This window comes from Streptomyces sp. CA-181903 (genome assembly GCF_050937075.1).
Lineage (GTDB): Bacteria > Actinomycetota > Actinomycetes > Streptomycetales > Streptomycetaceae > Streptomyces.
On the sequence record NZ_JBNJLY010000001.1, the window covers coordinates 3,149,514 to 3,206,773 of the forward strand.

Here is a 57,260-nt window from a genome sequence, read left to right on the forward strand (position 1 = left end):
CCGGGGGTCGGCGTCCGGGTCGGGGTCGCCGGCCCGGTCCTCCGCGGCGCCCGAGGGAGCGGCCAGCTGCTTCCGCAGCCCCTCCCCCTCGACGTCCACGTTCGGCAGGGCCTTGTCCAGCCAGGACGGCAGCCACCAGGCCGCCTTGCCGAGCAGCGCGAGGACGGCGGGGACGATGGCCATGCGGACGATGAACGCGTCGAAGAAGACGGCGATGGCGAGACCGAAGCCGATCATCTTGATCATCGACTCGGAGGAGCCGATGAACCCGGCGAAGACGCTGATCATGATGACCGCCGCCGCCGTGACCACCCGCGCGCCGTGCCGGAAGCCGGTCACCACGGCGTCGCCCGGGCTCTCGCCGTGGACGAACGCCTCGCGCATCCGGGTCACGAGGAAGACCTCGTAGTCCATGGCCAGGCCGAAGACCACGCCGACCATGAAGATCGGCATCATGCTCATGATGGGGCCGGTCTCCTCGACGCCGAACACCCCGCTGAGCCAGCCCCACTGGAAGACGGCCACGACCGCGCCGAGCGCCGCCACGACGGAGAGCAGGAAGCCCAGGGCCGCCTTGAGCGGCACGAGCACCGACCGGAAGACGACGATCAGCAGCAGGAAGGCGAGGCCGACGACCAGCGCCAGGTAGGGCAGCAGCGCGTCGTTCAGCTTCTGCGAGACGTCGATGTTCATCGCCGTCGTGCCGGTGACCAGGACGGTCGCGCCGGTCTCCGCCTTCAGGCCGGTGCGCTCGGCCCGGATCGCGTGGACGAGGTCCTCGGTCTGCTCGCCGCTCGGCTTGGAGGTGGGGACGACGTTGAAGACGGCCGTGTCGCCGTCCTTGTTGGGCATCGGCGGGGTGACCGCGGCGACGCCCTTCATGCCGCCCACGGTCTTGGCCACGGTCTGCGCGGCCTTCGGGTCCTTGGCGCCCTTGGCGTCCACGACGACCATCAGCGGCCCGTTGTAGCCGGGGCCGAAGCCCTCGGCGATCATGTCGTACGCCTTGCGCTGCGTGGTCTTCACCGGCTGCGAGCTGTCGTCCGGCAGGCCGAGCTGGAGGGACGCGGCGGGCGCGGCGAGCGCGCCGAGGCCGACGATGCCCGCCACCAGCACCCACACCGGGCGGCGCAGGACGAAACGGGCCCAGCGGGTGCCCATGTTGGGCTTGTCCGCGGCCGGGGCCGGGGTCCCGCCCTCGTCCGCCGTCTTGGCCTTGCCGGCCTTGCGGACCTTGCGGGCCAGCACCTGGCGGCCGGCGAAGCCCAGCAGCGCGGGGATGAGGGTGAGCGCGACGAGGACGGCGACGACCACCGTGCCGGCCGCGGCCATGCCCATCTTGGTGAGCATCGGGATGTTGACGACCGCGAGGCCGACCAGGGCGATGACGACGGTGAGGCCGGCGAAGACCACCGCGGAGCCGGCGGTTCCGACCGCGCGGCCCGCGGCTTCCTCCCGTTCCCTGCCCTCGGCGAGTTCGGCCCGGTACCGGGAGACGATGAACAGCGCGTAGTCGATGCCGACCGCGAGGCCGATCATCATGGCGAGCGTCGAGGTGTTGCCGGAGAGGTTCAGCGTGGACGCGAGCGCGGCGATGGACGAGACGCCGATGCCCACCCCGATGAGCGCGGTGAGCAGCGGGAGTCCGGCCGCGATCAGCGAACCGAAGGTGATCACCAGGACGACCGCGGAGACGATGATGCCGATGATCTCGGTGGACCCGGTCTCCGGCATCTTCTGCAGGGCGCTGCCGCCCATCTCGACGGTGAGCCCGCTCTCCCGCCCGTGCTTCTGCGCCGCGTCGAGGGTGTCGCGGGAGGCGTCGGTGAGCTTGTTGGAGGCTTCCTTGTAGGTCACCAGGACGTACGCGGTGCTGCCGTCCTTGCTGACGGTGTGCGCCTGGAATGGGCTGGGCGCCGACGCGACCTGTGGGCCGGTCAGCTCGCCGACGACCTTCTCGACGGCGGCCTTGTTCTTCGGCTCGGTGATCTTCTGGCCGTCGGGGGCCTGGAAGACGACGCGCGCGGAGGCGGCGTCGGCCTTCTTGCCGGGGTACCGGTGGCCCAGCAGGTCGAAGGCGGTCTGCGCCTCCGTGCCGGGTATGGAGAAGCTGTCGTTGGTGGACTTGGACGCGGTGGCGGCGCCGGCGCCGGCGAGGCCGAGCAGCAGCACCCATATGAGGGCTACGTACCAGCGGCGCCGGAAGGCGAGCCGGCCGAGTTTGTAGAGGAAGGTGGCCACGAGGAGGTCTACTCCCGTCGGGTCGGAGAAACGAGCAACTGGCAGTGGGGAACCAGCCCGACGACGAGAGCGGCGCGCCAGGTGGATCAGTGGGGAGATATCGGGATGTACCGGCTCGTCGCGGTAAGGGTCCGGGACGAGCCGGGGCTCAGCGGCCGAGGGCGGGGAGCACCACGGCGTCGATGAAGCGGGCGAGGTAGTCGGCGTCCGCCGGCCGGTCCTCGACCAGCGGGCGAGTGACGAAGGCGCCGAGCAGGATGTGTGCGACGAACTCCATCGCGGGGGTGTCCGGCGCGACCTCGCCGCGGGCCACGGCCCGGTCCAGCAGCCGTCGCAGGGCCGCCTTCTCGGGCTCGACCAGCAGCTCCCGCAGGGCCCGGTGGAGTTCGGGGTTGCAGTGGACGGCGTGGCCGAGGCCCCGCACGAGCGCCGCGTCCCGTTCCATCTGCGCGGGGTCCGCGCAGGCCGTCAGGGCCACCAGGTCGCCGCGCAGGGTCCCGGTGTCGATGTCGTCGAGCTTGAGCGGCTTGGTGTGCCGCAGGGCGCTCGCGACCAGTTCCGGCTTGCCCTTCCACTGGCGGTAGAGGGTGGCCTTGCTGGACCGGGTGCGGGCCGCCACGGCGTCCATGGTCAGCGCCTCGTACCCGACCTCGCGGAGGATCGCGAGGACGGCCTCGTAGAGCTCCGCCTCGCGTTCCGGCGTGAGCCGGGTACGGCGGGCCGGCGGCGCCGCGGGTTCCTCGGGCATGCCGCACCTCCTCGGCTGGGTGTCGACGTGAGTCTCGACTCGGGGTCTCGAACGTGAGGTCCCGGCTCCGGGCCTCAGCTTGAGATCCCGTCTTCGGGCCTCGACTTGCGGTCCCGACTCGGGGCCTCAACTGAACGAAACTGTTTCGTACAGTACGAGCGTACGACCGCCCTTAACGAAACGACGCCGTTTCGACCGTGGCGTGCGTCACGCGTGGCGCGTGTCACGGCCCGGGTTGCCGGTGCACCGAACGGTGGAAACCATGAAGTGGTGAGCGATGCCTACCTGAGGTACCCCCATCTCCACGGCGATCTGCTCTGTTTCGTCGCGGAGGACGACCTGTGGCTGTCCCCCCTGCCGGGGGCGGAGGGCGGCAAGGACCGCGCGTGGCGGCTGACCGTCGACCGCACCCGGCTGGGCCACCCGAGGTTCTCCCCCGACGGCCGCCGGATCGCCTTCACCAGCTGGCGCAGCCTCGACCCCGAGGTGCACCTCGTCCCCGTCGACGGCGGGCCGGCCCGCAGACTGACGTACTGGGGCAGCACCGACGCCCGGGTGTGCGGCTGGACGCCGCCGGGCCGCGACGGCGGCAGCGACATCCTCGCCGTCTCCTCGCACGGCCAGCCCTTCTCGTACTTCTCCTGGGCCTACCGGCTGCCCACCGACGGCAGCCCCGGCCTGCGCCTGCCGTGGGGTCCGGTGTCCGACATCGCGATGCGCGGCGGGCACGGCCCCGGCGACGCGCCCGGCGAGACCCTGCTGCTCACCGGCAAGCCGCCGCACGAGCCGGCCTCCTGGAAGCGGTACCGGGGCGGGGCCATGGGACGGCTGTGGCTGATGGAGAAGCGGCTGGTGCCGGAGCTGGGCGGGCACCTGGACGCGGTGATGTTCGTCGGCGACCGGATCGCGTTCCTCTCCGACCACGAGGGCATCGCCAACCTCTACTCCTGCCTCCCCGACGGCACCGGTCTCCGCCGCCACACCGACCACGCCGACTTCTACGCCCGGCACGCCTCCACCGACGGCAGCCGGGTCGTCTACCAGTGCGCGGGCGACCTGTGGCTGGTGGACGACCTCGGCCCGGACTCCGTCCCGCGCCGGCTGGACCTCCGCCTCGGCGGGCCGCGCGCCGGGCGGCGCACGTACCAGGTGCAGGCCGCCTCGCACGTCGACGCGCTGGCCGTCGACACCACGGGCCGGGCGAGCGCCGTCCAGGTACGCGGCAGCCTCTACTGGCTGACGCACCGCGACGGTCCCGCGCGGGCCATCGCGGACACCCCGGGCGTCCGCGTCCGGCTGCCCGAGATGCTCGGTTCGACGGGCCGGGTCGCGTACATCACCGACGCGGAGGGCGAGGACGCCGTCGAGATCGCCCGGCTGCCGAGCGCGGCGGGGACGGGGGAGCACCGGCGGCTGGCGGCAGGGCGGATCGGGCGGGTGCACGAGACGCTGTCGTCGCCGGACGGCTCGCGGCTGGCGATCGCCGCGCACGACGGGCGGCTGCTGCTGGTGGACACGTCCGCGGAGGGGAACGCGGAGGGGAACGACCCGGCGGAGGGCGGGGAGGACCCGTCGCGGGCCGGGGAGGGCTCGCCGGAGGTGAGCGAGCTCGTCCGCTCCGACAACGGCCCGGTCCGCGACCTGGCCTTCTCCCCCGACTCCGGCTGGCTGGCCTGGTCCCACCCGGGCGTCGGCCGCTCCCTGCGCCAGATCAGGATCGCGCGCCTCTCCGACCGGATGGTCGTGGACGTCACCAACGGCCGCTTCGAGGACGAGCAGCCCGTCTTCACCCGCGACGGCCGCTACCTCGCCTTCCTCTCCTGGCGCGGCTTCGATCCGGTGTACGACGTGCACACCGGCGACCTGTCGTTCCCGCTGGGCTGCCGCCCGTACCTCGTCCCGCTCTCCTCGGCGACCCCCTCGCCGTTCGCGCTGACGGCGGAGGGCCGCCCGGCCGGGGGCGGGCTGGACGTCGACGGCACAGCCGGTACGGACGGCGGCGGCCCGGTGACCGTGGAGACGGAGGGGCTGGAGAACCGCGTCACGCCGTTCCCCGTGGCCGCCTCCAAGTACTCACACCTCCGCCCGGTGCACGGCGGCGGACTGGTGTGGCTGCGCTGGCCCATCTCCGGCGCCCTCGGCGAGACCTTCGCCAACCCCGCCGACACCTCCGGCCGCCCCACGCTCGAACACTTCGACCTGTGCAAGGCCAAGCGCACCGAACTCACCGCCTCCCTCGACTGGTTCGAGGTCAGCGGCGACGGCACCCGGCTCGTCGTCAACGACGAGGGCGAGCTGCGGGCCGCGCCCGCGACGGAGGGCGGCGACGCCGACTCCGTCGTCCACATCGACATGCGCCGCATCCTGCACGAGGTGGACCCGGCCGCCGAGTGGCGGCAGGCGTACGCGGAGGCCGGCCGGATCGTCCGCGCCTACTTCTGGGAGCCCGGCATGGGCGGCGTCGACTGGGACGCGGTCCTGGAGCAGTACCGTCCGCTGGTCGAACGCGTCGCCTCCCCCGACGACTTCGCCGACCTCCTCCGCGAGGTGCTGGGCGAACTGGGCACCTCCCACGCGTACGTCATCGGCTCCCGCCGCAACGAGGGCCCGCCGCACTACCAGCGCGCCATCGGCCTGCTCGGCGCCAACCTCGTCCGGCTCAAGGACGGCCGCTGGGCGGTGCGCCGCATCCTGCCCGGCGACTCGTCGGACTCCAAGGCCCGCTCGCCGCTGGCCGGTTCGGGCATCCGGGAGGGCGCCGTCCTCACCCACGTGGACGGCCGGCCGGTCGACCCGGTCGCCGGCCCGTACCCGCTGCTGGCCGCCGCCGGCGGTACCACCGTCGAGCTCGCCTTCGCCCCGGCGGAAGGCGACGGCCCCGCCCGCCGGGTGGCGGTGGTGCCCCTGATCGACGAACGCCCGCTCCGCTACCAGGACTGGGTGGCGAAACGCCGCGCGGTCGTCCGCGAACTGAGCGGCGGCAAATGCGGCTACCTGCACATCCCCGACATGGGCGGCTCCGGCTGGGCCCAGTTCAACCGCGACCTGCGGATGGAGATGTCCCGGCCCGCCCTGATCGTGGACGTCCGCGGCAACGCGGGCGGCAACATCAGCGAACTGGTCGTGGAGAAGCTCACCCGGACCATCATCGGCTGGGACGTCACCCGGGGCGCGAAGCCGGTCAGCTACGCCTCCAACGCGCCGCGCGGCCCGGTCGTCGCCATCGCCGACGAGATGACGTCCTCCGACGGCGACATGATCACCGCCGCGTTCAAGCTCCAGGGCATCGGGCCCGTCGTCGGCCTGCGCACCTGGGGCGGCGTCATCGGCATGACCGGCCGGCACCGGCTCGGGGACGGCACGGCGATCACGGTGCCGACGAACGCGGCGTGGTTCGACGCGTACGGCTGGGACGTCGAGAACCACGGCGTGGAGCCGGACATCGAGGTCGACCGGACGCCGGTGGACTGGGCCGAGGGCCGCCACAAGCAACTCGACGACGCGGTCCGCCTGGCCCTGGACCTCCTGGAACGCCACGGCGCGACCACCCCGCCGGACTACACCGCCGTCCCGGACCGCGCCCGCCCCGTACTCCCGCCACGGAGCGGCTGATCAGCCCCCCACCAGCCCGTCCGGCGCTTGAGGACAGCGCGCGAAGCGCGCTTCGGGGGCCGCGGGGCACAGCCCCCGCAAGAAACGGGAAGGGGCGGGGCTGGGGAACACCCCAAAAGGGCGCGCCCTGAAACCAGGGCGCGCCCCTCACACCACGAGCCGGGACGGCTCGACGACGTCAGCGATCGTCGATCTCATCACGAACGTCGTCGAACGACGCCTGCCGCCCCTGCTCCCCCTTCTCCCGCAGCCGGTCCTGCCCCTGCTGCCCCCGCTGCTGCGCCTGCTCCTTCGCCTGCTGCATCTTCTCCTTGGCCTTCTGGGCCTTGCCCTGCATCTCGTCCTTCATACCCATGCGTGTTCACTCCTCGGAGAGATCAAACCGATCGAACCGGGACCAGCCTCACACGCTCCGACAAGCCCCGCATTTCGATCAGTGACGCTCCGTACTCACCCGCCCGATCCCCTTCCCACGGGCATCGGCGGCCCCACCGGCGCCCAACAGCCCCGAGGCTTTCACCGAGGCGAGCCGGGGCCCGAACCGCCGCATCTCGCGCCGCGCCCCGAGCGCCACCAGCGCGGGCAGCGCCGCCCGCACCGGCTGGACGCCGCGCAGCCACCGCTGGGCGTACACGTGCGCCGAGCGCCGTTCGATGCCCGCCACGAGCCGCTCGACGGCGGGGTCGAGCGGATACGTCCGGTTCGCCGGCCACGGCAGCCGCTGCCGCATCTCCCGCATCACGGCGTTCTCGTCGGCGCCGCGCACCATGTCGGTCTCCGTCCAGCTCAGGTACCCCACACCGACCCGTACGCCCCGGTGCGCGACCTCGGCGCGCAGCCCGTGCGCGTACGCCTCCACGCCCGCCTTGGACGCGCAGTACGCGGTCATCATCGGCGCGGGCGCGAGCGCGGCGAACGAGGCGATCTGCAACAGATAGCCGCGGCTTTCGAGGAGGGCCGGCAGGAAGGCGCGGCCGGTGACGGCGGAGCCGATCAGGTTGACCTCGACGACCCGCCGCCAGACGGCGAAGTCGCAGCCGTCGAGCGGACTGCCGGTGGCGACACCGGCGTTGGCGACGACGGCGTCGATCCGCCCGAAGCGCTCGCCGACCTCGTGGGCGACCTGCTCCATCGCCTCCTGATCGGTGACATCGGCGGTCCAGCACCCCGCGTCCGTCCGCAACCCTCCGGCCACCCGGCGGAGTTCGTCCGGCTCCAGCCCGACGAGGGCGAGCCGGGCGCCGCGCGCCGACAGCTTGCGGGCGAGCAACTCCCCCACCCCACGTGCCGCTCCGGTCACGACGACGACCTGACCGGCGAGGCCGTTCCGACGGATTCCCGCGCTCATCGCGCCACCACCCCTTCACCCTGCTCCGCCACGACACCCGTACGGCGCCGCCGGGGTTCCCGCAGCACCTGGTACTCCTGCAGATCCACCCGCCGGGTGACCCGGCGGAACTCGGCCGTCGTCCCCGGCCAGGCCGTGGTGTTACGGCCCTCGGAGTCGAGATACCAGCTGTCGCAACCGCCGGTGTTCCACACGGTCCGCTCCATCCGCCGCTGGAGGCCGCGGTTCCAGGCGTTGACGGCGGACGGCCGGGCGACGAGCGCGGTCCGCCCGCCGAGAACGTCGAGTTGACGCAGGAAATCGGCCAGATAGTTCAGCTGCGACTCGATCATCAGGATCATCGAGCTGTTCCCGAGGCCGGTGTTGGGCCCGATGATGAAGAGGAGGTTGGGGAATCCGGCGGCGGTGGTGCCGCGCAGCGCGGCCATGCCGTCCTTCCACGTCTCGGCGAGCGTCGTGCCGTCGGCGCCGGTGATCCGCCGGGCGATCGGCATGTCGGTCACCCGGAACCCGGTGCCGAAGACGAGCGCGTCGGCCTCGACCCGCGCCCCGTCGGCGGCGACGAGTCCGGACCCGCGCACCTCGGCCAGCCCGGACGCCACGACATCGACGTTCTCCCTGGTCAGGGCCGGATAGTAGTCGTTGGAGAGCAGGATGCGCTTGCAGCCGATGCGGTAGTCGGGGGTGAGCCTCGCCCGCAGCTCGGGGTCCTTCACGGAGCGACGCAGATGGGCCTTGGCCAGCGTCTCCACGAAGCCGAGCCGCTCGGGCCGTCTCGTGAACGCTCCCACCTGCGCCTCGCGTATGCCCCACAGCATCCCGCGCCGCACGGCCCGCGTCGCCGGAACCTTCCCGTGCAGCCACCGCTCCACTCCGGTGATCCGCCGGTCGGCCCGGGGCAGCACCCAGGCCGGCGTGCGCTGGAAGAGGGTGAGCCGGGAGACGTCCGGCTGGATCGCGGGGACGATCTGGATCGCCGAAGCCCCCGTGCCGACCACGGCGACGCGCTTGCCGCGCAGGTCGATGTCGTGGTCCCAGCGGGCGGAGTGGAAGACGGGCCCGGGGAACGCGTCCAGCCCCGGGATCTCCGGCAGCCGCGGGTCGGAGAGCGGCCCGGTGGCGGAGACGACGACGTCGGCGGTGTACGCGCCGGAGGCGGTGTCCAGCTCCCAGCGCATCCGCTCGGCGTCCCACCGCGCCGATCGCACCTCGGAGTTCAGCCGGAGATGCGGCCGGAGCCCGAACGTGTCGGTGACGCGCTCCAGGTACGCCCGTATGTGCGGCTGCCCGGAGAAGTTGCGCGGCCACTCGGCGTTGGGCGCGAAGGAGAAGGAGTAGAGATGCGACGGAACATCGCAGGCGCACCCGGGATAGGTGTTGTCCCGCCAGGTCCCGCCGATCGCCCCGGCCCGTTCGAGGACGACGAAGTCCGTCACCCCCTCCCGCCGAAGCCGCACGGCCGCCCCCAGCCCCCCGAACCCGGACCCGATCACCGCCACGCGCACGTGCTCGGCCATACCACTGCCTCCCGGATCGCAACGCATCGCGCCAGTGATTGCTGGCACGGTGCGAGCGTAGGGGGGCGCCGTACCGAGCGGTAGGGGTGCGACAGAAGGAAGTTACCCTCGGTTGCACCCTCCAGCCCGTCCGGCGCCGAAGACCGCCGGCCCCTCCGGCCCGTCCGGCGTTTGAGGACAGCGCGCGAAGCGCGCTTCCGGGGCACGCGGGGCGCCGCCCCCGCAAGAAACAGTGAATGGGGGTGCCCCCTCTGGGGGAGGGACAGGGGCACCCTCCCCCGCCCACCCCTTTACGCTGCCCGCGTGACCACCGAACCCCCCAACGCCGCCCCGCCCACCCCCGAAAAGCGCGAGTACCGCACGGCAGAACTCGCGGAAGCAGCCGGCATCCCCCTCCGAACCCTCCGCTTCTACCGCGAACGCAAACTCCTCCCACCCCCACGCCGCGAGGGCCGCATCGCCTGGTACGACGGCACCCACCTCACCCGCCTCCGCACCATCACCGCCCTCCTGGAGCGCGGCCACACCCTAGGTGGCATCGCGGACCTGCTGGCCGCCTTCGAAGGCGGCCGCAACGTGGCCGAACTCCTCGGCATGGACGGCACGCTGAGCACCCCTTGGTCCGGGGAGACCCCGGCCCGCCTGAGCGCGGAAGAACTGGCGGACACCTTCGCGGGCCAGGTCACGCCCGAGAACCTCGCCGCCGCACTCGACATCGGCTACCTCGCCGTGGACGGCGAGGAGTTCGTTCACGTCAGCCGCCGCCTCCTGGACGCGTCCACCGAACTGGTCCGCGCCGGCGTCCCCCTGTCCGCCGTCCTGGAGGCCGGCCGCCAGGTCCGCGCCCACGCCGACGCCCTGGCCGAACTCTTCACCGACCTCATCCGCACCCACGCCCAGAAAAACGCCCCCACCCCCGACGAGGCCGACGCCACCCTGCGCACCCTGGAAAAACTCCGCCCGGTCTCCCAGACCGTGGTCGACGCGGAGGTCTCCATGGCCATGGACCGCCACATAAGAGCGAACGCGGAAGGCTGGGCGCAGACACCCGCACCCGAGAACAACCCGGCCGAGGCCGGGAATCACCGCAACTCGACGTCCACCTGAAACTCTCCCAGCACCTCGAGAACCGCCTCGAAGAAGCTGTACTCCTCCCCTTGCGGCGACAACCGTCGCCCAAGAGCACGCCGGGCGACATCGGAGTGCTCCCAGACAAGCGTGAAGGGCGCCGTCACACCGAACCCCCCGCCCAGACAATCGTCGAGAGCGTCGAGACACCCGCCGAAGTACCCGCCGGGCCCGTTGACGGCCTCACCGAGGGCCAGGTAAAGACCGGGCTTATCGGTGACGAACCGTCCGTCCAGGTGATACCGACGCCCGGGCGGAGGTGCGGTATGCCACTTCCGACAGCCATGGCTCCGCACCAGGTGAAGCCATGCCTCCCGCTCCGGTGTCCCGTACGACGACCATGAGTTGACGCGTTCGGGCATCCCGCCCCGCCGCCTTTCCCAGGCCGTCCGCTCGTACGGAAAGGGCCCCTCCCACGACTCACCGACGACGTCGATATCCACCAGCCCGTCCCCGAACGCGGAGGGCCGCCACCCGGCCACCTCGATGCTCGTGTAGTGCTCGGCGAAGCTCTCCCCCCGCAGATCCAATGGCCCCAGCCACACCCGCCCCAACCGCAGCGCCCGCCGCGTCCCCCGGGCGAGGGCGTCCCGCAACTCCTTCTCGGGCGCGACGCCGAGCAACCGCAGCCGTCCGCTCCCCCGCGCGCCGTCGGCTGCGGGCACGATCTCGGTGAAGTCCCCGCACCGCCCGAGCCACTGCCCCTCGTCGTGCAGCCGGACGCCCGCGCCCAGGTATGGGTCGTCGGGCATCCCGTAGACGTCCTCTGCCCCTTCGACACTGACATCAAACAGCCCGCTTTGCCCCGCGTGCGGCCGCCACCCGGTCACCCGCGCGTCCCGTACCTGCCACGCGTCGAGCCGCTCGTCGCCTACGGGACACGAGTCATCGGCCTGCGGCACGACCCAGATGTCCCCGAGCGACGCCCCGACCACCCCACCGTGAACCGCCGCGGCCAACGGCCCACTGGGCTCGCACCCGATCAACTCATAGGTCCACCGAGGCGGCCCGTCAAAGAACTCGGGCGCGTCAGCGCAAACGCCCCAGAAAACCTCGCCATCCTCGTCCCCGACCAGAGCGAACCCCGGCCCTTCCCTCAACTCGACCCCAACAGGCCATCCGTACCGCAGTGTTTTCCCCTTGCCGTATGGTTCCACCGAGATCGTAAACGGCCCACGCCACACAGACGCCGATATCCCCAGGCAGGGCAAGGCGTGCCTCTCCAGAGGCCGACGAATCGCTCAACTCCCTACCGCGCAGCGACCACCATGCTGTTCGGCGCGGAACGATGTGCTGATCAGGCGCTCACAATCTCAGCCATGAGCAGGCGCAGCGTCAGCGAGTACTTTTCCGATGGCAACTCGCTCATCGCTTGACGTGCGCATTCCACACCGCCTTCTCGAGCTCCCGATCGGGCGATCACGAGCCCCCGGCGCACCTCAAGGCGCGTTGCGAAGCGCGGCAGCGCTCACGGCAAAGCTTGTCGCGCTGCGTCCTGGGCCGATCGCCGTACACTCGTCCCCCAGCCGCGCGGCGAGCAGCGACAGGAAGACGTTCATTCGCCACCCCGAGGCCCCGGATCGGTGGCGTGGCCAGTAGCGGTGTCGGAGCGCGCTGAAACGCTCACTGGCCGGAGTGCGAACCGGTCACTGCCAGAAGACTTCTTCTACCACGAGTTGTGGGTCATCGGTCCGGCGCACAAACGTGTACTTCAACCAGCCGTGTCCACTGTCGAAGTAGAGAACGCGAGGGCCTTTCGGATCACTGGACCGGGCGGGCTCGACGAACATGCCTTCGGGCAGAGCGGCACCCACGTCGACCCCACGGAAGTACGGGTCATCCACCGTGACCAGCTCCGCGCGGGCTGCGTCGATCGTCTTCCGCACACTCTCCGGCAGGGCGTCGCGTGCGGCTTGGGCCTTGAGGGTCCAGTCCAGTTGCCACGGCGGCCCCATGAATCCTTCGGTCACCGGCCGGGCTCCGTGCGGGCCGCCATATGGCGAATGTTGGACGCCTCCTCAAGGAGCGCTTTGGCTTCGGCCGAGTCGGTGCACTCGTAAGCGGCCCGGTGCTCCAGGCCGGTGACGTGGGCGTCAAGCCGCGGGTCGCGGGCGATCGCGTACTCACCCCACCAGCGGGCCATGAAGGCGGGCACGGTACTGATGTCGTACGTGTCCGCTACGTACCGCTTCCAGTGCGCGTCGAAGTCGGGCAAGAGTTGCGGGGCGTGCTGGGCAATGGCTTCACGGAGGGCCCTTGGGGTCCTTTCCGGCATGGGCGGAACGCCCGGGTCGTCCGCTGCGGCAGTGGTCATCGCGCCCCTCCTCAGTCGGCCTGTGCTACCTGGTGCGGAACTGCCTGCGCAGCCTATCGCCGCGGCCCCTGGCGTGGGCGCGGCGACAGACTCTCTCCCCCCAGCACACGGCGCATGCCGCGTGCCGCACTACCCCCCGTACACCACCGTCACCGGCGCATGATCACTCCACCGCTCCCCGTGCGAAGCCGCCCGCTCCACGTGCGCCTTGAGCGCCCGCTCCGCGAGGCCCGGCGTCGCGACGTGGTAGTCGATGCGCCAGCCGGAGTCGTTGTCGAAGGCGCGGCCGCGGTAGGACCACCAGGAGTAGGGGCCGGCGACGTCGGGGTGCTGGGCGCGGACGACGTCGACGTACTCCTCGAAGACCTTGGTGAGCCAGGCACGCTCCTCGGGGAGGAAGCCGGCGCTCTTCCGGTTGGCCTTCCAGTTCTTGAGGTCGGCCTCCTGGTGGGCGATGTTCCAGTCGCCGCAGACGAGGACCTCGCGGCCGTCCGCCGCGGCGCGGGTCTTCAGGGAGACGAGGTAGGGGAGGAACGCGTCCATGAAGCGCTCCTTCTCGTCCTGCCGCTCGGTGCCCACCTCGCCCGAGGGCAGGTAGAGGCTGGCGACGGTGACGCCCGGGAGGTCGATCTCCAGGTAGCGCCCGGTGCCGTCGAACTCGGCGGAGCCGAAGCCGACCCGTACCGCGTCGGGCTCGCGCCGGGTGTAGACGGAGACGCCGGCCCGGCCCTTGGCCGCGGCGGGGGCGTGGAAGGCGTGCCAGCCCTCGGGCTCGCGCACCTCGTCGGGGAGCTGCTGCGGCTCCGCGCGGACCTCCTGGAGGCAGACGACGTCGGCGTCGGTCGCCGCCAGCCACTCCACGAAACCCTTTTTGGCGGCGGCGCGCAGGCCGTTCACGTTCACGGAAGTCACAGTCAGGGTGAGCATTCCGGCACGATACCGACTTTGCGGGCGCCCCTGTCGTCCCCGGTCAGGTGATCGTACGATCGCGGGATGCGGATTCTGCCTGTGTCCTTCGGCCATCCGGACGCCGTGAAACTCAGCGATGAAGTGCAGCTGGAGTACCAGGTGCTCTACGGGGACGGGGGCGACATGACCCCCCTGGAGCCCGCGCACTTCGCCCCGCCGCGTGGCCTATATCTCATCGCGTACGAGGACGACGGCACTCCCGTGGCCTCCGGCGGCTGGCGCGCGCAGGACCGCGGCGACGAGGGGTACGCGGACGGCGACGCCGAGCTCAAGCGGATGTACGTGGTGCCGGCCGCGCGGGGACGCGGGCTGGCGCGGCGGATCCTCGCGCTGCTGGAGGAGGACGCGCTGGCGGCGGGCCGGCTGCGGATGGTCCTGGAGACCGGGACGAAGCAACCGGAGGCGATCACCCTCTACACGTCGAGCGGTTACGCGCCGGCGGAGCGGAAGTTCGGCCTCTACCGGGAGTACGAGTCGAGCCGCTGCTTCGCCAAACCGCTGCGGCGCGGAGCCGTCCCCCCGGCCGTCGCCGTCCCCCCGGCCGTCGCCGTCCCCCCGGCCGTCGCCACCCCCACGGCCATCGCCGCCCCCACGGCCGTCGGGGCGGACACCGGTGGTGCCGTCCCGCAGGAGCCCCCGTCCCGCTCCCGGCGGTAACAGGGCCCCCGATGGCCAGGAGTTCCGGCCGTCCTAGGGTGGCGGAGTACGGCATCGCCGGCCCGAGTTGCCAGGAGGTACGCATGATCGACGCGGTCAGCCACCGTGACGTCGAGGTGAACGGCGTCAGACTGCACATCGCGGAGCAGGGCGAGGGCCCGCTGGTCCTGCTGCTGCACGGCTTCCCCGAGTGCTGGTATTCCTGGCGGCACCAGTTCGGGCCGCTGGCCGCGGCCGGCTACCGGGTGGTGGCGCCGGACCAGCGCGGCTACGCCCGCAGCGACCAGCCGGAGCGGATCGACGCCTACACCATGCTGCACCTGACCGGTGACGTGGTCGGCCTGATCCACGCCCTGGGCGAGCGGCAGGCCGTGGTCGTCGGACACGACTGGGGCGCACCGGTCGCCTGGAGCACCGCCCTGCTGCGCCCGGACCTCGTACGCGGCGTGGCCGGGCTGAGCGTCCCGCCGACCCCGCGCGGCACGCTCCGGCCGCTGAGCGAGATGCGCGCGAAGCTGGGCGACGACTTCTACCAGGTGCACTTCCAGGAACCGGGCGTCGCCGACGCCGAGTACGCCGCCGACATCGCCGGCACCTTCCGCGGACTGCTGACCGCCGCCTCCGGCGACAGCCCCACCCCCATGGGCGTGGTGGCCGGAAGCGGATCCTCCGCGGCCGCCATGCCGCGGCCCGACCGGCTGCCCGGCTGGCTGACCGAGGCGGACATCGAGGTCTTCGCCGGCGAGTACGCCCGGCACGGGGAGCGGGCCTTCACCGGCGGCCTCAACTGGTACCGCAACATCGACCGCAGCTGGGAGCTGCTGGCCGCCTTCGACAGCCGGGTCATCGAGGTTCCGGCGCTGTACGTGGCGGGCGACCGCGACCTGGTGATGTCCTTCCCCGGCATGGACGAACTGCTGCCCGCGCTGCCCGAGGTGCTGCCCGGCCTGCACCGCAGCCTGATCCTCCCCGGCTGCGGCCACTGGACCCAGCAGGAGCGGCCCGAGGAGGTCAACTCGGCGCTGCTGGACTTCCTGGGGAGCCTGCCCGAGGACTCGTAAGGGCACGGAGGGCTCGTAAGGGCGCGGAGGGCTCGTAAGGGCGCGGAGGGCTCGTAAGGATACGGAGGGCTCGTAAGGGCGCGGAGAACTCGTAAGGATACGGAGGGCTCGTAAGGGCACACAGGACTCGTAAAGGCGCAGAGGCACCCCCTCTACCCCCGCCCTCCCCCGTCCGGCACCGCCCCCCGCACCGCTCCCCGCAGGTCCAGCACCGCCTCCGCCCCGCCCTCCGGCCGGTTCGCGAAGGTCAGCTGGGCGCCCAGCACCCGCGCCTGCCCCGCGGCGATCGTCAGTCCGAGGCCGAGCCCGGCGCCGGACTCCGTACGGAAGCGCTGCGGGCCGTGGAGCAGCAGCGGTTCGGGGAAGCCGGGGCCGGCGTCGCGGACGCGGATGACGCCGCCGTCCACCTCGGCGACGACGGGTTCGGCGCCGTGCCGGTAGGCGTTGGTGACGAGGTTGGTCAGTATGCGTTCGACGCGCCGCGCGTCCGTCTCCACCAGGCAGTCGCGCACCACCCGCACCTCCGCCGCCGTACCGCCGGGTCCGGCCGCAGCGCCGGCGGCGCGGCGGGTGAGGTCGCCGAGGGCGCGGACGTCGGTCTCGACCCGTTCGGTGTCGGCGTCCAGCCGGGCCACCTCCAGGACGTCCTCCATGAGGGTGTGGACCCGCCGGGCCCGCTCCTGGACCATCTCGGCGGGCCGGCCGGGCGGCAGCAGGGCCGCCGCGGCGACCAGCCCGGCGACGGGGGTGCGCAGTTCGTGTGCGATGTTGGCGGTCACCTCGCGCTCGGCCTGGAGGCGGGCGGCGAGCGCGTCGGCCATGGTGTTGACGGCGATGGTCAGCCGGGCGATCTCGTCCTTGCCGCCGCGCGGCCGGAGCCGGGCGGTGAGGTCGCCGTCGGCGATGCGCTCGGCGATGCGGGCGGAGGCGTTCAGCCGGCGGCCGGCGAACGTCGCCAGGCCGACGCCGACGATGCCGGAGAAGGCGGTGCCCAGTCCGCCGGCCGCCCACAGGACGTCGTCGAGGTCCTCCAGGTTGCGGGTCTCGCGGCGGTAGGGCCGCTTGAGGACGATCATGTCGTCGCCGACCCGGGTGGCCGCCCACAGCACCGGTTCCCGGCCGCCGCGCTCCAGGTAGGTGGCGCGTTCGCCGGCCTCCGCCGCCTCGCGCAGCGGGGCCGGCATGCCGTCGGGGTTGACGAGGGTGTGCTGCCGGTCGATGCCCGCCGCGTGGTCGTCGACGGCGTTGGCCAGCCGCGCCTCGATGGACTCGCGGGCCGTGGCGAGCTGGTTGACGCCGGTCCGGTGGTGCACTACGAACCCGATGAGGACGGAGACCAGCGCGGCGGTGACGGTGATCGCCGCGCCGATCTTCGTTCGCAGTCCCATGGGTCAAGGCTCCTCGACGGCCGACGCTCCCGGCTGACGCTCGGGTACGAAGAGCCGCAGATCACGCAGCTCGTTGTGCTGCTCGGGCGGGAGCCCGTCGACGAGGACGGAGACCCGGCTGTAGTAGGAGTGACGATCCTGCCTTACCCGTCCGGAGAACCTGACGCGGGCCTCCCGCGGCCGGTCCCCGCAGACCGGGACGCACCAGGGCCCGGCGACCGTGCCGGCCGCCTCGGCGACCGGCCCGCCCCAGGACCGCCAGCGCAGCCGCGTGAGCCGTACGGCCCCGGCGATCTCGAACGTCGCCGGGCGGCTCAGCCCCGGCCGGCCGGGGCCCTCGCTGACGCGCACGGGCGGCGCGACGGGCGCCGGCGTCCGCGCCGGACCGCTCACCTCCAGCCCACCGGGCTCCGAACAGCCGGTGAGCAGCCCGCCGGACAGGCCCGTGGCGAGGAGCGTGAGGATGCCGGAGACGGCACCGAGTCGTCGCACGGCGTTCCTCGGGTACGGGAGGGGGCCCGGGTTCCCCGGGTACGGAAGGGGGCCTGCGGGCGGGAGGGTCCTCGGGGACGACAGGGAGGGCAGGGAAGGCACGGAAGGCGGAAAGGGCACGGACACGACGGCCCCGGCGATCGGGGCGGCCGCCGGAAAGCGCCGAATGGGGGACGGACCACCGACCCGAAAGGGGCCATTCGCAGTAAATATTACCGGTGTGACTGATTCGCCCAGGGCGCTCTTGACGTTCGGCGGTCGCGGGCTCATAGGATCTCGGCGCTCAAGTGGTCCAGGCCGGTAGCCGCAGCTGCCTCGGAGGTCACTCATGCACATCGCCCGTCGCTCGGTCCTCGGCGCCCTGGCCGGCTCCGCCGCGCTCGGCGCCCTCGGCGCCTCCTCCGGGGAGGCCGCGGCGGCCGCCCAGCCGCCCCCGGTGCCCCGGGAGTCCCGGCCGCACAAGGCAGACCGGACGGCCCGGACGGACCGGACGCGCCGGCCGAGCCGGACGGGGCGACCACCACGGGCAGCGCCACGGGCAGCGCCGCCGCCACCGCGCTGGCCCGCCTCCTCCCCCGCCACCACCGCCAGGTCACCTTCCGCACCGTGCCCCGCCGCTCCGGCGCGGACGTCTACCGGGTCACCGGCCGGGCCGGGCACATCCTCGTCGAGGGCAGCACCCCGGCCGTCCAGCTGACCGGCTTCCACCGCTACCTGCGGGACGTCGCCCACGCGCACTTCTCCTGGAGCGGCGAGCGGACCGCCCTGCCCGCCACGCTCCCCGCCGTCCGCGGCACGGTCGCCGCCGAGGCGAACGTCCGCCACCGCTTCGCGCTCAACGACACCAACGACGGCTACACCGGGCCCTACCGGGACTGGGCCTACTGGGAACGCGAGATCGACGTCCTCGCCCTGCACGGCTTCAACGAGGTGCTGGTCTACGCGGGCGCCGACGAGGTCTACCGTCGAACGTTCATCGAACACGGTTACACCGACGCGGAACTCCGGAACTGGGTTCCCGGGCCCGCCCACCAGCCCTGGTGGCTCATGCAGAACATGAGCGCCTTCGGCGGCCCCGTCTCCCGCGCCCTCCTCGACCGCCGGACCGCCCTGGCCCAGCGGATCGTGCGCCGCCTGCGCGAGCTCGGCATCACCCCCGTCCTCCCCGGCTACTCGGGCACCGTCCCTCCCGGCTTCACCCGGCGCAACCGGGGTGCCCGCACCGTCCCGCAGGGCGACTGGGCCGGCTTCCCCCGGCCCGACTGGCTCGACCCGCGCACCGCCCACTTCGCGCGCGTCGCCCGCACGTACTACCGGGTGCAACAGGACCTGTACGGCGCCTCCTCGATGTACAAGATCGACCTGCTGCACGAGGGCGGCACCCCCGGCCCCGTCCCCGTCGGCGCCGCCGCCCAGGCCGTCGAGAGGGCCCTGCGCACCGCGCACCCCGGCGCGACCTGGGCGATCCTCGGCTGGCAGACCAACCCCCGGCGGGAGATCCTCGACGCCGTCGACCGCTCCCGGATGCTCGTCCTCGACGGCATCCCGGACCACTACCCGCGCGTCACCGACCGCGAGAAGGACTGGGGCGGCACCCCGTACGCCTTCGGCACCATCTGGAACTTCGGCGGCCACACGGCGATGGGTGCCAACACCCGGGACTGGGTCTCCCTCTTCCACCGCTGGCGCACCAAGAAGGGCAGCGCCCTGCGCGGCATCGCCCTGATGCCGGAGGCGGCCGACAACAACCCCGCCGGGCTCGCCCTCTTCTCCGACCTGGCCTGGACCGAGGGGCGGATCGACCTCGAGGACTGGTTCGCGCGGTGGTCCGTCCAGCGGTACGGCGCCGCCGACCCCAACGCCCGCCGCGCCTGGGACGTCCTGCGCCGCACCGCCTACGGCACCACCCGCGCCGACGGCTGGAGCGAGGCGGCCGACGGCCTCTTCGGCGCCCGCCCCGACCTGGCCGTCGACCACGCCGCGGCCTGGTCGCCGCGGCGACTGCGCTACGACGCCGCGGCCTTCGACGAGGCGCTGCCCGCGCTGCTCGCCGTCGCGCCCGCGCTGCGCGGCAGTTCGGCGTACCGGTACGACCTGATGGACGTCGCCCGGCAGTGCGTCAGCAACCGGAGCCGGCTGCTCCTCCCCCGGATCAAGGCGGCCTACGACGCGGGCGACCGGGCCCGCTTCCGGTCCCTGACCCGGCAGTGGCTGGACTGGACGGACCTCCTGGAGGAGACCGTCGCCACCAGCGAGCGCCACCTGCTCGGCCGCTGGACCGCCGAGGCCCGCGCCTGGGGCGGCACGGCCGCCGAACGCGACCGGCTGGAGCACGACGCCGTCTCCCTGCTGACCGTCTGGGGCCCGCGCGCCTCGGCGGACGGCGGCAAGCTGCACGACTACGCCAACCGCGAGTGGGCGGGACTGGTCGGCGGCCTGTACCGGCTGCGCTGGAAGACGTACTTCACGGAGCTGGAGGCGGCGCTCGCGGCCCGGCGGAAGCCCAAGCCCATCGACTGGTACGCGCTGGAGGACCGCTGGACGCGCAAGCGGCCGGCGTACCCGGCGAAGCCGTCGGGCGACATCGTGGCGGTGGCCAGAAAGGTGGCGGCGCGGCTGGTATAGCCCGTTGGGGGTGCCCCCTCTGGGGGAGTTCGAGGACGAGCGACGAAGTCGCGACAAGGGGGGTTGGGGCGCAGCCCCAGGAAACGGCGAATGGGGGTGCCCCCTCTGGGGGAGGGACCGGGGCACAACCCCCCGGCCCCACCCCCGGGTCACCCCCGGGTCACCCCTTCGACCCGGCGAGCTTCCACTCCCGGTGCAGCCCCGGCAGCGGCAGCTTCCGCTCGAACACCGGCGTGCCGAAGATCCTCAGCTGGAGCTGGAGCGCGCCGTTGAGGTCGACGCCGCCGAACGCGCCCCACTTCCCCTTCAGCGACTTCTTCCCGTCGCTCGACGCCTTGGCGGCGACCTCGCCCTCGGCCCGCAGGTACGGCGAGAGGTCGCCCGTCACGCCGACCGTGCCGTACAGCCCGACGGACGCCTCCGCGCCCAGCGCGGCCCGCACCCGGCCGCCGGCCGCCACCGTGGCGCGCACCGGGGAGCCCTTCATGGCCGTCTTGCTGACAGGCGCCCAGCCCTTGGCCCTGCTGTACGAGCCGCCGACCCGGAAGTCGCCCTTGACGTCCTGCTTCACATCGACGCTGATCTTCCCGTCGGCGTCCACCTGGAGGTAGCAGGTGAGGTCGGCGTTGACCACGACCGGCACCGGCCCGACCTGGACGACGGGGGCGGCGTGCAGCTTGGCGAACGGCAGGCGCAGCGGCTTGCCCTCCGTCGACGCGGCGGCCTGCCCCTTCAGCTCCCACTGCGCCGACCAGTCGCCGGCCAGGGCGAGGGACGCCGTACCGGGCGCGCGGCCGTCCGTACCGCGGCCGTCGTAGGCGAAGTCGACCTCGGGGGCGAGCTGCACGAAGCCGTCGACCGACGCCTTGGCCGAGGCGGGGGCGCCCTTCGCGGTGGCGACGGCCGTGGACACGTCCACGCGCAGATTGCCCAGCGGCAGCTTCGCGCCCTGCGGACCGAAGCGGAGGTTCCCGCGCTTGGCCCAGGACACCTTGACGCCCGGCACGAGCGGCTTGACCTTGACGGCGGACGGGTCGACGGCCACGGTGCCGTCGGCCTTGGCGTCGCCGAGGAGCGCCGGGAGGGTGGCGGGGGCGGTGCGCACCTCCAGGCCCTTGTCCGTCGTCCCGACGACCTTCGTGACCTTGGCCAGGACGCCGTTGGGGGCGCCGGGGGTGGGCGCGCTGGCGAAGACGTCGCCGACGGCGACGGTCTTCGCGGGGGCCGCCGGGCCGGTGCCGGGCTTGCCGCTCGGCCGCGTGCTCGGCCGGTCGCCGGGCTTGCCGGTGGGCTCGGTGCCCGGCTTGGCGGTGGTGACGCCGGAGATGACGGCGCGTCCGGTGGCGCGGTCGTAGGAGGCCACCTTGAGCGTCGACGTCCGCGCCCGCTGCTGCCGGGGGGCCGCCGAGGGGCGGTCCGTCGGCGCGCCGGGCGCGACCGCGGCGGCGCGCGACCCGAGGGGGGCCGCGGCGACCGCGAACTCCTGCTCGTGCGGCGCGGCCGGGGCGGCGGCGGCCGGCGCCGCGGCCCGGTCGTCCGGCTTGTCGGCGGCCTCGGAGCCGGACGACGAACACCCGGCGACCGCCAGGGACATGGCGGTCAGGACGGGGAACAGCACTCTCTTGTGGCGCTTGCGCAAGGGGGATCCTTCAGGGGGCGTGCCGCGCGGCAGCGGGACAGACTGCGATTACTCACTGGTAAGGAACCGCATGATCGTGTCATGCACGCCGCGACCCGAGGATCCGTCGGACGACGTCCGCCGGATGATCTCCGTCACAGCGAGAGGGTGGGCCGGTCCGTGAGCGAACGTTCCGTCAGGCGGCGCGGTACACCGACACCCGGCAGGAGACGGTGACGGGCAGCGGCAGCTCCAACGAGGCGAGCCGGTCCCGTAGTTCGTCCGGTGTCACATGCCGCGCGCTGGGCCCCATCAGCACCAGGTCCGTCACGTCCTCCGCGGACAGGGCGACGGTGTGCTCGTGCGTCTCCGCGCCGTCGGCCTCGAAGCGGTCGCCGAGCGTCCGCCGCAGCCGGTCCTCCTTGTCCGCGTCCACCGCGAGCAGTCCGAGGCTCTCGCGCAGCCCGGCCAGGTGGCGGGCGGTCGGCGTCACGACGACGAGCGCGCCGCCGGGGCGCAGCACGCGGTGGAACTCCTCGCCGTTGCGCGGCGCGAAGACGTTCAGCACGACGTCCACGGACCCGCCGCGCACCGGCAGCGGGCGCCAGACGTCCCACGTGGCCGCCCACGCCCGCGGGTGCGCCCGGGCCGCCTGCCGCAGCGCGTACTTGGACGCGTCGAGCCCCAGCCCGACGGCGCCCGGCAGCGCGTCCAGCGCGGCGGCGAGGTAGTACCCGGTGCCGGCGCCGGCGTCGAGCAGCGTGCCGCCGTCCGGGCAGTGCGGCGCCACGGCACCGGCCAGGGCCGCGGCCAGCGGGGCGTAGTGCCCGGCGCCCAGGAACGCCGTCCGGGCCCGCACCATGTCGGCCGTGTCGGCGCTGCCGGCCCGCATGCCGCCGGTCAGCAGACCGACGTACCCCTGGCGCGCGACGTCGAACGAGTGCCGCCCCGCGCACCGTACGGAACCCTCGGCCAGGGTGAGCCGCTCACCGCAGTGCGGACAGGCCAGGACGTCGAGGAGGCGGAGCCGCGCCTCGGGCGCGACGGGAAGGGCGGGCATGCGTGGTCCTCCGCAGCGATGGGCCGCGTGTCAGCAGTCGGACGGTCGGGATCGTCGGCGGCCCGGGCCGGCGCCTCGGGCGTGATCCCGCCTCAGCGAAAGACGTGCGGACAGCTGGAGAACGCCATGGTCACGAGGCTAACACGGGCCCCCTGACCCCCCGCTGGACCGCACACGCGCGCCCCCTTCCCCTTCCGCCCCTCCCCTTCGTCCCCTCACCCGCACTGCCAGGTGAGCACGGCCCGCTCGAACCGCCGCTCCGCCAGGTCCCGCCGGCGTATGAGCCAGTAGAGCGTGCCGGCGTCGCCCTCGGCCGCCGGGACCAGCCGGGCACCGGGCCGCAGCAACGCATGCCAGCGCTCGGCGACATCGGACGGAAGATGGGCACGGGCGATGCCCCGCAAGGTGTCTGCGGCGGACTGCTCTGCGGGAGGCTGCTCCACGGTGGACCGCGTCATGCTCCGATGATGCCGGGCACCACTGACAACGCCCCTCCGGTCACTTGGGCCCCTCCGCTCCGTCCCGCGCCGACGCCGCCCAGCGCACCGAAGGCGCGCCGACCGTCCGCAAGGAATTCCCCCGGCGCACCCATACGGAACGTTCAAGTGAGGCCACGAGAAGACCGGCCACCCGGAAATTATCGGAGCGCCGCCTTCCGCTCACTTTCCCCTCACCCGGACGACACGATCCATCACCGGATACCCCGGCCGACACGAATACGGAAAAGATCCTTCAACTCCGCGCGGACAACGCCTAGATCATCCCTCGTGGCCAGTTGAACCTTCCGCTTTCCCGCCCCTCCGCCGCCCACTAGCATCCGCGAAGAAACGGCCAGAGAAACAATCAGAGAAACCTCCAAAAGAACGACCGGAAAAGAAAACTTCCGACAATTTCCGATGGTGAGGGTGACATGGCGGCACCGCTGGTCAACGCAGACGCCCTGGTCAAGACCGACCGATCCCGGCTGATCCACCCGCACCTGCCCGGTGCCGCCGTCGATCGGATCATCATGGTGGAGGGCTCCGGCTGCCGGTTACGCGACGCGCACGGCCGCGAGTATCTCGACGCCACCGGCGGACTCATGCTCGCGCACGTCGGACATGGGCGGCGCGAGATGGTCGAGGCCGCCGCCGGGCAGATGACGAAACTCGAGTACTACAGCAGTTTCCACGAGTTCACCAACGAACCGTCCATCCAACTGGCCGACCGGCTCATCGACTTGGCGCCCGCTCCGATGGAGCGGGTGTACTTCACGAGCGGCGGCGCCGAAGCGGTCGACGCCGCACTCCGGATGGCCCGGCTCTACCACCACCGGCTCGGCCGGCCCGAGCGGACCTGGGTCCTCGCCCGCCACTTCGGCTACCACGGCGTCACATACGGCGGCGCCGCGGCCACCGGAATGCCCATGTTCCACCAGGGCTTCGGCCCCATGATGCCGAACGTCCGGCACCTGACGCCGCCGCTCCCCTTCCACCCGGAGATGTACGGCGGCGAGGACCCCACCGAATACTGCCTGCGCGAGCTCCGGGAGACGATCGAGGAGATCGGCGCGGAGAACATCGCGGTGATGATCGGTGAGCCGATCCTCGGCGTGGCCGGCGTCGTCGAACCCCCGGCCGACTACTGGCCGCGGGTCCGCGAACTGCTGTCGGCCCACGGCATCCTCCTCATCCTCGACGAGGTCATCACGGCGTTCGGCAGGACCGGCCACTGGTTCGCCTCCGAACGGCTCGGCGTCGCACCGGACTTCATCGTCACCGCCAAGGGGCTCACCTCGGGGTACTTCCCCATGGGCGCGCTCCTCGTGGCCGATCACGTGGCGGACGTGGCCACCCGGGACGAGGGGTTCCTCGGCGGGTACACCTACAGCGGCCACGCCACCGGCTGCGCGGTGGCCCTGAAGAACCTCGACATCCTGGAGCGCGAGAACCTCCTCGCGGCCGCCGTCGAGGTCGGCGACCGCCTCGGCGCCCGCCTGCGCCGCCTGGAGGAGCTGCCCATCGTCGGCCAGGTGCGGCAGACCGGGCTCATGCTCGGCATCGAGCTGACCGAGGACCCGGCCACCGGCGAACCGCTGTCGGCCGAGTGGGTACCGCCCCTGGTCCGGGAGCGCGCCGGAGTCATCGTCCGCAACAACCCCGACACCGTCCTGCTCAGCCCGCCCCTGGTGATGACCCACGAGGAGGCCGACCGGGTCGCGGCGGCGGTGACGGACGTCCTCACCGAGTACGCCGCCGGGACCCGCCGGACGACCCGCGCGCCGGCCCCGCCCGCGTCGGTCCTCGACACCCCCTGGGACCGCCCGCCCTCGATGCCCGACCTGCTCGCCGCCGCCATGGAATGGCACTTCGGCCCCAGGACCGGCTCCCGCTTCTGGCTGGAGCGGGCCAGGACCCTCGACTTCGACCCGCGGAAGGACGTCCGCACCGAAGCCGACCTCGGACTGTTCCCCAACGTCGTCGACGAGCTGCGCGACGCCCGCGTCGAGGACCTCGTCCCGCGCGGATACGGTGACGGGCCGATCCCGCTGGACATCTTCGAGAGCGGCGGCACGACCGGAGCGCCCAAGCGCGTCGTCTGGCTCCCCGACCTCCACGAGCGGCTGACCTCCTGGCACTCCCGCGTCCTGGACGAGCGCGGCGTCCCCCGAGGGGTGAACTGGCTGACGATCGGGCCGAGCGGACCGCACCTCTTCGCGCCCACGAGCCGGACGCTGGCGCATCTGCGGGGCGGCATCCCGTTCACCGTGGACCTCGATCCGCGGTGGGTGAAGAAGTGCGTCGGCGAGGGCCGGGCGGAGGAGACAAAGCGGTACGTGGAGCACGTCCTCGACCAGGTCGCGGCGATCCTGCGGAGCCAGGACGTCGGCGTCGTCTTCACCACGCCCCCGCTGCTGGAGGCGCTGGCCGGCCGCGAGGAACTCGCCGAGCTCGTCAACCGGAAGGTCCACACCCTCATCTGGGGCGGCTCCTCCATGAGCGTCGACACCCGCGCCCTGCTCCGCACCCAGGTGTTCCCCGAGGCGCGGCTGCTGGGCTTCTACGGGAGCACGATGGTCGGCGGCGGCATGTACGAGCGGGACGGCGTCGCCGAGCACGAACCGTCCGTCTTCGACCCGCCGTACCCGTTCATCAGCATGCGGGTCGTCGACCCGGACACCGGGAAGCCGGTGCCGTACGGCGAACGCGGCCAGGTGGTCATGAACCACATCAGCCGCGGCATGCTGCTGCCCAACAACCTCGAACGGGACACCGCGCTCCGCATACGCCCCGCCGAGCACTCCGGCGGCGACGCGGTCGCCGACATCCAGCCGGTCCGGACGTTCGACGGCACGAAGGTCATCGAGGGGGTGTACTAGGAATGCCCGGCTCCCCCGCTCCCCTCCTCCTCGACGCCCTCGGGCCCGGCGGCCCCTACCGCACCCAGGCCAGGGAGACCGTCCACGACGTCACCGGCCGACCGGTCGCGGAACTGAGCGTCGTGCCGCGCCTCTACGTCCGCCGCACCCTGGCGGCCCTCCGCCGCGCGGAGACCCCGCCGCTGGACGAGCGGACGGCGGCCCTGGCGGAGGCAGGCCGGCTGTTCGCGACCGCCACGATCGACGGCATGTCCGTCGAGCGGTACGAGCACACCGTCGCCCGGGTCGGCGGCCTGCCCGTGTCGGTCGTGCGGCAGGCCACCGGCACACTGGCGACGGGCCTGGCCGGCGCGTACGGCTTCGCCTCCCAGGCCCGGCCGCGCGGCAGCCGCGATGTGTCGGCCGGCGCCGGCACCGCGCGCTGGATCCGGCGCGGTGACGTGCTGTCCGTACTCGCCGCCGGCAACCACCCTGGCATCCACGCCCAGTGGGTGGAGGCGCTGGCCCTCGGCTACCGCGTCGCCGTACGCCCCTCCCGCCGCGAACCGCTGAGCGCGCACCGGCTGGTGACCGCCCTGCACGAAGCCGGCTTCGGCTCGGACCACGTCGCACTCCTGCCGACCGACCACGGCGTCGCCGACGAACTGATCGGCGGCGGCGACCTGGCCCTGGTCTACGGCGGCGACGCCGTGGTGGAGAAGTACCGTTCCGGCACGACCGTCCTGCCCCACGGCCCGGGCCGCGCCAAGATCCTCATCACCGCGGACGCCGACTTCACGCGCCACCTCGACACGATCGTCGACTCGATCGGCGCGCACGCCGGCGCGTCCTGCGTGAACACCACCGCCGTCTTCGTCGAGGGCGACCCGACCCCGGTGGCCGAAGCCGTCGCCGACCGGCTGGCCCGCCTGCCCTCCCTGCCACCGGAACACGACCAGGCGGTCCTGCCGGTCCAACGGCTGGACGAGGCACGGGCCCTGGAGAAGTACGTACACGCGGAGGCCGCCGGAACCACGGCCCGGCTCGGCGGCGACACCCTCGTCCACGACCTCGGCGACGGCGCCGCGGTGCTGCGTCCCGCGGTGTTCCAGGTGGACCGCGCCGATGCGCCGCAGACCCGCCTGGAAATGCCGTTCCCCTGCGCGTGGATCGCCCCCTGGAGCCGGACCGACGGCCTCGCCCCGCTCCGCGACACCCTCGTCCTCACCGCCCTCACCACCGACCGCCACCTGGTCTCCCGCCTCCTGGACGAGCCCACCATCCGCAACCTCCACGTGGGCGACCACCCGACCCACGTGTTGACACCGGGCCTTCCCCACGACGGCTACTTCGGCGAGTTCCTGATGCGCGGCAAGACCTTCACCGACCGGTCCGGTCTCTGACTCCTCGCACCGGGATCCCGCTCGGCCTTCCGCCGGACGGGATCCCGGTCACCGCGGGCTCCCCGACCCGCAGCCGCGCCACCAGGTCCGCCTTCCCCTTGGGCAGGGCGTCGCGTACGACGTACGGCGCATCAGGGCCGTCGAGCGCGAGCAGCGCTCCCCGCGGCTCGGCGGCGGGCAGCGGGCAGCGGGCAGCGGGCAGCGGGCAGCGGGCAGCGGGCAGCGGGCAGCGGGCAGCGGGCAGCGGGCAGCGGCACGCTACCGCCGGCCGGATACCGGGTGCCCGTGTACGCGTCCCAGAGCCGGACCGTCCCCTACACCCCCGCGTCCGGCCTCCGGTCGATGAGGACGGCGAGCCCGTCGAGGACGCGGCCGAGGCCGAACTCCCAGGCGTGCCCGGGGCTGTACGCGGCTCCCTGCGCGCTGCCCGCCGCCGTGCCCACGCGGGCGGCGACGGGATAGGCGCGGGGGTCGAAGACCTTCTCCAGCAAGGGGGCGTTGGCCGCCCACCACTGCTCGTCGTCCATCGCGCTGTCCTGCCGGGCGGCGCGAGCGTCCGCCGCCGAGCGGGCGTTGGCCTGGACGAAGGTGAGCAGAAAGGTCAGGGCGGCGTCCATCTCGACATCATCGAGGCCGAGTCCGTCCAGTGCCGACAGTTCGTGCTCGTATTTGGCCATCAGCCCCGGTCCCAGCGGCGGCCGGCCGGTGGAGACCGTCGCGGCCCACGGATGTTCCTCGAACATCTCCCTGTTCTCCTCGGCCACGGCGGTCAGCCTGGCCCGCCACGGCTGCCCGGCGGTGTCGGTCCGCGGCATCCGCAGATAGGCGGTGTCCAGCATGAGGTCCAGGAGTTCGGCCTTGCCCGGCACATAGGTGTACAGCGTCATCGGGACGACCCCCAACCGCTGCGCGACGCGGCGCATCGTGACCGCGTCCAGGCCGTCGGCGTCCGCCAGGTCGATGGCGACGGCGACGACCGTGTCGATGCTCAGCCGCTGCTGCGGACCACGCCGTGGGGCGTCCACCGGGACGCGCCAGAGCAGCTTCAGGGAACGGGCCGGATCGCCGGAGCCGCTTCGGTCAGGAGTCACATGGACATTCTGACCCACAACGCTTCTCTGTACATGGTACGGTGTACTGCGTACAGAGAAGTTGGGCCCGTTCGAGGAGGACTTTTGCCGATCACCGCTTCCGCCGTGTCCCTGAACGTCGACGACGTCGAGGCGTCCAGCGCCTTCCTCACCGACCACTTCGGATTCCGCAAGGAGATGAGCGCCGACGGCTTCGCTTCACTGACCCGCCCGGACGCCGGGATGAACGTCATCTACCTGCGGCGGGGCCTGGCGACCCTCCCCGACGACCAGCGCGACGACCACGCCGACGGAGTGATCCTCGCCTTCACCGTCGACAACCTCGAAGCCGAACTGGCCCGCCTGACCGCCGAAGACGTCACGATCACGATGCCGCTGCGCGAGGAACCATGGGGCGAGCGCGCCTTCCAGGTCACCGACCCCAACGGCGTCATCATCCAACTCATCGACTGGAACGCGCCCGTCACCCGCTGAGCCGCTCGCCGAAGGCACGTCGAGAAGGGGCTCACAACCGGCCGAGGTACGGCCCGATTTCGGGGGACACTCCCCACAGACCCCGCAAACGCAGAGATCCCGCCCGGCCTTTCGGCCGGGCGGGATCTCCCGTGACTGCTCCGGAACAGTCGTGTTGTGGACCTGAGGGGATTTGAACCCCTGACCCCCTCGATGCGAACGAGGTGCGCTACCGGACTGCGCCACAGGCCCTTGCAACGAGTGAAACTCTAGCACCCCGACCGGCTGAGAAGAAAATCGCCCTTCACGGCCCTCCCGCCGCTGACCAGCGCGAGGGCGCCCGAAGGGCGAGGGGGCGGCCGGAGCCGGGGTCACTCGTTGGCGGCGCGGGGGCGCTCCTCGTCCGCGTACTGGTCGAACAGCGGGGTGCGGCCGCGCTCGCGGGGGCGGCGGCGGGGCGGACGCCCCGGCGGTCGTCGGCCGGCTTGCGGTCGGGGGAGGGACCGGCGGTGCTGGAGCGGGCGGCGCTCCAGGTGTCCGGGGTGCCGAGGTCGGCGGCGTCGCCGGCGCGGGGGGCGACGGGGGCGGTGACGTAGGTGGGCAGCGGGACGGGTACGGGCTCCCAGCCGTCGCCCTCGGTGCCGCGGTCGCGCTGCTGGTCCACCCACTCCGCGTGGTCGGTCTGTTCGACCAGGGCGCGGCGGCCGGCGCTCGGCGAGGGTGTGGCCGGGGCGGCCGGGGCGCCCGCGGGCTCAGCCGCGACGGCGGGGGCGGGCCGACGGACGGTGTCCGCGGGGACGGGGGCGGGGGCGGCGACGGTCGTGGGGTCCGCCGCCTGCTGAGGGCGCGGGCGGCCCTCGCGGAGCCGCTGGGCGGCGAGTTCGGCCCGGCGCTGGTCCATGACGAAGGCGAACCGCCGCCGCTCCTGGACGCGCAGGTAGCAGATGTACGCGCTGAGGAGCAGCGCCGGGACGCCGGGGGCCCAGAGGAAGGCGATGCCGCCGACGCCCGCGACGACCGCGCCGAGGGTGAAGGCGAGGAAGAGGAGGACGGTGGTGCGGCGGCGGCGCGCGAGGACCTTGGAGCGGCGGGCGCGTTCGGCCGGGGTGGGCGACGTCTGGCCGGGCGCGGGCATGGCGGAGGGCCGGGCGGCGACCGGTGCGGTCGCGGCGTCCGGCTCCTGGGGACGCGCCGTCGGGGCGTCCGCCTTCACGTCCGGTGCCGGCGCGTCGGCGGAGGCGCCGGCGCGTTCGAGCTCCTTGGCGTAACGGCGCTCCATCCCCGCCCGTCCGGACAGCAGCCGGATGGCGGTGCTGAAGCGTTCCGTCGGACGGGCTTCGTTGAGCTCGTCCTGCCTACGGAGCCACATCGGCACCAAGTAGGCGGCCCAGGCCCCGACGATGACTGCGTAGATCAGGCCGCTGCTGCTCACACTGCACACGGTAGAGGGGTCCGCTCGGCGGATTCCGCCAATTGGCGCGGTGTGTCGCACGAACCGGCTGATATCTCGAACTTTTTTTGTGATTGTTGGGTTCGAAACCGAACATCGGCCGTCATTCGACAGTCAAATTCGAACGTTTATTTTATTTGGTGAGGCGGGACCGGTGCCACCGGCTGACCACCCCGTCCACCGCCTCCTCCGCGGTGAGCGCGTAGACCAGGTGGTCCCGCCAGGCGCCGTCGATGTGCAGGTAGCGCGGGCGGACGCCCTCTTCGCGGAAGCCGAGCTTCTCCACCACCCGGCGGCTGGGCACGTTCTCCGGGCGGATGCACACCTCGACGCGGTGCAGGCCGAGGGTGCGGAAGCAGTGGTCGGTGACGAGGGCGACGGCGGTCGGCATGACGCCCCGCCCGGCCACCGCCTCGTCCACCCAGTAGCCGACGTGCGCCGAGCACATCGACCCCCAGGTGATGCCCGCCACCGTCAACTGCCCGGACAGCCGCCCCTGGTACTCGATGACGAAGGGCAGCATGCGGCCCGCGTGCGCCTCCGACCGCAGGTGACGGACCATCTGCCGGTAGGTGGGGCGCCGGGCGGGCGGGCCGCCGGGCGGGGGCGGCGGGACGGTGGCCTCCCAGGGGCGCAGCCAGTCGCGGTTGCGCCGGTTGACCTCGCGCCAGGCGCGCTGGTCGCGCATGCGGATGGGGCGGAGCAGGACGTCGCCGTCCCGGAGCACCACCGGCCACATGGTCATGCCGGGTTCCGCGACGCGGGTCCCGGGTGATCACCGCCGTGCAACTGGTCCACGGCGTGGGCGAGTACCCGCCCGAGGACGGCCAGGCCGTCCCGCACCCCGCCCGTCGACCCGGGGAGGTTGACGATCAGGGTGCGTCCGGCGACGCCGGCCAGACCGCGGGAGAGCGCGGCCGTCGGCACCTTGGCGAGCCCCTCGGCGCGGACGGCCTCGGCGATGCCGGGCACCTCGTAGTCCAGGACGGCCCGGGTGGCCTCGGGGGTGCGGTCGGTGGGCGAGACGCCCGTGCCGCCGGTGGTCACCACCACGTCGTACCCCTCGGCGACGGCCGTCCGCAGGGCGGCCTCGACCGGGTCGCCGTCGGGCACCACCAAGGGGCCCTCGACCGTGCAGCCCAGCTCGGTCAGCCCGGTGACCAGCAACGGACCACCCCGGTCCGGATAGACGCCGGCGGCGGCGCGGTTGGAGGCGGTGACGACCAGGGCTCTCACGCGCGCCGCCAGTCGCCGGACTTCCCGCCGGACTTCTCCTCGACCCGGACGTCCGTGATGACGGCGCCCTTGTCGACCGCCTTGACCATGTCGACGACGGTGAGGGCGGCCGTGGTGACGGCGGTCAGGGCCTCCATCTCGACACCGGTGCGGCCGGTGGTGCGGACGGTGGCGGTGATCTCGATGCTGTCGTCGGTCAGCGCGAGGTCGACGGTGACGCCCGAGAGGGCCAGCGGGTGGCAGAGCGGGATGATCTCCGGGGTCCGCTTGGCGCCCATGATCCCGGCGATCCGGGCGGTGGCCAGCACGTCGCCCTTGGGCAGGCCCTCGCCGCGCAGCAGTTCCACCACGCGCGGCGCGACCAGCACCCGTCCGCTCGCCCGCGCGGTGCGGGCGGTGACGTCCTTGGCCGTGATGTCGACCATGCGCGCCGCGCCCGCGTCGTCGAGGTGGGTCAGCCGGGCGGGTGGGGGCTGGGTGCTGCTCATCGTTCTCCCGGTCCAAGGCCAAGGCCGTCAGTGGGGTGCCACCGTACCCGGAGGCGGCGGCGGTCGGTCGAGAGGATGACGTCCACTTCGGCGCCGGTCGGTCAGGAACGACGACGCGCGCCTGCGCGGCGGTCGGTCGAGAAGGATGACGCACCTCGGCGACGGTCAGTCGAGGAGGATGACGTCCACTTCGGCGCCGGCCGGGACGGAGGTGACGTCCTCCGGCACGACGATCAGCGCGTCGGCCCGCGCGAGCGCCCCCACCAAGTGCGATCCCGCGCCCCCGACGGGGGTGACCCGCCCGTCCTCGTACCGGCCGCGCAGGTACTGGCGGCGGCCCTTCGGCGACGGGCCGACGGACTCGGCGCACTCGGCGCGGACGACGGGGCGCTCCGGCGGTTCGAGGCCCATCATGGCGCGGACGGCGGGCCGGACGAACAGCTCGAAGGAGACGTAGGCGCTGACCGGGTTGCCCGGGAGGGCGAAGAGGGGGGTGCGGCCGGGTCCGAGCCGGCCGAAGCCCTGCGGCTTGCCGGGCTGCATGGCCAGCTTGCGGAACTCGACGCGGCCCTCGTCGCCGGAGAGCCCGGTCAGCGCCGCCTTGACGACGTCGTAGGCGCCGACGCTGACGCCGCCGCTGGTGACGATGGCGTCGGCGCGGACGATCTGGTCCTCCAGGGTGGCGCGCAGCGTCGCCGCGTCGTCCTCGACCGCGCCGACGCGGTAGGCGAGGGCCCCGGCGTCGCGGGCGCAGGCGGCGAGGAGGTAGCTGTTCGAGTCGTGGATGCGGCCGGGGGCGAGCTCGGCGCCGGGCGGGACGAGTTCGCTGCCGGTGGAGAGGACGACGACGCGGGGGCGCGGGCGGACGGTCACGGTGGCGCGGCCGATCGCGGCCAGCAGCCCGAGCTGGGCGGGGCCGAGGACGGTGCCGGCGGCGAGGGCGAGGTCGCCGGCGGTGACGTCGCTGCCGCGGGCGCGCACATGGGCGCGGGCGGTGACGGGACGGTGCACGCGGACCGAGCCGAGGCCGTCCCCCGCTCCGGAGGCCCCCGAGGCCCCGAGGCTCCGGAGGCGATGCCGCCGGCGGACATGGTGGTGGCGGGGCCGCCGCCGAGGCCGCCGTCGGTCCACTCGACGGGGACGACCGCCTCGGCGCCGGGCGGCAGCGGCGCCCCGGTCATGATCCGCGCGGCCTGGCCGGGCCCCACGGCGACGAGCGTCCCGTCGCCGCCCGCCGCGACGTCACCGACGACCGTGAGCACCGCCGGGAACTTCTCGCTCGCGTCCCGGACGTCGGCGGCCCGGACCGCGTAGCCGTCCATGGAGCTGTTGTCGAAGGGCGGCAGGGCGGCCGGGACCGTGACGTCCTCGACGAGCACGCAGCCCTGGGCGTCGAGCAGTTGGAGCTCGATGGGCTCCAACGGACGGACCGTGCGCAGGATGTCGGCGAGGTGCTCGTCCACGGACCAGAGGCGGTCCGCGCCCGTCGCGGCCGCGGCGGCGTCGCTCACAAGGCTCACAGGGCTACATCTCCTCGGTGACGTACCTACGAAGCCAGGCCCGGAAGTCCGGTCCCAGGTCTTCACGTTCGCATGCCAGTCTGACAATGGCACGCAGGTAGTCACCACGGTCACCGGTGTCATACCGGCGTCCCTTGAACACCACGCCGTGCACCGGTCCGCCGAGGCCCGGCTCGGCGGCCAGGGCCTGCAGGGCGTCGGTGAGCTGGATCTCGCCGCCGCGTCCGGGCGGGGTCTCGCGCAGCACGTCGAAGATCGCGGGGTCGAGGACATAGCGGCCGATGACGGCGTAATTGCTGGGCGCCTCGGCCGGATCGGGCTTCTCGACGAGCCCGGTGACCTCGACGACGTCCTCGGCGTCGGTGGGCTTGACCGCCGCGCAGCCGTAGAGGTGGACCTGCGAGGGGTCGACCTCCAGCAGGGCGATCACACTGCCGCCGGAGCGCCGCTGGATGTCGACCATGCGGGAGAGGAGGGCGTCCCGCTCGTCGATCAGGTCGTCGCCGAGGAGGACGGCGAACGGCTCGTTGCCCACGTGCGGCGCGGCGCAGAGCACGGCGTGGCCGAGGCCCTTGGGGTCGCCCTGGCGGACGTAGTGCATCGTCCCCAGGTTGCTGGACTCCTGCACGCGGGCCAGCCGGGAGGCGTCGCCCTTGCGGCGGAGGGCCTCCTCCAACTCGTAGTTCCGGTCGAAGTGATCTTCCAGGGGGCGCTTGTTGCGGCCTGTGATCATCAGGACGTCCGTGAGGCCCGCGGCGACCGCTTCCTCCACCACGTACTGGATGGCCGGCTTGTCGACGACCGGCAGCATTTCCTTGGGCGTGGCCTTCGTCGCCGGGAGGAACCGGGTTCCCAGGCCGGCGGCGGGAATGACAGCCTTGCTGATCCGAGGTCGCGCGTGAGTCATGGGACGAACACTATCCGTTGCGAATGAGTGGAAGATGCGGCTCCACCGAGTATGAACCGAGAAAAGGAGTTTGTACGAACAATGGGCACGGCAGATGGCGACAAGGCCGACTTGCGGCGAATTCTCCTGGACCGGCGCGCGGCCCTGAGCCCCGGAACGATCGAGTCCGCGCAGGAGGCACTGGGACGGCGCGCGCTCGGCCTGCCCGAGCTCGCGGACGCCGGCACGGTCGCCGCCTACGTCTCCGTCGGCCGCGAACCGGGCACCCGCGCCCTGCTGGAGGCCCTGCGCGACCGCGGCGTCCGGGTACTGCTGCCCGTCCTGCTGCCCGACAACGACCTCGACTGGGGCCTCTACCGCGGCCCCGACCACCTGGCCAGGGCCGGCCGCGGCCTGCTGGAGCCGGACGGGCCCCGGCTCGGCCCCGACGCCGTCACCGGGGCGGACGCCGTCCTGCTGCCCGGCCTCGCGGTGGACGGGCGGGGCATGCGGCTGGGGCGCGGGGGCGGCTCGTACGACCGCGTACTGGCGCGCCTGGAGCGCGCGGACGCGACGCCCGCCCTCGTCGTGCTCCTCTACGACGACGAGGTGGTCGCGCGGGTCCCGGAGGAACCGCACGACCACCCCGTGCACGCGGTGGTCACCCCTGGCGGGGTGCGCCGCTTCGCGCCGGCCTGACCGGCGCCCGTTCATCCGACGGAGGAGGACACGAGCCTCACGGCGTGAGCGTGAGCGTGTTCTCCGACGCCTTCTTCACCGCCCCCGGGGTGAAGGCCCACGGCAGCAGCTCGCCCTTGGCCCACTTGTCCGTCTGGTCGTAGTAGTTGGCGTGGTAGGCGTGGCCGGACGCGCCGGTGAGGTTGATCCACCGGGACTTGTCCAGGTCCTCCAGGTTGACGACCATCCGCATCGACGGCACCCAGACCACGTCGTAGCCGCCCGCCGCGTTCCAGCCGGCCGCGTCGACGGCGGCCTCGCCGCCGGCCAGGTTCCAGGGCCCGCGGTTGAGCATCCACCGGACGATCGCGGGGCCCTCCTTGCCGAGCGTCTGGTTCTTCAGGGTGAGCTGGTGCAGCCGGCCCCAGCTCCAGGAGGAGACGTCCTTGCCGAGCTTGGAGGTGAGTTCCCAGCGGGCGTCCTTCATGGCCCGGGCCAGCAGGTCGTCGCGGTTCTTCGCGCCCTTGCGCCCGCTGGTCTTCCACCACGCGTCGTCCGGCTTGTCGAGGATCGAGCGGACGACCTCGGTCCAGCGGTCGCCGCCGTCCGGCTGCGCCGCGTCCGGCTCGCGCTCGCCGCACTCGGTGACCAGGCGGGTCCCGCCGTTCAGGTCCTCCTTGGGACCGGAGTCGTTGGCCGGGGGCACCCGCAGGCACTGGCCCTTGACGCGCAGCTCCTTGGGGAGCTTGTTGCCGAAGGCGAGCTTGAGGGTGTTGCGCCAGACCGCGTTGAAGTAGGCGGCGGCGGCCGAGTCGGCGTCCTGCTTGTAGTCCCAGTCCTTCAGCAGGTCCTGGGCCTCGCGCAGGTACTTCGTCTCACGCTCGTTGGGACCCTTGAGGTTGATCTTGAGCAGGTAGGGCGTCAGGAGCTTGCCGATCTCGCTGGCGTTGTCCATCTGCATCTTCTGCATGTCCTCGGTCGAGATCTTCCCGCCGTCCTTGATCTTCGACTGGATGAGCTCGGTGATGCGGTGGCTGCGGGTGCCGTAGCCCCAGTCCGTGGTGAGCGGGATCGGGTACTTCGGGTCGATGACGGCCTGGTTGGCGGTCACGATGTAGCCGCGCTTGGGGTTGTAGTCCCAGGGCAGCGCGGTCGACGGGACGAAGCCCTTCCACTTGTAGGACGGGTCCCAGCCGGGCGCCGGGAGGCGGCCGTCGTGCTTCTTGTTGCGCATCGGGATCTGCCCGGGGGCCTGGTAACCGATGTTGCCCTTGGTGTCCGCGTAGATCAGGTTCTGCGAGGGGACGGCGAAGTCGAACGCGGCCTTCCGGAACGACTCCCAGTCCGTGGCCCGGTTCAGCTCGAAGACCGCGTCCATCGACTTGCCCGGGTCCAGGGCGGTCCAGCGCAGCGCGACGGCGTAGCCCTCGGCGCGATCGGGGGCCGAGCCCTTGACCGGTGCGTCCTGGCCGACCTTGCCCAGCTCGTCGTTGCGGTCGGAGACGAGCGGCCCGTTGTTGGTCTCGCGGATCGTGAACTCGCGGTCCTTGCCGCCCGCGACCTTCACGGTCTCCTTGCGGGTGTCGAGTTTCAGCTCCTTGCCGCCGAACTGGTAGGTGCCGTTGGGGGTGACCTTCTCCAGGTAGAAGTCGGCGACGTCGGCGCCCAGGTTCGTCATGCCCCAGGCGATGTCCTTGTTGTGGCCGATGACGACGCCGGGCATGCCCGCGAAGGTGTAGCCGGCCACGTCGTACGGGCACTGCTCGCTGGTCCTGGTGCAGTGCAGGCCCATCTGGTACCAGACGGACGGCAGCTGCGGCGCGAGGTGCGGGTCGTTGGCCAGCAGCGGCTTGCCGGTGGTCGTGTACTGGCCCGAGACCACCCACGAGTTGGAGCCGATCCCGTTGCCGTTGGGGCCGAGCAGGGCCGGGAGCTGGTCGAGCGTCTTCGACAGCGAGGCCAGGCCGGTGCGCAGGCCGCCGGTGGAGGCGCCGCCGGTGCCCTTGCCGGGGAGGCCGCCGTTGGGAACGCCCTGGGTGCCGGTGCCCGGAGTGCCCTGGGTGCCCTGGCTTCCCTGCGTGCCACGGTTGCCTTGGGTGCCGGGCGTGCCCTGAGTACCGGAAGTGCCCTGCGTGCCCCGGCCGCCGGGCGTCCCCTGAGTGCCCTGCGTCCCCTGCCCGCCGGTCTGCGACGACGGCGTGCCCTTGGGGTCGAAGGTCCTGTCGGCCGCGTCATAGGCGCCGCCCTCGACGATCGGCTTGTTCCGGTCGTACGGGTACGCCGGGTAGAGCTGATCGATCTGCTGCGGGCTCAGCCGGGTGGCGGCGAGCGAGCGGTCGATCTCGTCGCGCATGTTGGCCCGCAGGTCCCAGGCCATCGCCTTCAGCCACGCGACGGAGTCGACCGGCGTCCACTTCTCCGGCTTGTAGTCGTTCTCGAACTCCAGGGCCGCGTACTCGACGGACAGCGACTTGCCCTTGTGGTCGGCGAGATAGGCGTTGACGCCGTCCGCGTACGCCTGGAGGTACTTCTTGGTCTCCGGCGACAGCTTGCTGTCGTATTCCTTCTGCGCGGTCCTGCGCCAGCCCATGGTGCGGACGAAGGCGTCGGTCTCCACCTGTCCGGAACCGAACATCTCGGACAGCCGTCCGGCCGTCAGATGCCGCCGGACGTCCATCTCCCAGAAGCGGTCCTGCGCCTGGACGAAGCCCTGGGCGCGGAAGAGGTCCTCGGCGTTGTCCGCGTAGACCTGGGGAATCCCGTTGCCGTCCCGCTCGACCTTGACCTGACTCTTCAGTCCCTTGAGCGCGAGCGTTCCGGACGTCTCCGGGAACGAGGCGCGGACGGTACTGACGCCCCAGTACGCCCCGAATCCGACACCTGCCACGAGCAGCAGCACGAGGCTGATCACGATCAGGCGAGCGCGTCGTCCCTTCTTTTTCTTGCCGGAAGGGCCGGTGTTGTTGGGGGGCATCGCTGTCCTTCGCGGGGCCGGGTGGTCCTGGAGTGCTGGAAGCAACCATAGGCGCAGGGCGCCCGGCGGCCCGACGCGGAGTCGTCGCGGGGGCCGGGCACGGCCGTTCAGGCGAGCCGGGGGAGGCGGTCCGACGGGAGGTGCGGGAGTGGTCCCGTGGGGCGTGCGGGGCGGTCTCACGGGATGCCGGCGGGTGGTCCCGTGGGGCGGCGGCGGGTGGACTCGTGGAGGCTCGGCGGGTGGTCCCGTGGGGGTTCGCCCACCCTCGTCCCGACCGGACCGCGTTAAGAACCCGTAAAATATTAGGAGAGGCAATGAAGTTCCGGTCGTTCGTAGGAAGGCGTTCGCAGGAACGTTCCTTCAGACAACGGCCGGAGTCCTAGTGATGGGAGCGGCCCCTGACTGTCCACCACCTCAACGAACTCCTGCTCGTCTGCTCGCTCGTGCTGCTCGTAGCGGTGGCGGCGGTACGGGTTTCCTCCCGGAGCGGGCTGCCCAGCCTGCTCGTCTATCTCGGCATAGGCGTCGCGATAGGACAGGACGGCATCGGCGTCTCCTTCAACGACGTCGGGCTGACCCAGGTCATCGGATACGCGGCCCTCGTGGTGATCCTGGCCGAGGGCGGCCTCGGCACCAAGTGGCAGGAGATCAAGCCCGCCCTGCCCGCCGCCGCGGTCCTCTCCACCTTCGGCGTCGCGGTGAGCGTGGGGGTCACCGCGGCCGCCGCCCACTACCTCGCCGGAGTGGACTGGCGGCAGTCCCTGATCATCGGTGCGGTGGTGTCGTCGACGGACGCCGCGGCTGTCTTCTCCGTCCTGCGGAACGTCCCCCTCCCCGCCCGGCTCACCGGCATCCTGGAGGCGGAGTCCGGTTTCAACGACGCACCCGTCGTCATCCTCGTCGTCGCCTTCTCGGCCGCCGGACCGGTCGAGCACTGGTACCTGCTCCTGGGCAAGATCGCCCTGGAACTGGCCATCGGCGCGGCCGTCGGTCTCGCCATCGGCTTCCTCGGCGCGTACGGCATGCGGCACGTGGCCCTGCCCGCCTCCGGCCTCTACCCCATCGCCGTCATGGCCATCGCCACCGTCGCCTACGCCGGCGGCGCCCTGGCCCACGGCTCCGGCTTCCTCGCCGTCTATCTCGCCGCCCTGATACTGGGGAACGCGAAACTGCCCCACTGGCCGGCCACCCGCGGCTTCGCCGAAGGGCTCGGCTGGATCGCCCAGATCGGGATGTTCGTCCTGCTCGGCCTGCTGGTCACGCCGCACGAACTCGGCGGCGACATCGTCCCCGCGCTCGTCGTCGGCCTGGTCCTGACGATGGTCGCGCGGCCGGTCTCCGTCTTCCTCAGCACGGCGCCGTTCCGCACTCCGTGGCGGGAGAAGGCACTTCTCTCCTGGGCGGGGCTGCGCGGTGCGGTGCCGATCGTGCTCGCCACCATCCCGATGGTGGCGGCGGTCCCCGACAGCCGGCGGATCTTCAACATCGTCTTCGTGCTGGTGATCGTCTACACGCTGGTCCAGGGGCCGACGCTGCCCTGGCTGGCCCGCCGCCTCGGCCTGGGCGAGGCCGAGGCCCTGGACCTGGGGATCGAATCGGCTCCCCTGGAGCGGCTGCGCGGGCACCTGCTGTCGGTGGCCGTCCCCGAGGGATCGAAGATGCACGGCGTCGAGGTCTCCGAACTCCGGTTGCCGGCCGGCTCGGCCGTCACGCTCGTGGTGCGGGAGGAGACGAGCTTCGTCCCGGCCCCGTCGACCGTCCTGCGGTACGGGGACGAGCTGCTGGTCGTGGCCACGGACCCGGTGCGGGACGCGGCCGAGAAGCGGCTGCGCGCGGTCGGCGAGGGCGGCAAGCTGGCCGGGTGGCTGGGGACGGGATCGGATTCCGTTTCGCCTTCCGCCCCGGCTTCGGCTGCCGCCAAGGGGAGACGAAAAGCGGAGTCCGGCCGAAAGACCGGGCCCACGGGCAAGCCCGCCGAGAGGAGCCCGGCGGCGGCGGCCGACCCCGGCACCGCTCGAAGCGGAACCGATTCCTCAGCGAAGAGCGTGCGGAAGCGAGCGCCAGGTATGGTAGGGAGGAAGTAGGTTCTTCGTATGATCCTCCGGCTGGTGCCGGAGGCCCCGACGGGTTCGTCCCCACGGGCCGGAGGACCCGCTCTTTTCCTTACGTATCACTACTGAACAACACCGAACCATCTCTGCCTGATGCAGAGCTGGCGCGACCGCACGGCGGCCGTGGCCGCGATTCACGAGGCGGCCGGATCGGCATCTACCACGGTCCTGCGCGAGAGGACAGCTCTCGGCGCGCTCCGTGACGGCTTTCCCCGTTCGGGGCGTGCTACCAGGCGGCGGAAAGGCAAGGGCCGTGGAGACCACGGTCAATGACTCCGCCGGGGCCCGTCCCGGGTACGGCCGGCTGCTGCGTACGCGCGGCGCCTGGACGTTCCTGCTCCCCGGCTTCCTGGCCCGGCAGCCGTTCGCGATGCTGACCATCGGGATCCTGCTGCTCGTCCAGAACACCACCGGCTCGTACACCACGGCCGGTGCCGTATCGGCGACGGCCGGCGTTTCCATGGCGCTGTTCGCCCCGCAGAGCGGCAAGCTCGCGGACCGCTTCGGGCAGGCCGCGGTGCTGCTCCCCGGCATCGTGGTGCACGCCGCGGCGATCTCCCTGCTCATCACGCTGGCGCTGTCCCACGCGCCACTGTGGGCACTGTTCGTCGCGGCCGTGCCCGCCGGTGCGTCCACCCCGCAGATCGGCCCGATGGTGCGGGCCCGCTGGGCGGCCAAGCTGGAGGGCTCGCCGCTGATGGCGACCTCGGCGGCCTTCGAGTCCGTGACGGACGAGTTCACGTTCGTGATCGGTCCGGTGCTGGCCACCGCGCTCTGCACCGGCGTCCACCCGTCGGCCGGTCTGATCGCCGAGGCGGTCCTCACGGTCGTCGGCGGCGCCCTGTTCGCCACCCAGCGGCGCACCCAGCCGCAGCCCGACCGCACCGCTGCGGGCAACCGGCAGAAGGGCTCCTCCGCCCTGTCGGTGCCGGGCATCCGCGTGCTGATCTTCGCCTTCCTGGGCATCGGCTCGGTCTTCGGCGGCATGCAGATGTCGCTGACCGCCTTCACCAAGGAGATCGGCGAGCCGGGCATCAACGGCCTGCTCTACGGCGCCTTCGCGGCCGGGAACATGATCGCGGGCATCGTCTGCGGCACCGTCGCCTGGCGCAGCACCCCGCAGCGCCGGCTGCTGGCCGCGTACCCGCTGCTGGCCCTGGCCACCACGCCCCTGTGGGCGGTGCACGCGGTGCCGCTGCTGGGCGGGCTCGGCCTGATCGTCGGCCTGTGCATCGCCCCGGCGCTGATCACCGGCTACACGCTGGTCGAGTCGCTGGTCCCGGCGGGCTCCCGGACGGAGGCGTTCACCTGGCTGACCGGCGCCGTCGGCCTGGGCCAGGCCGCCGGCTCCACGGTGGCCGGCCGCCTCGTGGACTCGCACAGCGCCAGCACCGGCTTCCTGGTCCCCCTGTGCGGCACCACGCTGGCACTGGTGGTGCTGCTGGTGCTGCGCAACCGGCTCACCCCGGAGGCCACCGCGTCGCGGATCGTCGGGCGTGGGGTCGGTCACCGCGAGCCCGTCTCGGTGGACTGAGGCGCCGGAATACTGCACTATGGAGCATCGTTAGCACTCATTGAGTGAGAGTGCCAGGAGGAGAAGTGCCGACTTACCAGTACCAGTGCACCGAGTGCGGCGAGGGCCTTGAGGCGGTGCAGAAGTTCACCGACGACGCGTTGACCGTGTGCCCCAGCTGCGACGGACGCCTGAAGAAGGTGTTCTCGGCCGTCGGCATCGTGTTCAAGGGCTCCGGCTTCTACCGGAACGACAGCCGCGGCTCGTCGTCCAGCAGCACGCCGGCGTCGTCGTCCTCGAAGACGTCCTCGTCTTCGGCCGCCTCGTCGTCCTCGTCCTCGACGAGCGGCTCGTCCTCGTCGGGCAGCGGGCCCACGACCACGGCGTCGTCCGCCGCCTGAGGCACTCACTCAACCGGACAGCACACACGGAGTCCGTCGCCCCACAGGGGCGGCGGACTCCGTGTCGCATTCCGCCGCGGCCCGGTGCGCGCGGGGGGTGCGCCGCTAGGGTGACGCCATGGTCAACATGAGCATGTCCGAGACGGTCGAGACAGGCGGGACGCGGGCGGAGATAGGCGTCATCGGGGGCTCGGGGTTCTACTCCTTCCTCGACGACGTGACCGAGATCACCGTCGAGACGCCCTACGGGCCGCCGAGCGACTCCCTGTTCCTCGGCGAGGTGGCGGGCCGCCGGGTCGCCTTCCTCCCCCGCCACGGCCGGGGCCACCACCTGCCGCCGCACCGCATCAACTACCGGGCCAATCTGTGGGCCCTGCGCTCCGTGGGCGTCCGCCAGGTCCTCGGCCCGTGCGCCGTGGGCGGACTGCGGCCCGAGTACGGGCCCGGCACCCTGCTGGTGCCCGACCAGCTCGTGGACCGGACGAAGTCCCGGACGCAGACCTACTTCGACGGCGAGCCGCTCCCCGACGGCACCGTCCCCGAGGTCGTCCACCTCGCCTTCGCCGACCCCTACTGCCCCGCCGGACGCGCGGTGGTGCTCGCGGCGGCGCGCGGCCGGGACTGGGAGCCGGTGGACGGCGGAACCATGGTCGTGACCGAGGGGCCGCGCTTCTCCACCCGGGCGGAGTCGCGCTGGCACGCGGCGCAGGGCTGGTCGGTCGTCGGCATGACCGGCCACCCGGAGGCCGCGCTCGCCCGTGAGCTGGGCCTCTGCTACACGTCGATGGCGCTGGTCACGGACCTGGACGCCGGGGCCGAGACGGGCGACGGCGTGACGCACGAGGAGGTGCTGCGGGTCTTCGCGGAGAACGTGGAGCGGCTGCGCGGCGTGCTCTTCGACGTGGTCGGGGGGCTGCCGGTGACCGCGGACCGGGACTGCCTGTGCGTGCGCGTGCACGACGGGTGGGAGCTGGGGATCAAGCTGCCTTGAGGGGTGGGGCTGGGGGCCGCTTTGACGGGCGGGAGCTGGGGCGAGCTGCCTTGACGGGTGGAAGCTGGGGGCTGCCTTGAGGGGGCGGGGCTGGGGCGACCCGCCTCGACGGGTGGGGGCTGGGTGTCGAGCCGCCCTGACGGAGTGGGGCGGGGCCGTGCCAGCGCTGCTGTGCGCGGTGGCTCCGCACGGCGACCGAAGTTTTCCACAGCCTCACGATTTATCCACAGGCTCCAGCGGGGCTTGCGGAAACCCGGGATCGTAGAGGGCGTCGGTGGTCGGAACTCCCCCACGCTAGGCGGTGTTTGCCATGCCCTCTCCCTCTTGCGTCCCCTCGCACGCCTCCCCGTCATCGCCCTCCCCAGCTGTTCCCCGACGCGCCCGCCCCAGGCCGTCCTGGGCCCCGCCGCCCGCCTGTGAGGTGCCGCACTTCGCTCCCGTGCGGGTGGGGCGGCGGGCGCGGGGGAAGACTGCCGGGCGGGCCCTGCTCACGGCCGGGGTGGTGATCCTGTGCTGGGCACTGCTCGCGTACGGCGGCCTGCGCTGACGCCTCCGGGGCGGCCCGGGCCGATCCCTCCGGCGACGTCGGTCGGGGCGGCGGATTGGACAGACCGGCCGGACCGTCTCGTATGTTATGGAACCCACCATTCCGGTACAGAGACGCACAGAGAAGGGCCGTTCGGTGAGCGAGAAGAAGACAGGGATCCTTGGAGGCTTCAAGGCGTTCCTGATGCGGGGCAACGTGATCGACCTGGCGGTCGCCGTTGTCATCGGCGCGGCGTTCACCAACATCGTGAACTCGGTCGTCAAGGGCGTGATCAACCCCATCGTCGGCGCGTTCGGCACCACGGATCTGGACCGTTACGCGGCCTGCCTCAAGGGCCCGTGCGTCAGGAAGGCGTCGGGCGAGGTCACCCAGGGCGTCTACATCCAGTGGGGCTCGGTGCTCAGCGCCACGCTCACCTTCCTGATCACCGCCGCGGTGGTCTACTTCCTGATGCTGCTGCCGATGAAGCGCTGGCAGGATCGCCAGGCGGCCCGCCGACCGGAGGACGGCGGCCCGGCCGCGCCGACGGAGATCGAGCTGCTCGCGCAGATCCGGGACACCCTCGTCGAGCAGCGGCGCGGCCCCGGCTCGGACTCCGTACCGGCCCAGCGCTAGACCGCACCCGCGCGGCCGCGGAAGTCGCGGAAGGCCGCGCCCGGGGCACGGCGCGGCCGTCGCGGTCAGATGTGGTGCGGCGGCTTCTCGTCCAGGAACCGGGCGAGGTCGGCGGCGGAGTCCTGGCCCGTGGGGCGCTCGCCCCAGCCGCGGTCGGTGTCGTCCGCCGACTGCCGGTCCAGCGGATCGTCGAAGATCAGGGCCGCGGGCTTGGGTTCGGGGGCGGTGCTGCTCATGACACCAGGGTACGGGTGGCCCCGGTCGCGGCCCCCGCCGCGAGCGGTGACAATCGCCGCATGAGCGATACGCCGCGTCGGCGGCTCGCGGCGGGCTCGGGCGTCCTGCGCCGGATGGCCACCCGGGGCCGGGACGAGGAGCACCGCGTCGCCACCCCCCTGGAGCTGTTCTTCGACCTCTGTTTCGTGGTCGCGGTGGCCCAGGCGGGCGGGCAGCTGGTGCACGCGCTGGCCGAGGCGCACTTGGGCCACGGCGTCCAGGGCTACCTGATGGTGTTCTTCGCCATCTGGTGGGCCTGGATGAACTTCACCTGGTTCGCCTCCGCCTACGACACGGACGACGTGCTGTTCCGCGGCACGACGCTGATCCAGATCGCGGGAGTGCTGGTGTTCGCGGCGGGGATCCCGCGCGCCTTCGACTCCGGCGACTTCCGGGTGATCTGGTTCGGCTACCTGGTGATGCGGCTGGCCATGGTGGCCCAGTGGCTGCGGGCCGGCTTCTCCACGGCCGGCCGCGAGCGCCGGACCGCGCTGCGGTACGCGGTGGGGGTGTCCGCCTGCCAAGTCGGCTGGCTGGGGCTGCTGTTCCTGCCCGCCGACGCCAAGCCCTGGCTGCTCCTGGGGATGGCGATATGCGAGATGGCCGTCCCGGTCTGGGCCGAGCACGACTACCAGACCGGCTGGCACCCGCACCACATCGCGGAACGCTACGGCCTGTTCACCATCATCGTGCTCGGCGAAACGGTGTCGGCCGCCACCGTGGCCGTCCAGTCCGCCGTCGACGAACACCGGGCGCTGGGCGTCCTGTTGCCCATAGCCGCGGGCGGGCTCCTCATCACCTTCGCCGCCTACTGGATCTACTTCGCCGTCCCCATCCACCTGCACCTGATCTCCAACCGCCAGGCGTTCCTCTGGGGTTACGGCCACTACCTCGTCTTCGGGTCGGTCGCGGCGATCGGCGCCGGCATCGAGGTCGCGATCGAGGAGGCCACGGGCAAGGCCCACATCTCCACGTTCGCGGCGTCCGGGACGGTCACCCTCGCCGCGGCCCTCTTCATGTTCACGGTGTGGCTGATCCACTCCCGGCACCAGAAACGCGGCCCGGCACAGCAGGCGGTACTCCCCGTCTCGGCGGTGCTCGTGCTGGCTTGCACCTTCGCGGGACGCTGGGCCGTCCCGCTGGCCGGGGCGGTGGCCACCGCCACCGTCGTCGTGGGCGTCACCCTGACGGCGCGGGGCGGGACCGCGCTGGGGCAGGAGGAGGGGCGAGACGGCTCGGGGACAGGGCACGGGGAAGGGGAAGGGGAAGGGGAGGCGCGCCGGGAAAGGGAATGAGACGGGGAAGGGACCGCAGGCCGAGGGCATCGAGGCGGCCGGAAGGCTGAGGACGTCGAGGAAGCCGGAAAGCTGAGGACGTTGCGAAGTCGGAAGGCTGAGGACGTTGCGGAGCCGGAAGGCTGAGGGCGGGAAAGAGGCCGGCGAAAGCCGGGTCCGGTCCGGGGCGGCCGTGGTACGCAAGGCCCATGACCGACACCGACAGCACTCGGAACGCCGCCGTACGGACCGGACCGCTGGACGCGCTCACCGACGTACCGGGGCTGCGCGTCGGGCACGCCGAACTGGCCGGCCCGGGGGCCCTCACCGGAACGACGGTGGTCCTCACCGAGCCGGACGGCGCGGTCGCGGCCGTCGACGTCCGGGGCGGCGGCCCCGGCACCCGGGAGACGGACGCGCTCGACCCCCGCAACCTCGTCCAGCGGGTGGAGGCCGTCGTCCTCACCGGCGGCAGCGCCTTCGGGCTGGACGCCGCGTCCGGCGCGGTGGCCTGGCTGGAGGAGGCCGGCCGGGGCGTGCCGGTCGGCCCGGACCCGGCCCAGGTGGTGCCCGTCGTACCCGCCGCCGCCCTCTTCGACCTCGGCCGAGGCGGCGTCTGGCGGGCCCGTCCGGACGCGGCCCTCGGCCGGGCGGCGATCGAGGCGGCGGCGGGGACGGCCCCCGGTACGCCGGTGGTGCAGGGCAACGTGGGCGCGGGCAGAGGTGCCGTCGTCGGAGGCATGAAGGGAGGCATCGGTACGGCGAGCGTCGTCCTGCCCTCGGGGGTCACCGTCGCGGCGCTCGCGGCCGTCAACGCGGCGGGCTCGGCGGCCGATCCGGAGACGGGAGTGCTGTACGGGCGGCTGTACGCCGGCGAGCGGGTCCGCTACGCCGATCCCGCGCGCCACGAGGCGGCGCGGCGCGCCCTGGCCGCCGCCCGGGAGGAGACGGCCCGACGCACGGCGGGCTCGATCCGGCAGCCGCTGAACACGACGCTCGCCGTCGTCGCCACCGACGCCGCCCTCACCCGCGCCCAGGCGCAGAAGCTCGCCGGTACGGCCCACGACGGATTGGCCCGCGCGGTCCGGCCGGTCCACCTCCTCACGGACGGCGACACGGTCTTCACCCTGGCGACGGGCGCCAGGTCCCTGCCCTCCGCCCAGGACGCGGCTCCCGCCGACGTCTCCGCCCTCGTCGCCCTCAACGAGATCCTCGCCGCCGGTGCGGACGCCCTGACCCGGGCCGTGGCCAAGGCCGTCCTCGCGGCGGAGAGCGTGGACGGCCCGGGCGGGGTGTTCCCGTCGTACCGGGAGCTGTACGGAGGCTAGTGCGCGGCGTTCCGGGCGGTCGCGCTCTTCAGCAGGACGACCAGGCCGGCGCTCAGCGCCGTGCCGGCGGCGATGGCGAGGAGGTAGAGGAAGGGGGCGCCGATCAGGGGGATGACGAACGCGCCGCCGTGAGGGGCGCGGAGGGTGCAGTCGAAGGCCATGGAGAGGGCGCCGGTGACGGCGCCGCCGGCCATCGCCGACGGGATGACGCGCAGCGGGTCCGCCGCCGCGAACGGGATGGCGCCCTCGGTGATGAAGGAGGCGCCGAGCACCCAGGCGGCCTTGCCGTTCTCCCGTTCGGCCGGGGTGAAGAGCCGGCCGCGCACGGTCGTCGCGAGGGCCAGGGCGAGCGGGGGGACCATGCCGGCGGCCATGACGGCGGCCATCACCTTGAGGCTGCCGTCGTTGGGGTCGGCGAGGCCGCCGACGGCGAAGGCGTAGGCGACCTTGTTGAGCGGGCCGCCGAGGTCGAAGCACATCATCAGGCCGAGCAGCGCGCCGAGGACCACGGCGTTCGTGCCGTTCAGCCCGCTCAGCCAGTCCGTCAGCGCGGACTGGAGGGAAGCGAGCGGCTTGCCCACCACCAGGAACATCAGGAAGCCGACGATCGCCGAGGACAGCAGCGGGATGACGACCACCGGCATGATCCCGCGCAGCACGGCCGGCACCCGCGCCCGCTGTACGGCCATCACCACCCCGCCCGCGAGCAGACCGGCGATCAGTCCCCCGAGGAAGCCGGCGTCGACCGTCACCGCGATGGCTCCGCCGACGAAACCGGGGACGAGCCCGGGGCGGTCGGCCATCCCGTACGCGATGAAGCCGGCCAGGACCGCCACCAGGAAGCCGAACGCGACGCCTCCCGTCTGGAAGAACAGCGCGGCCCAGCTCGCGGACTCGGTCCAGACGAAGTGCTTGGCCACCGACGGGGCCTTGTTGATTTCGTAGCCGCCGATGGCGAAGCCCAGGGCGATCAGCAGACCGCCCGCCGCGACGAAGGGCACCATGTAACTCACGCCCGTCATCAGCCACTTGCGGAGCCGCGTACCGAAGCCGTCACCGCCCTCGGCGCCGGTGTCCATGGGCGCGGCGGGCCGGGGCGCTCGGACGTCCCCGCGGGCTGCCTTCTCCCGTACCTCCGCCACCAGCTCGGCGGCGCGGTTCACGCCCGCCTTGACGCCGACGTCCACGACCGGCTTTCCCGCGAAGCGGTCCCTGTCGCGAACCTCGACGTCGTGGGCGAGGATCACGCCGTCCGCGGCCTCGACCACGGCCGGGTCGAGCCGGGTGAATCCGGCCGACCCCTGCGTCTCGACGGCTATCTCGACACCCGCGTCCCGCGCGGCGCGCTCCAGCGCCTCGGCGGCCATGTACGTGTGCGCGATGCCGGTGGGGCAGGAGGTGACGGCGACGATGCGGAAGGCCCGCTCGGGTCTGGGCTCGGGCTCGGGTGCGGATTGGGGCTCGGGTGTGGACTTGGGCTCGGGCTTGCGCTCGGGTTCGGGTTCGGAGCCGGGCTCAGATTCCGGCTCGGACTCAGGTTCCGGCTCGGGCTCGGCGACAGGTGCCGGGGCAGGTGCGGTCACGGGCGCGGTCACGGCCACGGCCACGGGCGCGGTCGCGGTCGCCGGGACGAGTGCGGGTTCGTCGCCCCTGATCAGCGCCGCGGCCTCCCCCGCGTCCGTCACCGTGCGCAGCGCCCCCGTGAACTCCTCGTTCATCAGCCGCCGCGCGAGGCCCGAGAGGATTACGAGGTGGTCGCTGTCCGCCCCGGCCGGGGCGGCGATCAGGAAGATCAGGTCGGCCGGACCGTCCGGGGCGCCGAAGTCGACTCGGGCGGCGCAGCGGCCGAAGGCCAGGGTCGGCGCGGTGACGTGGGCGCTGCGGCAGTGCGGGATGCCGATGCCGCCGTCGAGGCCGGTCGGCATCCGGGCCTCGCGCGCCGCCACGTCGGCCAGGAATCCGTCCAGGTCCGTGACGCGGCCGAGGTCCCGCATGCGGACGGCGAGCGACCGGGCGGCCGCCTCCTTGGTGTCGGCGGCCAGGTCCAGGTCGACCAGTTCCGCCGTGATCAGTTCACTCGTCGCGTCGCTCATCGCATTGCTCATCGCGGGCTCCCTTGCTCGCGGTAGCGCCTTGCCGGCGGCTGGGTGGGGGAGGTGGACCGGTGGACCCGGTGGACCGCCGGCGTCAGACGCCGGACGCCGGTTCGGTCAGGGCGCGGCCGCCCGGGACGTCCCGGGTGACCGTCACGGTGGACGGTTCGAGGTCGCCCGGGGCGGGCATCGCGCTGCCGGGCAGCCGGACGGCCGCCGCGCCGTGGGCCAGGGCCGACGCGAGGGCGGCCGGGCCTTCGCCGCCGGCGGCGAGGAAGCCGGCCAGGGAGGCGTCGCCGGCGCCGACGTTGCTGCGGACCCGCGTCACGGGGGCCGTTCCGTAGTACGTGCCGGAGTCGTCGACGAGCAGTTGACCGTCGGCGCCGAGGCTGGCGAGGACGGTCCACGCGCCGAGGCCGCGTAGTTCCTCCGCCGCCCGGGCCGCGTCCCCGACCGTCGCCAGCGGGCGGCCGACGGCCTGGGCCAGTTCCTCGGTGTTGGGCTTGACGACGTCGGGGCGTTCGCGCAGCGCGGCGGTGAGGGACGGGCCGGAGGTGTCGAGCGCGATCCGGGCCCCGGCGGCGTGGGCGCGGGCCACCAGCAGCGCGTACCACTCGGGCGCGAGTCCGCGCGGCAGGCTGCCGCAGCAGGCGATCCAGCCGGCGCCCGCCGACCGCTCCCCCACGCTGCCCAGCAGCGCCTCGGCCTCGGCGGCGGTCAGTTCGGGGCCGGCCGCGTTGACCTTGGTGAGCGTGCCGTCGGGCTCGGCGACGGCCACGTTGACCCGCGTTGCGCCGGACAGGGGGACGCCCGCCACGTCGATGCCCTGCTCGCGGAGGAGACGTTCCAGCAGGGCGCCCTCCGCGCCGCCGAGCGGCAGCACGGCCGTGGTGGCGTGCCCGGCCGCCGCGACCGCGCGCGAGACGTTGACGCCCTTGCCGCCCGGGTCGACGCGGTCGGCCGCCGCGCGCAGGACGGCGCCGCGCCGCAGCGCGGGAACCTCGTAGGTGCGGTCGAGGCTGGGGTTGGGGGTGACGGTGAGGATCACGCGCGGATCACCGCCGGGCCGCGGCGTTCGATCTCCTCGGCGTCCTCGGAGCTCAGCCCGGTGTCGGTGATCAGCAGGTCCACGTCGGAGAGGTCGCCGAAGCGGGCGAAGTGCCGCTGCCCGGACTTGCCGGAGTCCGCGAGCAGGACGACGCGCCGGGCGGCGGCGATCGTCGCCCGCTTCACCGCCGCCTCGGCGAGGTCCGGGGTGGTCAGTCCGCCGTCCGGGGAGAAGCCGTTGGTGGCGACGAAGGCGACGTCGGCCGCGATCTCGCCGTACGCGCGCAGCGCCCAGGCGTCGACGGCCGCCCGGGTGCGGTGCCGTACCCGGCCTCCGACCAGGTGCAGGGCGATGCCCGGGTGGTCCGCCAGCCGGGCGGCGACGGGCAACGCGTGGGTGACGACCGTCAGCTCCGCGCCCGGGTCGACGTCCAGCGGGAAGAGCGCGGCGAGGCGGGCGACCGTGGTCCCGGCGTCCAGGATCACGCTGCCGCCGGCGGGCAGTTCGGCCAGGGCCGCCCGGGCGATGCGGTCCTTCTCGTCCGCCGCCGTGGACTCGCGTTCCGCGAGGTCCGGTTCGAAGTCCAGCCGGCCGACGGGGATCGCGCCGCCGTGCACGCGCCGGAGCAGCCCGGCCCGGTCCAGCGCCTTGAGGTCGCGGCGCACCGTCTCGGCGGTGACCTGGAACGTCTCCGCCAGTGACAGCACGTCCACCCGCCCGCTCTCGCGGGCGAGCCGCAGGATCTCCTGCTGGCGTTCCGGTCCGTACATGGCAGTTCGCTTCCGTTCCTACGCCCGCTTGTGTGGGATCAGCCGCAGACTACGGGCATAGCGGACGCGAAGTAAACACTTCCGGAAAGCATCTGGGCGCAAACGGGCACGATCTTATGCACTAGGGCGAACCACTCTTGCCCCTAGTGTGAAATGCCCCTACGTTCCTGAGTCGTGATCACGAAGCTGCCCGCGCGCACCACCGTCCTGACCGGTCGGCACGTCCGCCTGGAACCCCTCGACCACACGCACGTGCCCGACCTGTTCCGCGCCGTCGGCGGCGACGACGAGGTCTGGCGCTGGACGTACGACCTCACCCCGCGCACGGAGGGCGAGCTCGACGCCATCCTCAAGGGCCGGCTCGCCGACCCCTCCTGCGTCCCGTTCGCCGTCGTCCACCTCGCGAGCGGCCGGACCGCCGGCGTCACCTGCTGCTTCGAGGCGAGCACCGCGCACGAGCAGATGGAGATCGGCGGGACCTGGTACGGGCGGGAGTACTGGCGCACCGCCGTCAACACCGAAAGCAAGCTCCTGCTGCTCACGCACGCGTTCGAGGAGCTCGGCATGGGCCGCGTCTACTGGAAGACCGACCATCGGAACGAGCGGTCCCAGGCGGCGATACGGCGGCTCGGGGCCGTGTACGAGGGCACGTTTCGGCGACACCGGCAGCGACCGGACGGGAGTTGGCGGGACAGCGTCTACTTCTCGATGCTGCGGGACGAGTGGCCCTCGGTGCGGGAGCGGCTCGTGAGCCGTCTCGACCGGGGGTGACCCGCGAGAACACGGGAGACGCGCCGCCCCGCACACACCGGGGGTGACCCGCGAGAACACGGACGACTCGCCGGCCCCCGCGCCGGAGGCGATCCGCCGGAACGCGAAAAACGCGCCGGCCCCCGTCCGGACCACCGTCACGGTGGCGGCCCGGGCGGAGGCCGGCGCGCGTCCCCGTCCCCGGGACCGTCACGCGGCTATCGGTTCGCCCTTCTCCGCGGGCACCGCGTCCGCCGCCGGAACCTCGGTGCGGGAGCGGCGCGGGAGCGCGAAGACCAGCAGGAAGACGAGGACGAGCAGGCCCGCGACCCACCACAGGGCGTTGCCGTACGCGTCGCCGAAGGCCGTGGCGCCCCGGCCCTTCGCGACCGCGTCCTCGTCCAGGACGCCGAAGAAGACCACCGACACGAGCCCCAGGCCGATCGCGTTGCCCAACTGCTGCGTGGTGTTTATCAGTCCGGACGCGGAGCCCGCGTGCTCGCGGGGCACCTCGGAGAGGACGGCGTCGGTGAGCGGGGCGACGACGAAGCCCATGCCCGCGCCCATGACGATCAGCGGCAGGGCCATCTGCCAGGAGGTGATGTCGGCGCCGTAGCGGTCGGCCTCCCAGATGTAGAGCAGCACACCGGCGGCCATGACCAGCGCGCCCGCCTGGAGGACCTTGCGGCCGAAGCGCGGGACGAGCTTCTGGACGGACATGCCGGCCGTGATCGACACGGCGATGGAGAACGGAATGCCGGTCAGGCCGGACCGCAGCGCGCTCCAGCCGAGGCCGAGCTGCATGTAGAGGGTCCAGCAGAGGAAGTAGATGCCGGTGAGGATGCCGAAGGCCAGCTGGACGCCGATGCCGGCGGCGAAGCTCTTCACGGTGAACAGGGAGAGCTCGACCAGCGGCGAGCCGTCCTTCCGCTTCTTGTGGCGCTCGTAGACGACGAACAGGGCCAGCACCACGGCGCTGCCGCCCATCAGCAGGAAGCCCCAGAGCGGCCAGCCCAGTTCGCGGCCCTGGGTGAGCGGGTAGAGGAACATGACGATGCCGAGGGTCGCGAGGGCGACGCCGACGAGGTCGAGCTTGAGCGCGTTCTCGGCCTTGGACTCGGCGATGAAGCGGCGCCCGAGGATCAGGCCGGCGATGCCGACGGGCAGGTTGACCAGGAAGATCGGCCGCCATTCCAGGCCGAGGATGTTCCACTCGGTGAGCAGCGCGCCCAGGATCGGGCCGGAGACGGCGCCCAGTCCGACGATGGCGCCGAACATGCCGAAGACCTTGCCGCGCTCGTGCGCCGGGAAGGTGGAGTGCACGATCGCCAGCACCTGGGGCACCATCAGCGCGGCGGTGCCGCCCTGGAGGACGCGGGCGGCGACGAGCAGGTGCGGGTCGCCGGCGAGGCCGCAGAGCATCGAGGCGAGGGTGAAGCCGCTCATGCCGAGCAGGAAGACGCGTCGGCGCCCGTATATGTCCCCGAGCCGGCCGCCGGTGATCAGGCCGGCGGCGAAGGCGAGGGCGTAGCCCTCGGTGATCCACTGGAGGACGCTGAACGACGCGCCGAGGTCATGGCTGATGCTGGGCATCGCGATGTTGACGATCGTCACGTCGACGAGGTCCATGAAGGACGCGGTCAGCACGACGGCCAGCGCGATCCAGCGGCGGCGGTCGGGGGGCGTACCGGTGCGCGGACCGGTGCCGGGATCGGTGCTCGGATCAGTGCTCGGGGAGCTCACGGGGTAATGCCTTCCACTTCGTGTTCCGGGTGTCCCACGCTAGAGCCCGTCTAGGTCAAGCTGTGTCCTAGATCCCTGGCACGCTGGCGTTATGACCGACACACCCGTACGGCTTCTGAATCTGCTCTCCCTTCTGCAGACCCCACGCGAATGGCCGGGCAGCGAACTCGCCGAACGGCTCGGTGTGAGCCCGCGGACGATCCGGCGGGACATCGAGCGGCTGCGCGACCTCGGCTACCCCGTACAGGCAACGATGGGAGCCGTCGGTGGGTACCGGCTGGCCGCCGGGGCGGCGATGCCGCCGCTGGTCCTGGACGACGAGGAGGCGGTGGCCATCGCGGTGGGCCTGCGAGCCGGGGCCGGGCACGCGGTGGAAGGCATCGAGGAGGCGTCCGTACGGGCGCTCGCCAAGCTCGAACAGGTGCTGCCGTCCCGGCTCCGCCACCGCGTGACCGCCCTCCAGGCCGCCACCGTGCCGCTCACCTGGGGCGACGGCGCGACGGTCGACCCGCGGACGCTCACCGTCATGGCCGCCGCCACGACCGGCAACGAGCGGCTGCGGTTCTCGTACCGCACCGCCGAGGGCGTGGAGACCAAACGGCTGGTGGAGCCGAACCGGCTGGTGAGCACCGGCCGCCGCTGGTACCTGGTCGCCTACGACAACGACCGCGAGGACTGGCGCACCTTCCGGGTGGACCGGGTCGGCGACCCCTTCCCGACGGGCGCCCGCTTCGAGCCGCGCGAGCTGCCCGCGGAGAACGCGGCGGAGTTCGTCAGCGGCCCCGCGACCCGGCGCCGGCCCGAACTGCGGATGGTGGTGACGCTGCACGCGCCCGCGTCGGCCGTCGCGGGCCGGCTGCCGCACTGGATGGGGGCGCCCCGGCCGGTCGACGACGAGACCTGCCGGCTGGACACGGAGTGCGCCGACTCCGTCGAGTGGGTGGCCATGCACCTGGCGATGCTCGGCTGCGAGTTCGAGGTGCACGAGCCGGAGCAGCTGGTCACGTGCACTCGGCTGCTCGGGGAGCGGATCACCCGGGCGGCGGGCGGGACCACCGGGGGCCACGGGACCGCCGGGGACCACGGGACCGCCGGGGAGTAGCGGAGAGGCCCGGAGATCGGCGGAGAGGCCCGGGGCAAGAGAAGGACCCCGGCGCAGGGGGGGGAGGCGCCGGGGTCCGATCTATAAGGATATGCCCTTTTAGGCCGCCGCGTCGAACCCGGTGTCGTGAGCCATCTTCTTCAGCTCCATCAGCGCGTGCTTCTCGATCTGCCGAATCCGCTCCCGGGTGAGCCCGTGCTGCTTGCCGACCTCCGTCAGCGTGCGCTCCCGCCCGTCCTCGATCCCGTAGCGCGCCTTGATGATCGACGCGGTCCGGTGGTCGAGCCGGCCGATGAGGGTCTCCAGCTCCTCGCTGCGCAGCAGCGCGATGACCGACTGCTCCGGCGACACGGCGGAGGTGTCCTCCAGCAGGTCGCCGAACTGGGTCTCGCCCTCGTCGTCCACCGACATGTTCAGGCTGACCGGGTCCCGGGCCCAGTCGAGGACGTCGCCCACGCGCTCGGGCGTGGTGCCCAGCTCCGCGGCGATCTCGGCGTGCTCGGGGTCGCGGCCGTTCTCCCGGTTGAACTCGCGCTGCACCCGGCGGATGCGGCCCAGCTCCTCGACGAGGTGGACGGGGAGCCGGATGGTGCGCGACTGGTCGGCGATCGAGCGGGTGATCGCCTGGCGGATCCACCACGTCGCGTACGTGGAGAACTTGAATCCCTTGGTGTAGTCGAACTTCTCCACCGCGCGGACCAGGCCGGCGTTGCCCTCCTGGATCAGGTCGAGCAGCGGCAGCCCGCTGCGCGGGTACCGGCGGGCGACGGCGACCACGAGCCGCAGGTTCGACTTGATGAAGACGTCCTTGGCGCGGGCGCCCTCGTCGGCTATCGCCTCCAGCTCCTCGCGCGAGGCGCCCCCCGCCTCGCCGGACTCCAGGCCGTCCAGGATCTGCCGGGCGTAGACGCCCGCCTCGATGGCCTGCGACAGCTCGACCTCCTTGGCGGCGTCGAGCAGGGGCGTCCGCGCGATCTCGTCCAGGTACATGCCGACCAGGTCGCGATCGGCGATCTCCCCGCTCGAGGCGCGAACACTGCTTGCCTCGTCGGCGCCCTTGGCTGCGGGCTGACGACGGGCGACGGCACGGGTTGCCATGCGTACTCCCTTGCGATGAGACGGTCGCGGGATGGTGGGGGCTCGCGCTCAGCGAACCCGTCCGAAGGAAAGAACGACTGGAATCCGGACAGAATTCCCAAGAGGCGTCTTCTTTTTTACGATCATGCAGTACCCTGTCCCGCCACACGCGGGGCACGCATGCCGGACGGACCGATGGACGTCCTGGTCAGGGCGGGTGCGAGCGCCCACGGAGCGACCACCGGGGTCCCGCTCGCACCGCGACCATCGCGTCCGGTCGAGACGGCCGTCACCCTTGACGCCTTCCCCGCGGCTTCGGAAGAACGCCGCCCCGGCGCCTCGGGGCGCGTCCGCCACCTCGAAGGACGGCTCGCGCCGCCTTACGGTTGCGCGGGCCGGGGGAGGCGGGGGGACGTGACGGAGTGCGGGCGCCGCCGGTTCCGGTCGCGCGGGCCGGGCGAACGGGGCGGAACGCGCCCTTCCGCTGATCCACTTGCCGCCGCGCGGGCGCGGGTGTGCGCTGGTTCTCAGGGGCCGGTTCCCCCGGACGGACGCGGCCGGTCCCCGGACGGACGAGAGGAGCCCTGCCATGCCGGCGCACGCAATCCTGCCTTCCCACCACACCCCGGACGGCCCCGGTCCGGTGCCCAGGGGCGCCCGTCTCCCGGTGCGCGGGACGCGGGCGGGCCCGGTTCCCGACCGGAGCCGCCCCGTCTGGGCCGTACCCGCCTGCCTGGGGTTCGTCCTCTTCCTGTACACCGTGTTCCTCGCGCACGAGAACGGCTTCTCGGAGCTGGGCGGCTGGTTGCTCGGCCTGGTCACCGCGGCGGTCGCGACCGGCATCGGCCTCCTCTTGGTGCGCCACCGCAACGCGATGATCACCGAGGTGCGCGCGGCGGCGTACGGCGCGCTCGCCGGCGGCACCCTCGGCTTCCTGCACAGCGTGGCCGGCGGGTCCTGGCTGCGCTCCGTCGGCGTCGGGCTCGGCTTCGCCGTCCTGATCGGGCTGGCGTCGTACAACCTCTTCCACTGGAACGAGCGCCACGTCCGCCGGTAGGCCGGCAACCGCCGCTTCCGCAGAGGGCGTTCCGGTGCCCTGCGAAGGCGGCCGAAGTCCGGAGGTGTACGTCCGCAGACCGTTTCCGGTGTGACGGGAGAGGCTTAGCGTGGCGTCATGGCCGACACCACCGGAACATCCCGCGAGCCCCTCGAACGCCTCCGCACCAAGGGCCCGGAGCTTGAGGGCCGGCGCACCGGCCACGCCCCCATGGCCGTCGGGGCGCCGGTCCGCCGCGGTCCGCGGCGTCGGGCGGGTCGCACCGCCGGG

The 57,260-nt window shown here is 72.8% G+C and carries 43 protein-coding genes, 1 tRNA gene and 4 pseudogenes (1 of these 48 only partly in view); 19 read left to right on the forward strand and 29 right to left on the reverse strand.

All coding sequences use genetic code 11. The features are described from left to right. A protein-coding gene (locus ACQEVS_RS14000; protein WP_433020071.1) for an MMPL family transporter crosses the window boundary here: on the reverse strand, positions 1 to 2,241 show its 5' portion. It extends 15 nt beyond the left edge of the window; the window shows 2,241 of its 2,256 coding nt (coding positions 1-2,241); it begins with the start codon at positions 2,239 to 2,241; its stop codon lies beyond the left edge, outside the window. 148 nt (positions 2,242 to 2,389) lie between these two features. Next, entirely contained in the window at positions 2,390 to 2,989 is a 600-nt protein-coding gene (locus tag ACQEVS_RS14005; RefSeq protein WP_433020074.1) for a TetR/AcrR family transcriptional regulator, read from the reverse strand. 267 nt (positions 2,990 to 3,256) lie between these two features. Here ACQEVS_RS14005 and ACQEVS_RS14010 point away from each other — a divergent pair, with 267 nt between their 5' ends. Then, complete coding sequence (locus tag ACQEVS_RS14010) at positions 3,257 to 6,601, forward strand: S41 family peptidase (RefSeq protein ID WP_433020077.1); 3,345 nt, start codon at positions 3,257 to 3,259, stop codon at positions 6,599 to 6,601. A 178-nt stretch (positions 6,602 to 6,779) separates the two neighbouring features. Here the strand turns inward: ACQEVS_RS14010 and ACQEVS_RS14015 are convergent, their stop codons facing one another. The 3 genes from ACQEVS_RS14015 to ACQEVS_RS14025 all read right to left on the reverse strand — a co-directional run bounded on the left by ACQEVS_RS14015 (position 6,780) and on the right by ACQEVS_RS14025 (position 9,466). Beyond that, positions 6,780 to 6,956, reverse strand: a complete 177-nt coding sequence (locus ACQEVS_RS14015) for a hypothetical protein (RefSeq protein ID WP_433020080.1) — start codon at positions 6,954 to 6,956, stop codon at positions 6,780 to 6,782. 78 nt (positions 6,957 to 7,034) lie between these two features. Further along, positions 7,035 to 7,949 (reverse strand): SDR family oxidoreductase, encoded by a 915-nt coding sequence (locus ACQEVS_RS14020; RefSeq protein WP_433020083.1) that lies wholly within the window; start codon positions 7,947 to 7,949, stop codon positions 7,035 to 7,037. Next, positions 7,946 to 9,466 (reverse strand): flavin-containing monooxygenase, encoded by a 1,521-nt coding sequence (locus ACQEVS_RS14025; RefSeq protein WP_433020086.1) that lies wholly within the window; start codon positions 9,464 to 9,466, stop codon positions 7,946 to 7,948. The genes ACQEVS_RS14020 and ACQEVS_RS14025 overlap by 4 nt, the downstream gene beginning before the upstream one ends. Before the next feature lie 303 nt (positions 9,467 to 9,769). On the opposite strand from ACQEVS_RS14025, the gene ACQEVS_RS14030 reads away from it, so the two are divergent. After that, positions 9,770 to 10,573, forward strand: coding sequence for a MerR family transcriptional regulator (locus ACQEVS_RS14030; RefSeq protein ID WP_433020089.1), 804 nt, complete (start codon positions 9,770 to 9,772; stop codon positions 10,571 to 10,573). Here the strand turns inward: ACQEVS_RS14030 and ACQEVS_RS14035 are convergent. The 4 genes from ACQEVS_RS14035 to ACQEVS_RS14050 all read right to left on the reverse strand — a co-directional run bounded on the left by ACQEVS_RS14035 (position 10,549) and on the right by ACQEVS_RS14050 (position 13,835). Next, complete coding sequence (locus ACQEVS_RS14035; protein WP_433020092.1) at positions 10,549 to 11,346, reverse strand: barstar family protein; 798 nt, start codon at positions 11,344 to 11,346, stop codon at positions 10,549 to 10,551. The genes ACQEVS_RS14030 and ACQEVS_RS14035 overlap by 25 nt on opposite strands. Positions 11,347 to 12,240: 894 nt before the next feature. Beyond that, positions 12,241 to 12,564 carry a hypothetical protein gene (locus ACQEVS_RS14040; protein WP_433020095.1) on the reverse strand — a complete coding sequence of 108 codons (324 nt, stop codon included), beginning with the start codon at positions 12,562 to 12,564 and terminating at the stop codon, positions 12,241 to 12,243. Beyond that, complete coding sequence (locus tag ACQEVS_RS14045; protein WP_433020098.1) at positions 12,561 to 12,908, reverse strand: hypothetical protein; 348 nt, start codon at positions 12,906 to 12,908, stop codon at positions 12,561 to 12,563. Before ACQEVS_RS14045 ends, ACQEVS_RS14040 begins: the two co-directional genes overlap by 4 nt. 129 nt (positions 12,909 to 13,037) lie before the next feature. Continuing rightward, positions 13,038 to 13,835, reverse strand: coding sequence for an exodeoxyribonuclease III (locus ACQEVS_RS14050; RefSeq protein ID WP_433020101.1), 798 nt, complete (start codon positions 13,833 to 13,835; stop codon positions 13,038 to 13,040). 66 nt (positions 13,836 to 13,901) lie between these two features. On the opposite strand from ACQEVS_RS14050, the pseudogene ACQEVS_RS14055 reads away from it, so the two are divergent. Then, positions 13,902 to 14,384 (forward strand): annotated as a pseudogene (locus tag ACQEVS_RS14055) (GNAT family N-acetyltransferase); the annotation flags it as partial. Positions 14,385 to 14,617: 233 nt separating this feature from the next. Then, positions 14,618 to 15,595, forward strand: a complete 978-nt coding sequence (locus ACQEVS_RS14060; protein ID WP_433020104.1) for an alpha/beta fold hydrolase — start codon at positions 14,618 to 14,620, stop codon at positions 15,593 to 15,595. Between the two features lie 152 nt (positions 15,596 to 15,747). Here ACQEVS_RS14060 and ACQEVS_RS14065 read toward each other — a convergent pair whose 3' ends face one another. Together ACQEVS_RS14065 and ACQEVS_RS14070 are read right to left on the reverse strand one after the other, a co-directional pair. Further along, on the reverse strand, positions 15,748 to 16,983 hold the full coding sequence (locus ACQEVS_RS14065; RefSeq protein ID WP_433020107.1) for an ATP-binding protein: 1,236 nt from the start codon (positions 16,981 to 16,983) through the stop codon (positions 15,748 to 15,750). Positions 16,984 to 16,986: 3 nt separating this feature from the next. Beyond that, positions 16,987 to 17,475, reverse strand: a complete 489-nt coding sequence (locus ACQEVS_RS14070) for a hypothetical protein (RefSeq protein ID WP_433020110.1) — start codon at positions 17,473 to 17,475, stop codon at positions 16,987 to 16,989. A 492-nt stretch (positions 17,476 to 17,967) separates the two neighbouring features. Here ACQEVS_RS14070 and ACQEVS_RS14075 point away from each other — a divergent pair. Further along, positions 17,968 to 20,100 (forward strand): annotated as a pseudogene (locus ACQEVS_RS14075) (alpha-N-acetylglucosaminidase); the annotation flags it as partial. A 160-nt stretch (positions 20,101 to 20,260) separates the two neighbouring features. Here the strand turns inward: ACQEVS_RS14075 and ACQEVS_RS14080 are convergent. From ACQEVS_RS14080 to ACQEVS_RS14090, 3 genes are all read right to left on the reverse strand, one after another. Then, complete coding sequence (locus ACQEVS_RS14080; RefSeq protein ID WP_433020113.1) at positions 20,261 to 21,739, reverse strand: hypothetical protein; 1,479 nt, start codon at positions 21,737 to 21,739, stop codon at positions 20,261 to 20,263. Between the two features lie 175 nt (positions 21,740 to 21,914). Beyond that, positions 21,915 to 22,778 carry a putative RNA methyltransferase gene (locus ACQEVS_RS14085; protein WP_433020116.1) on the reverse strand — a complete coding sequence of 288 codons (864 nt, stop codon included), beginning with the start codon at positions 22,776 to 22,778 and terminating at the stop codon, positions 21,915 to 21,917. A gap of 215 nt (positions 22,779 to 22,993) precedes the next feature. Next, positions 22,994 to 23,236: a DUF1963 domain-containing protein gene (locus ACQEVS_RS14090; protein WP_433020119.1), complete on the reverse strand. Its 243-nt coding sequence runs from the start codon at positions 23,234 to 23,236 to the stop codon at positions 22,994 to 22,996. A 452-nt stretch (positions 23,237 to 23,688) separates the two neighbouring features. Here ACQEVS_RS14090 and ACQEVS_RS14095 point away from each other — a divergent pair, with 452 nt between their 5' ends. Together ACQEVS_RS14095 and ACQEVS_RS14100 are read left to right on the forward strand one after the other, a co-directional pair. Further along, a complete protein-coding gene (locus tag ACQEVS_RS14095) occupies positions 23,689 to 26,136 on the forward strand; it encodes an aminotransferase class III-fold pyridoxal phosphate-dependent enzyme (protein WP_433020122.1) in 2,448 nt (815 codons plus the stop codon). A 2-nt stretch (positions 26,137 to 26,138) separates the two neighbouring features. Further along, positions 26,139 to 27,518: an aldehyde dehydrogenase family protein gene (locus ACQEVS_RS14100; protein WP_433020125.1), complete on the forward strand. Its 1,380-nt coding sequence runs from the start codon at positions 26,139 to 26,141 to the stop codon at positions 27,516 to 27,518. 314 nt (positions 27,519 to 27,832) lie between these two features. Here the strand turns inward: ACQEVS_RS14100 and ACQEVS_RS14105 are convergent, their stop codons facing one another. Next, positions 27,833 to 28,609, reverse strand: a complete 777-nt coding sequence (locus ACQEVS_RS14105) for a TetR/AcrR family transcriptional regulator (protein ID WP_433020128.1) — start codon at positions 28,607 to 28,609, stop codon at positions 27,833 to 27,835. A gap of 84 nt (positions 28,610 to 28,693) precedes the next feature. Here ACQEVS_RS14105 and ACQEVS_RS14110 point away from each other — a divergent pair, with 84 nt between their 5' ends. Next, on the forward strand, positions 28,694 to 29,083 hold the full coding sequence (locus ACQEVS_RS14110; protein WP_433020131.1) for a VOC family protein: 390 nt from the start codon (positions 28,694 to 28,696) through the stop codon (positions 29,081 to 29,083). A gap of 157 nt (positions 29,084 to 29,240) precedes the next feature. Here the strand turns inward: ACQEVS_RS14110 and ACQEVS_RS14115 are convergent. From ACQEVS_RS14115 to galU, 7 genes and pseudogenes are all read right to left on the reverse strand, one after another. Then, positions 29,241 to 29,314: transfer RNA gene (locus ACQEVS_RS14115), tRNA-Ala, on the reverse strand. Positions 29,315 to 29,433: 119 nt separating this feature from the next. Next, positions 29,434 to 30,494: pseudogene (gene sepX / locus ACQEVS_RS14120) on the reverse strand (divisome protein SepX/GlpR). 151 nt (positions 30,495 to 30,645) lie between these two features. Continuing rightward, positions 30,646 to 31,251, reverse strand: a complete 606-nt coding sequence (locus tag ACQEVS_RS14125; RefSeq protein WP_433027544.1) for a GNAT family N-acetyltransferase — start codon at positions 31,249 to 31,251, stop codon at positions 30,646 to 30,648. A 2-nt stretch (positions 31,252 to 31,253) separates the two neighbouring features. Beyond that, positions 31,254 to 31,760 carry a MogA/MoaB family molybdenum cofactor biosynthesis protein gene (locus ACQEVS_RS14130; protein ID WP_433027547.1) on the reverse strand — a complete coding sequence of 169 codons (507 nt, stop codon included), beginning with the start codon at positions 31,758 to 31,760 and terminating at the stop codon, positions 31,254 to 31,256. Then, the gene (moaC, locus tag ACQEVS_RS14135) at positions 31,745 to 32,236 is read right to left on the reverse strand and encodes a cyclic pyranopterin monophosphate synthase MoaC (protein ID WP_433020134.1); all 492 of its coding nucleotides are present in this window, start codon (positions 32,234 to 32,236) and stop codon (positions 31,745 to 31,747) included. Before moaC ends, ACQEVS_RS14130 begins: the two co-directional genes overlap by 16 nt. 165 nt (positions 32,237 to 32,401) lie before the next feature. Further along, positions 32,402 to 33,747: pseudogene (glp, locus tag ACQEVS_RS14140) on the reverse strand (molybdotransferase-like divisome protein Glp). Between the two features lie 13 nt (positions 33,748 to 33,760). After that, positions 33,761 to 34,663: a UTP--glucose-1-phosphate uridylyltransferase GalU gene (gene galU, locus ACQEVS_RS14145; RefSeq protein ID WP_171166786.1), complete on the reverse strand. Its 903-nt coding sequence runs from the start codon at positions 34,661 to 34,663 to the stop codon at positions 33,761 to 33,763. A gap of 81 nt (positions 34,664 to 34,744) precedes the next feature. Here galU and ACQEVS_RS14150 point away from each other — a divergent pair, with 81 nt between their 5' ends. Beyond that, positions 34,745 to 35,341: a 5-formyltetrahydrofolate cyclo-ligase gene (locus ACQEVS_RS14150; protein WP_433020138.1), complete on the forward strand. Its 597-nt coding sequence runs from the start codon at positions 34,745 to 34,747 to the stop codon at positions 35,339 to 35,341. Positions 35,342 to 35,378: 37 nt separating this feature from the next. Here ACQEVS_RS14150 and ACQEVS_RS14155 read toward each other — a convergent pair whose 3' ends face one another. Continuing rightward, positions 35,379 to 38,294: a penicillin acylase family protein gene (locus ACQEVS_RS14155; protein WP_433020141.1), complete on the reverse strand. Its 2,916-nt coding sequence runs from the start codon at positions 38,292 to 38,294 to the stop codon at positions 35,379 to 35,381. A gap of 443 nt (positions 38,295 to 38,737) precedes the next feature. On the opposite strand from ACQEVS_RS14155, the gene ACQEVS_RS14160 reads away from it, so the two are divergent. The 5 genes from ACQEVS_RS14160 (at position 38,738) to mscL (ending at position 44,472) form a co-directional block, all read left to right on the forward strand. After that, positions 38,738 to 40,378 carry a potassium/proton antiporter gene (locus tag ACQEVS_RS14160; RefSeq protein ID WP_433020144.1) on the forward strand — a complete coding sequence of 547 codons (1,641 nt, stop codon included), beginning with the start codon at positions 38,738 to 38,740 and terminating at the stop codon, positions 40,376 to 40,378. Positions 40,379 to 40,658: 280 nt separating this feature from the next. Next, entirely contained in the window at positions 40,659 to 41,939 is a 1,281-nt protein-coding gene (locus tag ACQEVS_RS14165; protein ID WP_433020147.1) for an MFS transporter, read from the forward strand. A gap of 65 nt (positions 41,940 to 42,004) precedes the next feature. Then, a complete protein-coding gene (locus ACQEVS_RS14170; protein ID WP_433020150.1) occupies positions 42,005 to 42,319 on the forward strand; it encodes an FmdB family zinc ribbon protein in 315 nt (104 codons plus the stop codon). A gap of 118 nt (positions 42,320 to 42,437) precedes the next feature. After that, entirely contained in the window at positions 42,438 to 43,310 is an 873-nt protein-coding gene (locus tag ACQEVS_RS14175) for an S-methyl-5'-thioadenosine phosphorylase (protein WP_433020153.1), read from the forward strand. A 682-nt stretch (positions 43,311 to 43,992) separates the two neighbouring features. Next, positions 43,993 to 44,472, forward strand: a complete 480-nt coding sequence (gene mscL, locus ACQEVS_RS14180) for a large conductance mechanosensitive channel protein MscL (RefSeq protein ID WP_433020156.1) — start codon at positions 43,993 to 43,995, stop codon at positions 44,470 to 44,472. A 65-nt stretch (positions 44,473 to 44,537) separates the two neighbouring features. On the opposite strand, the gene ACQEVS_RS14185 is transcribed toward mscL, so the two are convergent. After that, on the reverse strand, positions 44,538 to 44,708 hold the full coding sequence (locus tag ACQEVS_RS14185; protein WP_433020159.1) for a hypothetical protein: 171 nt from the start codon (positions 44,706 to 44,708) through the stop codon (positions 44,538 to 44,540). A gap of 60 nt (positions 44,709 to 44,768) precedes the next feature. On the opposite strand from ACQEVS_RS14185, the gene ACQEVS_RS14190 reads away from it, so the two are divergent. Beyond that, positions 44,769 to 46,043, forward strand: coding sequence for a low temperature requirement protein A (locus ACQEVS_RS14190; RefSeq protein WP_433020162.1), 1,275 nt, complete (start codon positions 44,769 to 44,771; stop codon positions 46,041 to 46,043). Positions 46,044 to 46,231: 188 nt separating this feature from the next. Continuing rightward, the gene (locus ACQEVS_RS14195) at positions 46,232 to 47,350 is read left to right on the forward strand and encodes a P1 family peptidase (protein WP_433020165.1); all 1,119 of its coding nucleotides are present in this window, start codon (positions 46,232 to 46,234) and stop codon (positions 47,348 to 47,350) included. Here ACQEVS_RS14195 and ACQEVS_RS14200 read toward each other — a convergent pair. The 3 genes from ACQEVS_RS14200 to ACQEVS_RS14210 all read right to left on the reverse strand — a co-directional run bounded on the left by ACQEVS_RS14200 (position 47,347) and on the right by ACQEVS_RS14210 (position 51,261). Beyond that, a complete protein-coding gene (locus ACQEVS_RS14200; protein WP_433020168.1) occupies positions 47,347 to 49,455 on the reverse strand; it encodes a PTS fructose transporter subunit IIABC in 2,109 nt (702 codons plus the stop codon). The genes ACQEVS_RS14195 and ACQEVS_RS14200 overlap by 4 nt on opposite strands. An 82-nt stretch (positions 49,456 to 49,537) precedes the next feature. Then, positions 49,538 to 50,491, reverse strand: a complete 954-nt coding sequence (gene pfkB, locus ACQEVS_RS14205) for a 1-phosphofructokinase (protein ID WP_433020171.1) — start codon at positions 50,489 to 50,491, stop codon at positions 49,538 to 49,540. Further along, entirely contained in the window at positions 50,488 to 51,261 is a 774-nt protein-coding gene (locus tag ACQEVS_RS14210; protein WP_433020174.1) for a DeoR/GlpR family DNA-binding transcription regulator, read from the reverse strand. The genes pfkB and ACQEVS_RS14210 overlap by 4 nt, the downstream gene beginning before the upstream one ends. A gap of 174 nt (positions 51,262 to 51,435) precedes the next feature. Here ACQEVS_RS14210 and ACQEVS_RS14215 point away from each other — a divergent pair, with 174 nt between their 5' ends. Further along, on the forward strand, positions 51,436 to 52,032 hold the full coding sequence (locus tag ACQEVS_RS14215) for a GNAT family N-acetyltransferase (protein ID WP_433020177.1): 597 nt from the start codon (positions 51,436 to 51,438) through the stop codon (positions 52,030 to 52,032). A 189-nt stretch (positions 52,033 to 52,221) separates the two neighbouring features. Here ACQEVS_RS14215 and ACQEVS_RS14220 read toward each other — a convergent pair whose 3' ends face one another. After that, the gene (locus tag ACQEVS_RS14220; protein WP_433020180.1) at positions 52,222 to 53,754 is read right to left on the reverse strand and encodes an MFS transporter; all 1,533 of its coding nucleotides are present in this window, start codon (positions 53,752 to 53,754) and stop codon (positions 52,222 to 52,224) included. 91 nt (positions 53,755 to 53,845) lie between these two features. On the opposite strand from ACQEVS_RS14220, the gene ACQEVS_RS14225 reads away from it, so the two are divergent. Further along, positions 53,846 to 54,856 carry a helix-turn-helix transcriptional regulator gene (locus tag ACQEVS_RS14225; protein WP_433020183.1) on the forward strand — a complete coding sequence of 337 codons (1,011 nt, stop codon included), beginning with the start codon at positions 53,846 to 53,848 and terminating at the stop codon, positions 54,854 to 54,856. A gap of 99 nt (positions 54,857 to 54,955) precedes the next feature. On the opposite strand, the gene ACQEVS_RS14230 is transcribed toward ACQEVS_RS14225, so the two are convergent. After that, positions 54,956 to 55,954 (reverse strand): sigma-70 family RNA polymerase sigma factor, encoded by a 999-nt coding sequence (locus ACQEVS_RS14230; RefSeq protein WP_433020186.1) that lies wholly within the window; start codon positions 55,952 to 55,954, stop codon positions 54,956 to 54,958. Positions 55,955 to 56,522: 568 nt separating this feature from the next. Between ACQEVS_RS14230 and ACQEVS_RS14235 the strand changes: the two genes are divergently transcribed. Further along, the gene (locus ACQEVS_RS14235; RefSeq protein WP_433020189.1) at positions 56,523 to 56,990 is read left to right on the forward strand and encodes a hypothetical protein; all 468 of its coding nucleotides are present in this window, start codon (positions 56,523 to 56,525) and stop codon (positions 56,988 to 56,990) included. Positions 56,991 to 57,260: the final 270 nt, after the last annotated feature.

What these genes read in the sequence shown, in the direction of transcription:
- ACQEVS_RS14005 (WP_433020074.1), bottom strand. Translation starts at nt 2,989, where the DNA reads ATGCCCGAGGAACCCGCGGCGCCGCCGGCCCGCCGTACCCGGCTCACG.
- ACQEVS_RS14015 (WP_433020080.1), bottom strand. Translation starts at nt 6,956, where the DNA reads ATGGGTATGAAGGACGAGATGCAGGGCAAGGCCCAGAAGGCCAAGGAG.
- ACQEVS_RS14020 (WP_433020083.1), bottom strand. Translation starts at nt 7,949, where the DNA reads ATGAGCGCGGGAATCCGTCGGAACGGCCTCGCCGGTCAGGTCGTCGTC.
- ACQEVS_RS14025 (WP_433020086.1), bottom strand. Translation starts at nt 9,466, where the DNA reads ATGGCCGAGCACGTGCGCGTGGCGGTGATCGGGTCCGGGTTCGGGGGG.
- ACQEVS_RS14035 (WP_433020092.1), bottom strand. Translation starts at nt 11,346, where the DNA reads ATGCCCGACGACCCATACCTGGGCGCGGGCGTCCGGCTGCACGACGAG.
- ACQEVS_RS14045 (WP_433020098.1), bottom strand. Translation starts at nt 12,908, where the DNA reads ATGACCACTGCCGCAGCGGACGACCCGGGCGTTCCGCCCATGCCGGAA.
- ACQEVS_RS14050 (WP_433020101.1), bottom strand. Translation starts at nt 13,835, where the DNA reads ATGCTCACCCTGACTGTGACTTCCGTGAACGTGAACGGCCTGCGCGCC.
- ACQEVS_RS14060 (WP_433020104.1), top strand. Translation starts at nt 14,618, where the DNA reads ATGATCGACGCGGTCAGCCACCGTGACGTCGAGGTGAACGGCGTCAGA.
- ACQEVS_RS14065 (WP_433020107.1), bottom strand. Translation starts at nt 16,983, where the DNA reads ATGGGACTGCGAACGAAGATCGGCGCGGCGATCACCGTCACCGCCGCG.
- ACQEVS_RS14085 (WP_433020116.1), bottom strand. Translation starts at nt 22,778, where the DNA reads ATGCCCGCCCTTCCCGTCGCGCCCGAGGCGCGGCTCCGCCTCCTCGAC.
- ACQEVS_RS14090 (WP_433020119.1), bottom strand. Translation starts at nt 23,236, where the DNA reads ATGACGCGGTCCACCGTGGAGCAGCCTCCCGCAGAGCAGTCCGCCGCA.
- ACQEVS_RS14095 (WP_433020122.1), top strand. Translation starts at nt 23,689, where the DNA reads ATGGCGGCACCGCTGGTCAACGCAGACGCCCTGGTCAAGACCGACCGA.
- ACQEVS_RS14100 (WP_433020125.1), top strand. Translation starts at nt 26,139, where the DNA reads ATGCCCGGCTCCCCCGCTCCCCTCCTCCTCGACGCCCTCGGGCCCGGC.
- ACQEVS_RS14125 (WP_433027544.1), bottom strand. Translation starts at nt 31,251, where the DNA reads ATGTGGCCGGTGGTGCTCCGGGACGGCGACGTCCTGCTCCGCCCCATC.
- moaC (WP_433020134.1), bottom strand. Translation starts at nt 32,236, where the DNA reads ATGAGCAGCACCCAGCCCCCACCCGCCCGGCTGACCCACCTCGACGAC.
- galU (WP_171166786.1), bottom strand. Translation starts at nt 34,663, where the DNA reads ATGACTCACGCGCGACCTCGGATCAGCAAGGCTGTCATTCCCGCCGCC.
- ACQEVS_RS14150 (WP_433020138.1), top strand. Translation starts at nt 34,745, where the DNA reads ATGGGCACGGCAGATGGCGACAAGGCCGACTTGCGGCGAATTCTCCTG.
- ACQEVS_RS14155 (WP_433020141.1), bottom strand. Translation starts at nt 38,294, where the DNA reads ATGCCCCCCAACAACACCGGCCCTTCCGGCAAGAAAAAGAAGGGACGA.
- ACQEVS_RS14175 (WP_433020153.1), top strand. Translation starts at nt 42,438, where the DNA reads ATGGTCAACATGAGCATGTCCGAGACGGTCGAGACAGGCGGGACGCGG.
- ACQEVS_RS14185 (WP_433020159.1), bottom strand. Translation starts at nt 44,708, where the DNA reads ATGAGCAGCACCGCCCCCGAACCCAAGCCCGCGGCCCTGATCTTCGAC.
- ACQEVS_RS14190 (WP_433020162.1), top strand. Translation starts at nt 44,769, where the DNA reads ATGAGCGATACGCCGCGTCGGCGGCTCGCGGCGGGCTCGGGCGTCCTG.
- ACQEVS_RS14195 (WP_433020165.1), top strand. Translation starts at nt 46,232, where the DNA reads ATGACCGACACCGACAGCACTCGGAACGCCGCCGTACGGACCGGACCG.
- ACQEVS_RS14200 (WP_433020168.1), bottom strand. Translation starts at nt 49,455, where the DNA reads ATGAGCAATGCGATGAGCGACGCGACGAGTGAACTGATCACGGCGGAA.
- ACQEVS_RS14210 (WP_433020174.1), bottom strand. Translation starts at nt 51,261, where the DNA reads ATGTACGGACCGGAACGCCAGCAGGAGATCCTGCGGCTCGCCCGCGAG.
- ACQEVS_RS14225 (WP_433020183.1), top strand. Translation starts at nt 53,846, where the DNA reads ATGACCGACACACCCGTACGGCTTCTGAATCTGCTCTCCCTTCTGCAG.
- ACQEVS_RS14230 (WP_433020186.1), bottom strand. Translation starts at nt 55,954, where the DNA reads ATGGCAACCCGTGCCGTCGCCCGTCGTCAGCCCGCAGCCAAGGGCGCC.
- ACQEVS_RS14235 (WP_433020189.1), top strand. Translation starts at nt 56,523, where the DNA reads ATGCCGGCGCACGCAATCCTGCCTTCCCACCACACCCCGGACGGCCCC.